The following is a 57,671-nucleotide window of genomic DNA, read 5'->3' on the forward strand; positions in this document are numbered from 1 at the left end:
GACATCGGCCTTGGCGGTGCGATGCCGGATCGGCTTGTTGGACAGGGCTGTCGTGCCTTCGCGGTAGAGGTACGCATCCGCGTTCTGGTTGACGAACGGCTCGATGGCCACGCCGAGTTCACGGCAGTAGTCGAGCGTCACGTGGTGCTGCGGGATCCGCCCTGGACCGGCGTTCATGTACTGACCGGGCGAGAATTTCGCCCGCTGAGTGTTACCGGCCAGGTCGGTCTCGGAGGTCCCGCCGCGAACGGTCCAGTTGCGCCCGCCCGGTCGCTGCCGGGCTTCGAGCAGGGTGACTTTGTAGCCGGCCTTCAGGAGTTCGTACGCCGAGGTCAACCCGGAGATCCCGGCCCCGAGAATCACCACGTGCTTGCGGGGCCGGCCGTTCAGATCGACCCGCGTCGGCGCGGCGAACGCGGGGGTTTCGCCCAGTCCGGTCAGACCGAGGGCGGACATCGTGGAGTAGAGCACACCGGCACCGCCGGTGATACCGACCTGTTGCAGGAAGTGACGTCTGGTCTGCGCCATGCCTTCTCCTCACTGGCAACGGGGAGGAACGGTCCCCTTGTTGACCAGAAAGGTAAGGACAAAGTGTTTGGGCCCTGTGTCCGAGCGATGACGTCCTGACGCCGGTACTGACAGGTATGTTTCGCCTTAATACACCTGTTAAGAAACAGCACGAACCTGTTCAACCAGCGTCTTGGCCACTGGGGCGATCTCCGCATAAACCCCGGGATACTGCGGTTCTGCGCACCCCCGGCCCCAGGAGACGATGCCGAGCAGGCGGCCGTTGAGGACCAGTGGGCCGCCGGAGTCGCCTTGGCAGGCGTCGCCGGTTCCGTCGAGGTAGCCGGCGCAGATGTTCGCGGCCGCGGTGTACCCGTTCTCGGCGTACCCCTTGATGCCGAGGCAGGTCGCGTCACCGAGATCCGGTACGGCGAGCTTCTGCAGAGTGTCGTCAGGCCCGGTGTCCGCGGTGTCGCCCCAGCCGTAAACAGTCGGTACGGCGCCTCGCCGATCCGCCTTCGGATTCGTTTCGAGGCGGAGCACCGGGACCCCGGTCATCGGCTTCTTCAACGTCAGGACCGCGAAGTCGTTGCGATTCGTCGCGGTGCTATACGCCGGGTGCACCCAGATCTTGCTGACCGCGGAGAACCGTCCCACGCCGTGGTTGGTCAAGTCGGCGCGGCCCTGGATCACGCCGTACGACGCCACGCGCTCGCCGGCGCAGTGAGCCGCGGTCAGCACCTTGTTCGCGGCAACGAGCACGCCGCCGCACCAGCGTTTGGATTCGCGCGTCGCCGCGGTGTTGGTGAGCACGACCGCCCAGGGCGCCTCGCTGACACTCGCGAGGGTCCCGCCAACCACCAGAGGTTCGCGGGCCGAAGCGGTTCCCGCTGTGCTCAGCAACAGCACGGTGATCAGGGCGGCAGTCCGCTTCAGCATGCGGTCGAACTTACTCCACGTCACCCATTGAGTGCTTTAAGTAGGCAGATGATGTCTGCCCCAAAGGGCACTTGAAGTATTGCCAGGGTCACTCTCGGACACTTACCTTCGGTACGCGGCCGGGGGGTCGCCCACTGCGCGACCTAGGGGGGAGCGCGGATTCCTGGGCCGCGGGGGTGCACACATCATGGGGATTCGTCGTGCTCGCATGCTCGCCCACTCGCGGCTGACGGCGATAGTTGCCGCCCTCAGCCTGCTGGTCGGCATGATCGTCTACACACCACAACCGGCACGCGCGGCCGAGGCGGGTGTGGATGATCTGCTGGCCATGCTCGGTGCGGGTGGTGAAGCGAACAGCCTGGCCGCGTGGACCTCAGGCCTGGCCGCGGTCGACAAACTCAAGGATCAGCTCCCCTTGATCGGGGCGAGTCCCGGCGGACTGCTCGGGCTCAACGACTTCGTTGCCAAGGGCATCGCGGACGAGCTGAAGACCGCGACCGACTTCGGCGATCTCGAGGTCGACAAGGCGATCACCATCGACGGTGATCGCACCGGCCAGCTGAAGACCTCGGTGAGCGACCTCGGTGACGGCAAGAAGCTCGACATTGTCGCAACGCTGGCTCGCAGCGTGACCAAGCAGGATCTGCGGGTCAGCAGCGCCTCGCCCAAGGTCGAGCTGGTGGTGTCGGACGGTGTCTCGGTCAGCCTGAAGTCCCGCTTCGCGCTCAGCGTGGTCTGGACCGGCATCGCCGACGACAAGGTCTACCTGGTCCGCTCGAGCACCACCCCCCGACTCGATGTGGACGCCCACGCGAGCATCGACAACGCCACCGCCCAAGCCGCGATCGGCATCCTCGGCGTCTCGCTCACCGGCTCGTCCCTCGACGTCGACGCGCACTTCGCCGGAACGCTCAACGACCCGGACAACGACGGCAAGCTCTTCTTCGGGGCCACCGGCGAACTCGGTCAGCAGGGTTCGCTCGAAGGGCTCTTCAACGTCGGCCTGGACACGCTCGGTTCGCAGCCGATCGACGACTCCGACGCCAACTCCCGCGGCTCGGTGCACGCAACCTTCCAGCTCGGCGCTGCGGCGGCCGGCATCCCGGCCACGCTGCCCACCAACATCACTACGACGGTCAAGGTCGACTGGGATGACATCGGAACCGGTGCCCCGGTCGTCAGCGCACCGGATCTCGCCAGCACGGTCGGCCGCTTCCAGAACATGAGCCTGCAGGACCTGGCCGAAGGACTCGCTCAACTCGTCGCGACGCTGACCGCTGTCCAGAAGGCGAAGTTCGACCCGGACAAGGAAGGCGCGCTGCCGACCATCGGCGACCTGGACCTGCCCTTCATGAAGGGCACGCTGTCGGATGCGATCCAGGCCAACAAGGTGCTCAAGGACTTCCTGGCCGCGAACACCGAGCCGGCCCCCGGTCAGCCGGGCTTCGTCCAAGGCGTCAGCGACCCGACCCAGGCCGGCAAGCCCAAGTTCACCTCGCTGCAGGACCTCCTGAAGCGACTCGACACCGCGACTGGCATCGACCTGAGCAACCTGGACTGGGATGCCACGGCGAGCAAACTCGCCTGGACCCTGAAGATGTCGAAGTCCAGTCCGCAGACCGACCTCGACCCGATCAGCATCGAGGCCTCCGGCAACAAAGCGACGTACGGCGCCAAGACGCTGACCGTGGCCGGCGCCGGCTGGTCCACTGACCAGTGGGTGGGCCGCCGAGTCGTGGCCGGTACGTCGGCCGGTGAGGTCGAAGGCAACGACCCGAGCACGATCACGCTGAAGCAGGACTGGATCGGCGGTGCGCCGGCCAAGGACACGCCGTACGTGATCGCGGGCTCCGAGCCGCATGTCGGCGCGGTCAGCTTCGCGAACAAGGTCGACGAGGGCGGTCACGGGATCGTCAACGCCAACGCGGACCAGACGTTCGCGAAGGTCACCCCGTCGTTCGAGGCGAACCTGACCGTGGTGCTCGATCTGCAGGACCCGAAGACCGGCCAGGCCTGCGTCGGCTTCCTCGGCAACAACGAACCGTGCCCGTTCACTCAGCACAACGGGCCGCTGGACACCGTCGTACCGGCGTTGCCGCTGAACACCGACCGGGTGCTGATCCGGACCGGTTCGGAGCTGCTGTCGGCCGACTTCCCGATCGACACCGGCGTCGACCTGACCGCGAACGCGGGCTTCTTCAAGGTGCTGCTCAAGGGCCAGTTGAAGGTCTGCAACTCGTCGCTCCCGGCAACGTGTTCCGGCGGTACGGCGACCGGTCACATGCTCACGCTCGGTCTCAAGAACCAAGGTGATCTGCGGATCTCGGAGTTGTTCAAGCAGCTCGTCAACTCGCCGGCCGCGCTGCTGGACGTCGATGTGAACGTGCGCGCGTACGGCGATGTCGCGGTCACCGTGCCCGGCGCCGAACAGTTCCTGCCCGCCGGTGCGTCGACCACGTTCAAGGCCAGCTGGGATGATCTGACCAAGGCTGACGGCGGGAAGATCGACACCAGCGACCTCGGCGAACTCTTCAAGCTGGACTTCGACAAGGACGATCCGAAGGCGCTGTTCACCGCGCTGATCAAGACCCTGCAGACGCTGTCGCAGCAGCTCGCCGAGGCGAACACGAGCGCCGGCTCGGGCGTTTACGACAAGGAGATTCCCGGTCTCGGCAAGTCGTTGCGCGACCTGCTGGTGAGCGATGAGTCGAACGCCGGTCCCGGTGTCACGTACGGCGAGAACACCCTGACCGACGCGACGCGCAAGGACGCCGAGCTGTTCACGCAATCGCTGGTCGGCCGGTCCATCGTGGTCGGTTCCCAGGTGGCGATCGTGCAGGCGGTCTCCGGTGACGGCAAGACGCTGACGATGACGAAGCCCTGGGCACCCGCGCCCGCGGCCGGTACGGCGTACATGATGCGCTCGGCGTTGGACGACGTCACGGACCAGTTGCTGGCGAACACCCCGGACAGCCTGCAGGACGCGGTCGACCTGCTGAACAAGGCGCTGGGAACGGACAGCGTGAAGTTCCGCTACCTGGAGAAGAACAACGAACCGAACCTGGTCCTCGACGTGGACTGGAAACGGAAGTACCGCGCGGGCTCGCCGATCAAGTTGTCGCTGGGCTCGCTGAACGGCTCCGACCAGACCTTCGCCGGCGCTCAGGCCAGCGGCCTCGCCCAGGTAGAGGTCGACGGCCGGGTCAAGGTCGGTCTCGTCGTACCGCTGAAGGCTGGTGAAGGTCCGGCCGACGCCGCGTCGCTGAAGGTCCTGGAGGATTCGAGCATCAGCCTTGGTGCCAAGGCGAAACTGGAGAACGGCGTCATCCAAGGTGTGATCGGCCCGCTGTCGATTGCCCTCGGCAACCCGACCGCTGATGCGCCGGCCGATCAGAAGGCCCAGGCCAAGGCCGACCTGAGCATCGCGCTCGCCAAGAGTGGTGCCACCGCGGATACTCCGGTCTCGTTCAGCGACTTCATGACCGCCGTCGGCGTGAACTTCAACGCCACCAACGGAACCGTGAACTGCGGTGAGACGATCGCGACCCCGCAGATGGTTTGCGGCAACCTGCCGATCTACCTGAACAACACCGGTACGCCGACCGGGTGGACCGCGATCGGCAAGATCGCTCTGCGGGTACCGGATTCGACGAACCCGGCCGATCTGGTCGACCTCGACGACACGTTGCCCGCACCCGATGACGCGCTGAAGGAACTGGAGCTCCCGGCCGATCTAGGCAGCCGGATCGGCGCGGCATTGCTGGACTTCAAGAACTTTGGCGACGGTATCGAGAGCTATCTGGCCGCAGTTGAGCAGGCCTTCCGGACCGCGAGTCTGCAGGGCAAACTCCCGCTGGTCGGCGACGACCTCCAGCAGGGTGCGAACTTCATCGGCGACCTGCGGGCGAAGCTGCGGGCCTCGATCTGGAACGAACTCCCCGGTGGCGGCCGCCCGGCCAACTCCAAGGAGTTCGCGGACTTCATCAACAACAACCTGGCGTCGGCGTTGGGCGACGTGAACATCGCGGCCGCCGACATCAAGGTGACCTTCGACTGCGCCGAGGCGCTCGAGGTCTGTCCGTTGGACAAGATCAAGGGTGCCTTCCTCGAGTTCACTGCACAGCGCGGAAAGGTCACGCAGGCCCAGGGGTGTGTGGACGAGGGCGCGCCCAAGCCCTGCTTCAAGAAGGACATCCCGCTGGACATCGGGATCCCGGGCCTGGCGCTGCGGCAAGGCCAGGAAGGCACCAAGGGCATCAAGGTGGCGGCCGGGTTCGCCCTGCACTTCCGGATGGGCCTGACCAAGCAGGACGGCTTCTTCATCAATACGCACGACGGCTGGGGACCGGACACCAAGGCACTGCCCGAACTGCAGGTCGGCCTGGCCTTCGACCTCCCGAGCACGATGGTCGCCGAGCTCGCCTTCATCAAGATCAACGTGGCCAAGGCCGAAGGCGACGGGCACAATCCGGCCGCGCCACTGTTCGCCGGCAGCTTCCAGATCGACCTGAAGTCCCCGGGCGAAGGCAGTTGCTTCAAGGGTGACGAAGCTGCCTGTACGCCGACGGACGCGAAACTGAAGTTCGCCGACCTCGGCAAGACCGAGGGGCTGTTCGGGGTCGCGATCAAGGGCGACTTCCTGATCGACTGGATCGTCGAGGCCAACGTCGACTCGGCGTTCCCAGGAGTCCGGGCGAACTTCCAGCTCAAGTGGGGCTTCGACAACCAGGCTCCGGATGCGGCAGCGGCGCCGTACATCGCGTTCAAGGACGTGGGGATCAGCGCCGGCAGCTTCTTCGAAGGCCTGCTCGGTGATGTGGTCAAGGAGATGAAGCGGGTCACCGGACCGCTCCAGCCGGTCATGGACACGCTGTATGCGCCGATCCCGGTGCTGTCTGACCTGAGCCGGATGGCCGGTGGGGACGACGTCACGCTGATGACCTTGGCGAAGGCGTTCAGCACGCTGGCCGGCGGTCCGAAGCTGGACTTCGTCGACACCATCAAGGCGGTCATCGAGTTCATCAACCGGTTGCCGAAGTGCAGTCCGAACGAAGAGAACGACTGCTACGTGCCACTCGGTGATTTCGAGATCGCCGGGGACAAGGCGCTCAGTACGAGCAACTCGCCGACCACCGCGGACAAGATGTACGCGAAGGTGACCGAGAAGACGCCGACCGAGATCAAGTCGGCGCTGAACGACAAGAACCAGAACGAGCAGGCCTCCGGTCACAAGATCTTCGGCGGTGCCGGTCTGGCGCCGGACGAGGGTGACGCGGAGAAGTCCGGGCTCACCTTCCCGATCCTCGAGAAGCCGCAGAACGCGTTCAACCTGCTGATGGGTGGCGACGTCTCGCTGGTCGAGTTCGACTCCGGTCCGCTGACGCTCGGCTTCAGTTGGCGGCAGGCGTTCGGACCGGTCTACGCGCCGCCGCCGGTATTCGTGACGCTGGCCGGATCCGCGTCGGTGAGCCTGCGCATCGTTGCGGGGCTGGACACCTACGGCATCCGCAAGGCGGTCGAGGCTCAGCAGAACGGCGCTCCGATCGAAGCTGTCGACGTACTGGACGGCTTGTTCTTCAAGACCGTCGACGACTCCGGTGCACCGCTGCCGGTGGTTCAGCTGACCGGTGAGATCGCGGCCGGTGCCGCGGTCAGCGCGGTGATCATCACGGTCGGGATCGAAGGCGGTCTGCGACTGACCATCGGCTTCTCCTGGAACGACCCGAACAAGGACGGCAAGTTCCGGGTCAGCGAATTCCTGCACGCGGCACTGAACAACCCGCTGTGTCTGTTCACGGTCAGCGGCCGACTGTCGTTGTTCCTGCGGGTCTACATCACCATCGGCGTCAGCATCTTCTCGGTCACGTTCAGCTTCACGCTGGCCGACGTGACGTTGCTCGACTTCTCGGTGGCACCCGACTGTGAACCACCACCACCGAAACTCGGCGGCACGGTCGACGACACCCTCGTGGTCTTCGCCGGCCGGTGGGGCAAGGACGCCCAGCGCGGCGCGCCGTGGACGAACGACAAGAAGGAAGTTGAGAAGGACACCGTCAAGGTCATCTCGCTGCACTACGCGCAGACCAAGGCCGACCCGACCGGTGTGGACGGCGGCTTCGACGGGTTCGCCGTACAGATGCTCGGTGAGCAGCGCGAGTACCTGAACCCGAACCTGAAACGGGTCGTGGTGGACGGCGAGGGCTACACCAAGCCGATGGCGATCACGTTCATCGGTGACGGTAAGAAGACCACCGACGACAACGCCGGCAAGACGCCTGCGGTGTTCGACAAGGACGCGGTCGTGATCGGCGGCCAGGCGGCCGACGTGATCACCACCGGACGCGGCCTCTCGTACGTCGACGGTCGCGGCGGCGACGACATCATCGTCACCGGGGACACCGGCGGCGCGGCGTCGAAGGCCGTGGTCGCGGGCGGTCCCGGCAAGGACACCATCACGGTCGGCAACGGTGACGACAAGGTCGCCGGTGACGCATCGCTCGGCGCCGCGCGGTTCGAGAAGGAAGTCCAGCACAACGAGCAGGACGGCAACGGCAAGAGCAAGTTGCTGGACGTGATCAACTGGATCACGCTCGCGACAGCGGATCCGACAGCACAGCCCGAGGGCACGCTGCCGGGTGACGACCAGATCGGCCTCGGTCTGGGAACCAACCGGGCTCGCGGAAACGCCGGTGCGGACAAGGTCGCGGTCGCGGCCGACGCACCGGACGGTTCACTCAAGGCCGGGATCAACACGCTGATCGGTGACGGTGGCAGTGACCTGCTCACCGGCGGTTCGAACGCGGACCGGATCTTCACCGCGGCTGAAGGCGAGTTCGACAAGGACGCGGCCGGTCCGCCTGACCTTGGTGCGGTCAACACCGTCGATACCGGCACTGGCAACGACCAGGTCTGGGGTAGTGACGCGGTCGAGACCGTGACCAGTCACTCGCTCGGCAACCAGGGCGCGACGATCCGGGGTGGCGGCAAGAACGACGTACTGACTGGTGGCTATGGCACCGACACCGTGTACGGCGGTCCTGGCGACGACTACGTGATCGCGGAGCCGGCGGCTGTCGGTCCGGATGAGGGTCCGGACAAGGTCAATGGCGTCAACTTCGGTCCGTTCCGCAAGGTCGACAAGCAGCCGTTCCCGCCGGGCGTCGAGTCCAACAGCAAGACGCTCGTCGGCGGTCTGGGCAACGACCACATCGTCGGCGGCGATGGACCGGCAACGGTCTTCGGTGACAAGCATCTCGTCGACGAGAAGTGCGTCGCCGGTACGCCGGTCAGCTCCGATCCGGTGAACGAGTCGACCAGTTCCGGGACCGGTGACGGCAATGACCGGATCCTCGGTGGTGCTGCGATCGACACCGTGTCGGCCGGTGGCGCCGACGACCTGGCAGAACTTGCTGGAGGCAACGACCTGGTCTGTGGCCAGGAAGGCAAGGACACCTTGCGTGGCGGCGGCGACGCCGACCAGCTGTGGGGTGGCTCGGCCGCCGACCTCCTGTACGGCGATGCCGGGGCCGACCAGGTCTTCGGCAACACCGGAGACGACACCGAGTACGGCGGTCTCGACGCAGATGTCGTGGAAGGCAACAACGGCAAGGACTGGATCACCGGCGGCAACGGCGACGACGTGCTGTACGGCGGAACCCGCGCAGCCGGCCGGACCGACACCGGTGACGACGACCTGTACGGCGACCTCGGCGACGACCGGCTCATCGGCGACAACGGCACGGTGGGTGCGCTCGCCGTACCGCTGGACCTCGATGGCGGAACACCGGCCGCGGGGACGGGGGACCGGATCCACGGTGGTGACGGGGACGACACGGCGTACGGCGGTCTCGGTAGCGACATCGTGAACGGGAACGGCGACAACGACCACCTGGAAGGCAACAACGCTTCCGACGTGGTGCACGGCAACGCGGGCGAGGACGCGATTGCGGGTGGCTCGTTCGAGCAGGCCGCGGCCGGTGTCGGACGGCCCGATGAGGGTGACCTGCTGTTCGGTGACGAGGGACCTGACCTGCTGACCGGTGACAACGCGGTACTCGCGCTGACCACCGACCCGGCGGCGACGACCCCAGTGACCCGGCAGCGTGGGTTCGCACTCGGCCACGTGGTGACTCTGCTCGACCTCGGACTGACTCCGGCGGCCAACACCTCCGGAAACGACCAGATGTCGGGTGGCGGCGGTCAGGACGTGCTCTACGGCCAGGGCGGTACCGACCGGGCCAAGGGCGACGGTGAGGACGACTACGTCGAAGGCGGTCAGGCGAGCGACTGGATCGAGGGTGACCTGGCTGACGACGACCTGGTCGGCGGCAGCTCGACACCGCTGGCCGGTGTGACCGGTCAGCAGGACGCGGCCGATGCCATCTTCGGCGGTCCGGGCGATGACGTGGTCACTGGTGACAACGCCGCCGTACTGCGGCCTGCTGTCGGTCAGACGCCGACTCGGGTCACCGTCCGGCTCGGTTCCACACCCGGTACGCCGATGGCCAAGCGGATCGTGAACCGGCTCGACCTGGCGGCGCTACCGTCGGCAGACCGGTTCGGGGCGGACCGCCTCTCCGGCGGAGACGGTGTGGACGTGGTGTACGGCCAGGACGGTGGTGACTTCGTCTCTGGCGGCGCACGGGCGGACTACGTCGAGGGCAACGGCGGTGCGGACGTTCTGCGGGGTGACCTGTCGCTAGCCGGGGACTCGCCGTTCACGACCGTCCAACCGCTCGCGGACCCAGGCTGGCCGGGTACGGCGAGTGCTGCGGCGCTCCTGGAGGGCGCGCTGGCACCTGATGGTCAGGACGACCTCATCGGTGGTAGCTCGGCCAAGGGCTTCCGGGACACCGGGGACACGATCGAGGCCGACGGCGCGGACGACGTCGTACTGGGTGACAACGGCTCACTGATCCGCACTGTCACCGGCGCAACCGAGCGTGTCTACGCGGACCGGTACCCGAACGGGACTCCGCCCGCAGACGCGACCGTGGCCCGGACACACGATCCGGACCTGAGTGAACCGAGCACGCGGTTCTGTACCGAGGCGCAGGCGACCTGTGAGGTCGCAGGGGCCTTCGGAAACGACACCCTGTACGGCGAGGCCGGTGACGACGGTGTCTGGGGCCAGGACGGCAACGACACCATCTTCGGCGGCGCGGACGACGACGACCTGTACGGCGAACTGGGCGACGACACCGTGTCCGGTGAGGCCGGTGAGGACGCGATCCTCGGCGACCGGGGCGGCGTGGTGAACCAGTACCTCGACACCGGCGACAGCCCGGCGCAGTTCAGCTTCACGCTGACCTCGCCGCCTGCCGAGACCTACGTCGGCTTCCGGCGCGCGTCGTACGACCGGCGGGTCGACCTCGAGCACGACGTCGACGGTGACCAGTGGATCGGCGCATCGACCGCCGTGGAGATGCCGCACGACGGCATCACCGTCGGTGGCCGGGACCGGCTCCGCGGTGGCTCCGGTGCGGACAACATTCACGCCGGGTACGGCGACGACCTCGCCAACGGCGATGCCGGCGGCGACCAGGTGTTCGGCGCCGACGGTGAGGACGTGCTGTGGGGCGGTAAGGGCTGTGACCCGGTCCTCGACGCGGCCACACCGGACTGCCAGAAGAACGGTGCGTTCGATCCGGACGCCCGCGGGACCAACGACCGTTTCATCGACCACATCTTCGGTGGGGTCGGAGAGTCGGATGCGGCGAAGCGGGACGTGCTCGGGTCGGACCTGCTCGACTTCAACCCGCGTGGTGCGTTCCCGGGCAACTGTGCACCGGGTGACTGGCCGGTCACGACCAACAACGTCACGGTCGACCCGTGCCTGTGGTTCCAGCTGACCGGTAAGGACGATGACACCGCCGACCCGGCCAGCCTGGCGAACAACAGCCACCACCAGGGCACGGACTGGATCTACGGTGGCTGGGATCGCGACGTACTGCAGGCTGACGTGGCAGAGAACGGACCGAACCCGGGTGACCGCCTGATCGACTGGAACGGCGCCTACAACCTGTTCACGCACTGCAACGCGGCCTACGGCGGGTTCAACGACGTACGGCAGCACTCCCCGGCCATGAACGACTACCTGACCCTGCTCGCCTGGGGCTCCGGGGCCGGTCGCAGCGCCACGGACGTCACCACGGCCGGCACTTCGGCGTACCGAGAGCTGGCCTTCGCCTACAACCCCGACTACAACGGGCACGCGGTCGGACCGGCGTACCCGACCACTCCGGGTCACTTCGACGACCCGGTGGCCTGTGCGGATTGAGTGAACTCTCAGCGGGAAACCACCCCGGCATGCATGGATCCGGTGCCGGGGTGGCTACTGTCTTCTGGTGCAGAAATGGCCAGGTCGTCCCTATCCCCTCGGAGCCACGTACGACGGTTCCGGGACCAACTTCGCGGTGTTCTCGGAGGTGGCTGAGCGAGTTGACCTGGCCCTCATCGGTGACGACGGGACCGAGCAGCTGGTGCAGCTGACCGAGGTGGACGGGTTCGTGCACCACGCCTACCTGCCGTCGGTACAGCCGGGACAGCGGTACGGGTTCCGGGTGCACGGGCCGTTCAACCCGGCCGAGGGGCACCGGTGCAACGCGTCCAAGCTGCTACTGGACCCGTACGCGAAGGCGATCGACGGACAGGTCGACGGGGACGAGTCACTGTTCAGCTACCGGTTCGGCAACCCCGGTGAGCTGAACACGATGGACAACCGCGAGCACACCATGCTCTCGGTCGTCACCAACCCGTTCTTCGACTGGGGCAACGACCGGCCGCCGGGGCACGCGTACCACGAGACGGTGATCTACGAGGCGCACGTCAAGGGCCTGACCAAGACGCACCCGGGCCTGCCGGAGGAGATCCGCGGCACGTACGCCGGGATCGGGCACCCCGCGATCATCGAGCACCTGAAGGAGCTCGGGGTGACCGCGATCGAGCTGATGCCGGTGCACCAGTTCGCTCAGGACGGTCACCTGCAGGAGCTGAACCTCACGAACTACTGGGGCTACAACACCATCGGCTTCTTCGCCCCGCACAACGCCTACTCGTCGCTGGGTAGCCGCGGTCAGCAGGTGACCGAGTTCAAGACCATGGTGCAGGCGCTGCACGAGGCCGATATCGAGGTGATCCTCGACGTCGTCTACAACCACACTGCTGAGGGCAACGAGTTCGGGCCGACGCTGTCGTTCAAGGGCATCGACAACGCGGCGTACTACCGGCTGGTGGACTCGGACAAATCGCACTACTACGACACGACCGGTACCGGGAACAGCCTGCTGATGCGGCACCCGCACGTGCTGCAGCTGATCATGGACTCGCTGCGGTACTGGGTCACCGAGATGCGCGTGGACGGGTTCCGGTTCGATCTGGCCTCGACGCTGGCCCGCCAGTTCCACGAAGTGGACCGGCTGTCGGCCTTCTTCGACCTGGTCCAGCAGGACCCGGTGGTCAGCCAGGTGAAGCTGATCGCCGAGCCGTGGGACGTCGGCGACGGCGGCTACCAGGTGGGCAACTTCCCGCCGCTGTGGACGGAGTGGAACGGTAAGTACCGCGACACGGTCCGGGATTTCTGGCGCGGCGAGAAGTACACGCTGGCCGAGTTCGGCTCCCGGCTGACCGGCTCGTCGGACCTGTACCGCGACGACAGCCGGAGGCCGCTGGCGAGTATCAACTTCGTCACCGCGCACGACGGGTTCACGCTGCGGGATCTCGTGTCCTACAACGAGAAACACAACGAGGCGAACGGTGAGGGCGGCAAGGACGGCGAGGGCCACAACCGCTCCTGGAACTGCGGTGTCGAGGGTCCGACCGACGACGCTTCAGTGCTGAAGCTGCGGGCCAAGCAGCAGCGCAACTTCCTGGCCACGCTGCTGATCTCGCAGGGCGTCCCGATGCTCGCGCACGGCGACGAGCTGGGGCGGTCGCAGTCGGGGAACAACAACGTCTACTGCCAGGACAACGAGCTCGCCTGGGTGAACTGGGATCTCGACGAGGAGCAGAAGGACCTGCTGGAGTTCACCGGTGAGCTGGTCCGGCTGCGCAACGAGCACCCGGTCTTCCGGCGCCGCCGGTTCTTCCACGGCGACCAGGGGGTCGACGGGCTGGGTGACCTGGTCTGGTTCACCCCGGACGGCAAGGAGATGCAGGACGGCGACTGGAGCCGCGACGATGCTCGTGCGGTGGCCGTCTTCCTCAACGGGGACGCGATCTCCGAGCCGGACCCGCGCGGGGAGCCGGTCGTCGACGACTCGTTCCTGATCCTGCTGAACAGCAACTACGAGCCCGAGGACTTCCTGCTCCCGGGTGCCGAGTTCGGCGAGTCCTGGTCGGTCGTGGTCGACACAGTCCGACCGACCGGCCGGTCCGAGGACGGCGAGCACGCGGCCGGCAGCACGATCCGGATCGAGGATCACGGCATGCTGGTGCTGACCCGGCCCCGACGGACCGCAGGATGAGTCAGATCCCGCAGGCGACGTACCGGCTGCAGTTGCGCGCCGAGTTCGGATTCGAGGACGCGGCCGCGATGGTCCCGTACCTGAGTAGCCTCGGGATCTCTCACGCTTACCTGTCTCCGATTCTGCAGGCTGCGCCCGGATCCACCCATGGGTACGACGTGGTGGACCACAGCCGGTTGTCGGAGCCGATGGGTGGCCGGCCGGCGTTCGAACGGCTCTCGGCTCGGCTGGCTGAGCACCGGATGGGTGCGATCGCGGATGTGGTGCCGAACCACGTCGCCGTACCGACACCGGCTCGGCTGAACAAGGCGCTGTGGTCTGTGCTGCGGGACGGCCCGGGATCGCCGTACGCCGAATGGTTCGACGTCGACTGGGGTTCGGGGAACCAGCCGCTGCTGATGGCGGTTCTGGGGCACCGGCTCGGCCAGGTGCTCGCAGAGGGCGAGTTGTCGGTGGACGGCGACGTACTGCGGTACTACGAGCACGAGTACCCGCTGCGGCCTGGTACGGAGGGTTTGCCGATCGCGGAGCTGGTGACCGAGCAGTGGTACCGGCTGGCGCACTGGCGGGTCGCTGACGAGGAGCTGAACTACCGGCGCTTCTTCGACGTGGACACGCTCGCTGCGGTTCGCGTGGAGACGCAGGAGGTCTTCGAAGCCACACATGCCTTGCTGTTCGAGCTTTTGCACGCAGGGAAGCTGAACGGCTTCCGCATCGACCACCCGGACGGTCTGGCCGATCCACGCGGCTACTTGCGTCGGCTGGCCGAGCGGACCGGCGGTGCGTGGGTTGTGGTGGAGAAGATCCTCGAAGGCGACGAAGAGCTGCCGCACGACTGGCCCTGCGCCGGTACGACGGGCTATGACGCCCTACTGCGGGTTGGCGGTCTCTTTGTCGACCCTGCGGGTGCAGCACCCCTTGCTGCGTTGCACTCTGAGCTCACCGGCCAGCCGGCCGACTTCAGCCCGATGGTGGTGGAGGCGAAGCGGGAGATCGTCAAACACGGCCAGTACGCCGAGGTGCACCGGCTGGTCGAGTTGCTGGCTCGCATCTGTCAGGACGACGTTCGACTGCGTGATCACACCAGGCGGGCGTTCCACGAGGTGGTGGCCGAGCTGCTCGTCCACTTCGACATCTACCGCGCGTACGTCGTACCGGGGGAGCAGCCGGCGCCGACAGCGGTGCGGGCGTTGGAACGCGCTGCAACCAAGGCACGTGAGCACCTGGACGAGGACCGGCAGGAGACGCTGGACGTCGTACTGCATCTGCTCCTGGGCCGGGAGACGGGCACTGCGAGCCGGATTGACGAGCATGCGCGGCATGAGCTGATCGTGCGCTTCCAGCAGACCTGTGGGCCGGTGATGGCCAAGGGCGTTGAGGACACTGCGTTCTACCGATGGTTCCGGCTGTCCTCGCTCAACGAGGTCGGCGGCGATCCGGAGCACTTCGGCGTGACACCGGAGGAGTTCCACGCCTTCTCTGCGCAGCTGAACCGACGTTGGCCGCGGACGATGACCACGCTGTCGACTCACGACACCAAGCGTTCTGAAGACGTGCGGGCGCGGCTTGGTGTGCTGTCCGAGCAGCCGGCCGCGTGGGCGGAGGCCGTGCGCGAGTGGCGGCGGCTATCCGAGGACCACCGCAGTCCGCTGCTCGACGGAAGCACGGAGTACCTGTTCTGGCAGACCCTGTTCGGCACCTGGGGTGATGGGCCGATCGCTGAGGACCGCCTGCAGGCCTACCTGCTGAAGGCGATCCGGGAAGCCAAACGGCACACCACCTGGACCGAGACCGACGAAGAGTACGAGCAGGCCGTCGCTAGCTTCGTGACCGCAGTCCTGGCTGACTCTGCAGTGCTCGAGGCGGTACGGCGCTTTGTCGCGAAGCAGACCGAGTTCGTGCGGGCGGCGACGCTCGGTCAGAAGCTGGTGCAGTTGACGATGCCCGGCGTACCGGATGTGTACCAGGGGACCGAGCTGGTCGACCTGTCGCTGGTGGACCCGGACAACCGGCGTGCGGTCGACTACTCGGACCGGGTGGAACGGCTGCGTCGGTTGGATGAGGGCGCGCGGCCGGATGACCTGTCCGACGAGAAGCTGCTGGTGACCGCGCGGGCGCTGCGACTGCGGCGGCAGTACCCGGAGGCGTTTGCCGGTGGTTACACCCCGCTGCCCACGTCTAACGGGCACGCGGTGGCGTTTGCGCGTGGTGACGCGGTCATCGCGATCGCCACTCGACTCCCGGCCGCCCTGCATCGACTGGGCGGTTGGGGCGACGGCACCGTCGTACTGCCGAGTGGTGAGTGGAAGAACGTGTTGACCGGCCGGGTCGTGGGTAGTGGAGCTGCTCGGATCCAGGAGCTGCTGGAGGACCTCCCGGTGGCGCTGCTCGTGAGGAGCTGAGCACTTGCACACCTTCAGCGTCTGGGCGCCGCAGGCCTCATCGGTTGACTTGGTTCTGCGAGACGGCGTACTGCCGATGCACTCGGGTGCTGACGGCTGGTGGGTGCGCGATGTGGTCGAAGCGCACCATGGCACGGACTACGCGTTCACCGTCGACGGCAGTGAACCCCTGCCGGATCCACGCAGTCCTTGGCAGCCTGACGGTGTCCACGGCTTCAGTCGCGTCTTCGATGTCAGCCGCTTCCACTGGACCGACAGCTCGTGGGGTGGGCGTGATGTGCGCGGTGCGGTCTTTTACGAACTACACATCGGCACTTTCACACCTGAGGGGACACTGGCCGCGGCTGCGGATCACCTGGATTACCTGGTGCTGCTGGGGGTTGAGGTCATCTCCCTGATGCCGGTGGCCGCGTTCCCCGGTCGCCACGGGTGGGGGTACGACGGTGTCGACCTGTACGCCGTCCACGAACCCTACGGTGGTCCGGAAGCCCTGCAGGCGTTCGTGAATCGGTGTCACGAGGTCGGACTGGCAGTCTGTCTCGACGTGGTCTACAACCACCTCGGTCCGAGTGGAAACTACCTGGACTCCTTCGGTCCGTACTTCACCGATCGCCACACCACGCCGTGGGGACCGGCCGTCAACCTGGATGACACCGGTAGCACCGAAGTACGGCGGTTCATCTGCGATAACGCGCTCAGGTGGTTCCGCGACTTCCACATCGACGCTCTGCGACTGGACGCCGTACATGCGTTGCTGGACGAGAGTCCTACGCACCTACTGGCCCAGCTGTCGACCGAAACCGCCAGACTGGCTGAAGAGCTCGGCCGTCCGCTCGGACTGGTCGCTGAGTCCGATCTGAACGACCCACAGATGGTGGAGCCAGTCGTTGAGGGCGGTCGGGGGATGACTGCGCAGTGGAACGACGACTTCCACCATGCGCTGCACACGCTGCTGACTGGCGAGAGTGCCGGGTACTACGCCGACTTCGCCGCGCCCGGGGTATTCGCGAAGGTGCTGACGCAGGTCTTCCTGCATGACGGGGCGTACTCGTCGTTCCGCGGGAAGGATTGGGGTCGCCCGGTTGATCCGGTCATCCATCGGGGTGGGCAGTTCCTCGCTTACACGTCGGACCACGATCAGATCGGCAACCGGGCTCTTGGTGATCGGCCGGCGCTGACCCCGGGGCAGTATGCGATCGGGGCCGCGCTGGTGCTCACTTCGCCGTACACGCCGATGTTGTTCATGGGCGAGGAGTGGGGTGCGTCGACGCCGTGGCGCTACTTCACCGACCATGACGAGCCGGCGCTGGCCGAGGCTGTGCGGACCGGGCGGCGGCAGGAATTCGCCGCCTTCGGGTGGGATGCCGAGGAGATCCCGGATCCGCAGGACCCGGCGACCTGGCGTAGTTCGATCCTCAACTGGTCTGAGGTGGACGAGTCGCCGCATCGTGAGTTGCTGACTTGGTATCGCGACCTGCTGGCATTGCGGGCCCGCACTCCCGAATTGAAGGACGACAAGCTCAGTTCGGTGAGTGTCGCCGAAGGTCCTGGGTGGCTGGTGGTGAATCGCGGGAACCTGCGTGTGGTGGTGAACCTGAGTACTTCTCAGCAGGTCGTGCCGATCGATGGAACGTCGTATGTGTTGCTGGCTTTCGGCGAACCGGAGCTGCTCGCAACGGGGGTGCGTATGTCAGGGCATACGGTCGCGGTGGTTCTGGTCGGCTGAATCTCTCGTATTTACTGCGGAAACGCACAGAAGACGGCGTTCGAGTTTGTTCTTCGGTGTCGATTTCCGGAATCGCTTGTCTCTGGACTCCCGGTAACCGAGTGTGGAATCCGCCAGCAGTGTGAGCAGCGGCGACGGGAGGACACAGATGACAGTCGGAGGCGTCGACACCTACTACGATTACGACGAGAAACAGTGGAAGAGCCGAAGGCTCGGCGGGGGCCCGGTGCCCCGCGGCCCGGTCTGCCCGGCTCCACGGACCACCGATTCGGCAGCGGCCCAGCACGATCGCCGGCCCGCCGCCCACGACAAACCCAAACGCAGCTGAACATCTTCTGAGGGTTGGTACGGCCCGCCAGACCTGGCCAACCTACTTCTGTCGCAACCCTGGGATCAGGGTGCGTAGTTCGAGTGCGGCCTGGAACCGATCCAGCCACGGCCGGGAGCGCAGTGCCCGGCGGACGGCGTGGACACCGGTCCAGGCCTGCTCGGCCACGTCCGGAGTGGTCGGGCCACCGGACCAGAGCGCGTGATCGACCGCCAGCGCGACACTTCCGAGGCCCGGACCGGTGTCCGGCAGATCGCGAGCCGCATGGGCGAGGTCGCGAACTGTCATGCCTGAGGTGACTGGGATGCCGTGCGCCCGGATGCGGTCCCGCGCCTCGGCCCACGCGCCGACCACCGCTGCACTGCCTGAGCGCCGGCGACGTCGTTGTGCCCGTAGCTGCTTCAGCAGCGGTACGCCGCCTAGCCAGAGCAGCAGGAGTGCCGCCGAGACCGCGAAGATCTGGGACAGCGGGAGGTGGAAGCTTCCGGAGTTCGCGTCGTCTGCCTCGTCGCCGGAGGGCGGTCGCGTCTCGGGGTCCTGGATCTTCTTGATGTCCGGGATGGATTTGCGGGCCTCGTCGGTGATGGAGGCTGCCGCGCCGGTCGGGTTCGTGGTGCTGCTACCGGTCTGGGCGCCGACGGCCGGGTCGAGCGGCCACCAGCCGACTCCCGCGACAGCGACCTCGGGCCAGGCGTAGGCGTCTTTGTTGGTGACTGTGTACCAGCCGGCCGCGTCGGGCTTCGCGGGTGCGCGGAAGCCGACGACGAGTCGCGCGGGAATCGAGTTCTGGCGGGCCAAAGCGACGTACGCGGCGGCGAACTGTTCGCTGCTGCCGACGTTCTTGGTTTTGCCCAGGAACTCCTTCAGCTGCGGCCAGCTGTAGCCGGTCGGCGGTGAGCTGTTCGCGCTCGCGAGTCGGTAGTTCGTGCGGAAGTACTTCTCCAGAGCGATCGCGGTCGCCATGGTGGCCCGCTTGCCTTCCAGTGGGTTGAGGTTGGCGATCTCGGTTGGAAGCGGACCCATGTCGTTGAGACCGCCGGGCGCGGTGCTGTCGACTCCGGCTGTGCTCAGGTAGTCCGCGTCGATCTCCGGCTCGGCCCAGGCGAGGTTGTAGTAGTCGGGGCGCTCCGGTACGACGAGCGTGCTGCCGATCGGCTCCACCTGCGGATCGGCGGCGTTGCCGATGGTCTCCGGGGAGAGCTGCCCGGGCAGCCACGGGCCGTCCAAGGCATCGTCGGTCCGGATCAGCGCGCGCCGCGTCGTCGTGTCCACTCGTACTTCGGGACCGGGGGCGAGCTGGGATCCCATCCGCAGCAGCGGGTGGTCGGCCGTCCAGTTGACCCCGTCGAAGCTGTCGAGCGCGACGAGTCGCCAGCGATCTACTGGCTCGGCCGTCTGGTACTTGAACACGACCTTGTCCCGGGCCGACGGGCTCAGCCGCCCGGCCAGCTCATCCAGCGGACTCGCCTGCCGACTTGTCGGTGCTGTCGCCGACTGCACCCGCTGCAGCGAGTACGGCGTCCGCCCGTGCGGGTCGATCGTGCTCACCACGAACCCGCACGCGACCGCCGCGAGCGTGACCACCGCCGTCATCGCCCACGGGGTGAGCTTCCGGTACTCGAAGTGGTCGGGAATCAGCACCGCAATCACCAGCAGCCCGAAGCCAACCGCGACGAGGACAGCCGTGACGCCTTCGGCAGCGACGTACAACTGGCTCACCCCGACGACGCCGATCGCGGGTAGGAGGGCGACCAGCGGTGGGGCGCGATCAAGTAGCTCGATCGTCAACACGCACGCGACCAGGGCGAGCAACGGAACGAAGATCAGCAGCTCGGGTTCGGGTCGCGCCGGCCAGGTCGACTCAAGTGTCAGTCGCCACGCGGTCAACTCATTCCCCAGTGCGCGGATGGACGAGAGCGTAGGCAGTCCACCCAAGGTAGTTGCCTGAAGCACCGACTCGACAATCGCCAGCACCCCGCCAACCACCACCAGCAACGGCCGCCAACCAAGCAACCCCACCCGCCGCCGACAAACCTCCGCCACCACCGCCGACACCAAACAAACCAACCCAACCGGCACCCACAAATGCCGAACCCCAAACACAGGAGCAAAACAAAGCCCCCCAAGCAGAACCCCACCCAACCCCGCCACCGTGCGACGAGTATTCGCGGGAGGAGTCGACGCCGAGCCAGTCCGCCCGTCCCTCCCCGCCTCAACCTCCGAGGCAGGCCGCCCGGGCCTCGCCGCCGCGGTAGCCCGCCCGGGCTTCGCCGCATCCGCCGCCGAGGCGAGCCGGCCGGCCTTCGCCGCGTCCTCCTCCCGGCTCATCGGAGTACTCCTGTCCACTGGGTTAGGGCTTCTTGGGCGGTGGTGGCGAGGATTACTTGGGCTCCGAGGATGGGAGCTACTCCTTGTAGGGGGCCTAGGCCGATGGCGGTTACGGATGAATAGCGGGTGAGGAGGGGCGCCAGGTCGGTGGCCGAACCGTGGGCGCCGGTGACGACTACGATCGCGCCGCCGGCCGACGTACCGGTGGTGAGGACGGGTGGTACCAGGGCTGACCGGTCGTCGCGTTGTTGGACGATGCACAGTTCGTCGAGGAACATGCGCGACGCGACCGCACCACCTGGTGCGGCGAAGTCGGCGCCGGCGGTGGTGACGAAGCGGCAGCGGTGGCCGGCGGTGGAGGCTGCGAACAGGATTGAGGCGGCTACCTCGACGGCTTCCTCGAAAGTGGCTTTGGGCAACGGTTCGGTGCGGGTGTCTAGTAGGACAGTCAGGCGTGGCTGGTCTGGGTCGGCGTAGTCGCGGACCATGAGCTGGCCGGTTCGCGCGGTTGCCTTCCAGTGCAGGTGGCGGACCTCGTCGCCGACCACGTAAGGCCGAACATCGCGCAGATCGGCCGAACCCCGGAGCGAGTCGTCCGCCGTACGGCCGACGTGGTGGTGCCGCGGACGCCCGGCGACGACGGTCTTGGTCGGATGCCGGCGCGGGTGCACCCACAGGGTCCCGACTTCACCGGTTGCCTTGCTGTTCCGGGTGAGCCCGAGTGGATCCCGCCGCTCGAGCGTCAGCGGACCAACCTCGATCCGACCGCGGTGCGAGGTCGGGAGCTCATACCGGTACGTCGCCTCGATCCCAAGACCGAGCTGGCGAACCCGAACCTCCTTCCACGCCGCCCCCGCCGAGTCCCGTGCCGAGAACGACGCTTGCCGCCGCGTCCCCTCATTCCGCACCCGCAGCGTCGCGAGCGCCGGCCGACCGCGTTCGACCCGATCCGGCGACAACACCCGCTGAACCGTCACCTGCGGCTGCCGCAACGTCAGTACGACGGCCGCGAGCACCGCACCGAGCCCGATCCCGGCCAGCGCCCGGAAGAGCGCATACCCGGCCAGCTCGCCCAGCGCGTACAACGCGATCGAGCCCAGCAGTACGGCGATTCCACGCCCGGTCAGTCTCATCTCCGCCTACCAGGTCACGTGGTTTGATTCGTAGTCGCCGACCGTCACCCAGACGTCGCCACCACGGTCGTCGTTGTAGAACTTGTTGACGGTCAGGCTGCCGTTCGGTCCGACCTGAAGGCTGTCGCTGTGCAGCAGGCCGTAGTTCGACGTGTGGCCGGCGAACGTATAGGTGGCGTTGGGCTTCAGGCCGGTGGCGGTGATGTGGATGTAGTAGCAGTAGCTGGGGTTGTCACACTGGTTGGCTTCACCTGTGTACAAAGGGCCCTTCCGGATCCGGATCGACGGCTGTGCGCCTTCGTTCGTCGTCGCGGAGACAGTCGCGGCAGCCCCGATCAGCGTCTTCCCGTCGGAACCGCGCGTGACAGTGCGGACCTGGAACGTGTACCGCGTGTCGTCCTTCAAACCGGTGGACGTGTAGCGGGCCGAGGTCGTCGTGTTGGGGTCGCTGTCGTTCACCCGGAAGACGCTGTAGCGGAGGAACGTGCCGCCGTTCAGATTCGGCCGCTTCCAGGTCAGCGACACCCGCCCGTTGCCCGCGACCGCACGCAACGAGAGCGGTGCCGCGGCCGGTGTCGCAACGAGAGGTGGCGGAGGCGTCGGCCGACGGGTCGGCTGCTGGGTGCGCGGCGGTTCCACCGTGCGTGGCGGTTCGGTACGGCGCGGTGGCTCAACCCGGCGTGGAGGCTCAGTACGGCGTGGTGGCTCAACCCGGCGCGGTGGCGTGGTCCTGTCGCCACCGGGGTCGATCGTGCGCCGCGGCGGAACGCTCGGATCCGGCACCGGCGGTTTACTGGTGGTCGGAGTCGCCGAAGGCTTGACCGGTGCCGTCGGGTTCTTGGTCGGCCCCGACGCCGGGACCGGATCGGACACCGAGCCGTCCCGGTCCACCACCAGCGCCTGCTCCCCGCCGACAGTATCGACGTACAGGCGTTGATCCGCACCGCGGACGAGCAGCGGCCGATCGTCCTTACCCGGCTTGACCTTCTCCGACGGACCCGGGATCGGCCGACTGTCCTTTTGGTTGCCGTCAGCATCCAACGTGACGAGCTTGCTACCGCTCTCGTCGACCAGCGCAAGGTTATGCCCGGACGACGCGATCTGAGTGAACTTGCCAGGAGGCAAGGCCTTCTCGACCGTCGCCGATCCGGCGGTGGGCTTCCCGGTGATCGCCGCGGTGTCGACCAGATGCAGCCGGGACTTGCCGGGCTCGACGATCGCGATCCGCCCGTCGACGTCGTTCGGCGCGACGATCGACTGCGGCGACAACGTCACCCCGGGAATCTCCAGCGGCCGACCGAGCCCAGACGCGGAGACCGTGCGTACCTGACTGGCTGTCGTGTCGACGAACACAACCTGATCGCCGACCACAGCCAGCGACCCGACATTGCCATGCTGAAGCTCGGCCGGACAGGTCAGCCGCCCAGCCTGTGCAGGCAACTGACAAAGCTCACCACTGAGCAGCCGCTGCACCCACAGCGTCCCATCGGGCGTCACGACCGGTTGCCCGAGCGCGTTGTTGTTGCCCAACGTCAAAGCGGTCGGCCCCAGGCGGACAATCGATCCCGCCGCGCGATAGACGGCGTACGCGACACCGGCAGCGTTGAGGCCGACCGGCACCTCATCCGACGGCGAGACCTCAGGCCCGTCGACCCGCAGCGTCGACTTCTCAAAACCGGTGATGCTCCCGCGCGCCAGGACATACCCCCGCGTATCGGTCTGCACAGCCTGCGTTCCGGGCGCGAGCCCGGGGACCGGCACCGAGCCGTCCGCGCGCTTGCTGCCGCCGTCGATGTGGAAGACCGCGCCGATGGTGCTGTTGTAGACCAAGTGTCCGGACTGCAGAAACTTCTGCCCGGACGAATCCGCGCCGGCCGTAGTCACGGCCAGGGTGGTTGCCACCACGCAGACCGCGACGACGCCGGCGAGTGTGGCGCGCGAACGCCACTGCGGAACGGTAACTTCGCCGTTCACCGCCTTGCGTCGCCCGATGATCTGCATCGCAGTCCTCCCCGTTGCTTGCAGGTGTCAGCCTGCGTTGACGCCTGCCGTCGGCGCCGGTGTCGCGGCGAGGACCTCGTCGACCACGGAGGCCGGCGGCCGCTGGCTCAGTTCGGCATCCGGCGTGAGGACGAGACGATGCGCAAGGACCGGCTGCGCGACCTGCTTGACGTCATCGGGTGTCGTGAACGCGCGCCCGTCCGTCGCCGCGTACGCCCGCGCTGCCCGGACCAACGCGATACTGCCGCGCGGACTGGCGCCGTACCGGACTGCGGTGTGTTCGCGAGTCGCGGCAGCGAGCTTGACGGCGTACGAGCTGATCGCGGGGTCGACGTGGACCGAGCGGACGGCGGCGATCGCGTTCCGCAAAGCCGGTACGTCGATCACCGGGCTGAGGGTGTCCGGACCGATCCGGCCGGTGTCGCCGAGCACGATCCGGACCTCGGCGTCGTGATCGGGGTAACCGATCTCGATCCGCATCAGGAACCGGTCCAGCTGTGCTTCCGGCAGCCGGTACGTGCCTTCCATCTCGATCGGGTTCTGGGTGCCGATGACCAGGAATGGATCCGGGACCGCGCGGGTGTTCGAGTCGACGGTCACCCGGCGCTCGGCCATCACCTCGAGCAGCGCCGACTGAGTCTTCGGCGTACCGCGGTTGATCTCGTCGGCGACCACCACGTTGGCGAAGATGCCACCCGGGTGGAACTCGAACGTCTCGTTACCCTGGTGGTAGACCATGACACCGGTGATGTCACCCGGGAGCAGGTCCGGGGTGAACTGGATCCGGTTCCAGGTCGCGTCGATGCTGCGGGCGATGCAGCGTGCCAGCGTGGTCTTGCCGAGACCCGGCACGTCCTCGATCAGCAGGTGGCCCTCGGCAAACAGCGCCGTCAGCGCAAGCCGGATCACCTCCGGCTTGCCGTGGATCACCTTGCCCAGGTTGTCGGCCACCAGCCGGTAAGCCTCACCCGGCGGAACAGTCGCGCTCATCAAACAACTCCCCTCAGCATCTCGCCGAGGTTAGCGGCTTCTGGTACAGCTCCGGTCCAGATGTCCTGTTACTGCCGTTCAGTGGGCAACTGGAACTCGAAGATCGCGCCGCCTTCGTCGCCGTTGTAGACCTTCAGGTCGCCGCCGTGCGACAGCGCGACCCAGCGCACGATCGACAACCCGAGCCCGCTCGAACCGCCGCCACTGTTGAAGCGCTCAAAGAGATCCTCGCCGACCTCCGGATCGATACCGGGACCTTGGTCGGCCACGGTGATCCGGCCGTCGGCGACCGTGACGGTGATGATCGCTTCGGCGGCTCCAGGGAGCCGTCCATGCCGTAGCGCGTTGTCGAGAAGGTTGCCGACGGCCCGTTGCAGCAGAGTCGGATCGGCACGCACCATGCTCGGTGCCGTCACCAACGAGATCCGGGCGCCGTCGGCCGGGAAGTCGTCGACGACCCCGGCGACCAGCTGATCCAGCCAGACCGGCTGCACCGCAAGCTGTTCCACGCCGGCCGCCAACCGCGCGCGCACCAGCAGGCCGTCGATGATGTCGCCCATCCGGCCGGCCAGCCGGACTGTCCGCGGGAGGAGTTCGGCTCGCTGCCCAGGATCCCGTACGGCGGTCTCCGCCAGTGCTCGCAGTGCCGCGACCGGCGTGCGGAGGTCGTGCGCAGTCTCGGCCAGCAAGGTCTCCTGCTGTTCCAGCGCAGCCATCGCCGGCCGAATCGCGCGCCCCGACAACCAGTAACTGGCCACCGCGGCTGCCGCGATCAACCCAGCACACAAAGCCAGCACCACCCACACCAGCTGCTGATGTGCGTCCGCCTCCTTCTGGGTTCCCGCCCACGCCAGTACGGCGCCACCTTCGTTGCTGTCGCTGAATTTGAAGGCCTCGGCCTTGATCCGCACCGGTTGCCCGGCCACCGACATGCGGTCTGCAAACACCACACCGCTGTCCGCGAGGGTTGCTGCGGTGGCCACCTCGCTGAGAACGGTCAGGTCGACCGGTGTGCAATCGCGGGTGCTTCGGATCGGTGCCGCACCGTTGGCCCCGCCGGACAGGATTGCGAACTGCGGGCACTTTCCGTAGAGCGGGTCCCGGGTTACCTCGGCGAAGTTGATGGTTCCGGTGCTGCTGCCACTGGCCAGGCGCAGGACGGGCGCCGTGACCAAGCCCAGCTCCGCATCGACTGTCGCCGCGTCGCGTTGGGCGTCTTGGCGGATGACTACCGGGGCGAGGATGAGCAGGCCGATGGTGTTGGCGACGGTGAAGACCGCGGTCAGCCACCAGCGGAGGCGGCGGAGACGGTCGGCGGCGGGGCCCTTCACGGCTGGATCAGTCGGTAGCCGCGGCCGCGGACGGCCTGGATGAGGTCCGGACCACCGCGCAGGCGGGCGCGCAGCCGGGTGATCGTGACATCGACGACGTTCGACATCGGGTCCGCGGCGGCGTCCCAGCAGTGTTCGATCAGGTCGGTCCGGGAGACGGTCTGCTCGGGCCGGCTCATCAGGAACTCCAGCACGGAGAACTCCTTCGCTCGCAGGGTGACCAGGACGCCGGCCCGACGGACCTCGCGACGGCCGGTGTCGAGCTCGACGTCGGCGTACCGCAGGATCGGCGGCCGGATGGTCGGGCCGCGCCGGCTCAGGCTGAGCACCCGGACGATGAGCTCCTCGACCGCGAACGGTTTGACCAGGTAGTCGTCACCGCCGTGCTCGAACCCGTCGACCCGGTCGGCCAGCTGGTCCATCGCGGTCAGGAACAGCACCGGGACCGCCCAGCCGTCCTGCCGGCGGCTGCGAACGTACCCGATCGAGTCGCCGTCGGGCAGCATCCGGTCGAAGACCACGCAGTCGTAGGCGTTCACGAACAGCGCCTCGTCCGCGTCGGCGATGGTGCCGGCCAGGTCGACCGCGAGCGCTGCCGACCGCAGCGCGGCCGGTACGGCGACCTGCAGCTCCGGGTCGTCCTCGACCACCAATACCCGCACGGGGACCCCTCACCGATTCTGTGTCATCGAAATGTCATCGTCACCCCGGATCGTATGTGTCATGAACGGTCACTCAGCGCACTCACCGGCCCTGTCACCGGCCTTCCGCGTGCTGGGCCCGCTGGAGGTGGACGGCCCGGACGGCACCCAGATCGACGTCGGCGGCGGCAAACCCGCCACCGTGCTGGCCCTGCTCCTGCTGCACCGCAACGCCTGGGTCAGCACCGAACAACTCATCGACGCCGTCTGGTCCGGCCGCGAGGTACCCGCCTCCGCCCAGAACAACCTGAAGACCTATGTCTGGCAACTCCGCCGGGCGCTCCCGGACGACCGCATCGAGAGCCGCCCGGGCGCATACCGGGTCCGCGTCCTCGCTGGTGAGCTCGACGCCGACGCCGCATCCGCCCTGGGCGACGAGGCCCGCGCGCTGCTGGCCCGCGGATCCGCAGCCGAGGCGGTGACCGTCGTACGACGGGCGCTCGACCTCTGGCGCGGTTGCCCGTACGACGGCCTCACCGAGGACGCGTCGTCAGCCGTCGACCGCCTTACCGAACTGCACCGGACCCTCCGCGAGGACCTGGCCGACGCGCATCTCGCGCTAGGCCAGCCGTCCGAGGCGATCGCCGTACTGCGAGTCCTCACCGACGAAGAGCCGCTGCGCGAACTGGCCTGGTCCCGCCTGATGGCCGCGTACCGCCTGGTGGGACGCCGCCACGACGCGCTGGCCGCCTACCAACGAGCCCGTACGGCGCTAGTCCGCGACCTCGGCATTGAGCCAGGCGCCGAGCTGACCGCGCTACACCTGGAAATCCTCAGCGAGGACACCCGCCGAGCGGTCAGCTCGAACCTGCTGCCGCGAGTTGATGGTTTCGTCGGCCGCGAACCGGAGCTGGAGTCCCTGCGCGGTGCCACCGGCGTCGTCACGATCGACGGAATGCCGGGGATCGGTAAGACGGCGTTCGCGCTCGAGGCGGCCGCACTCTCCGGCCACGAGACCCAGCGGTACGTCGACGTTCGCGCAGGTGAGGTCGTCGCCCCGACCGGCGGGCTGGTGATCCTGGACAACGTAGAGCACGCCGACCAGGTGCGGTCGTTCCTCCCGAACGACCCGGCAGCACTGGTCCTGGTGATCAGCCGCCACCGACTGACCGGACTCGACCGCACCGGAGCAATCACCCTCAACCTGCTCGCCCCGAACGAGGCCGCCGAGCTCACCGACAATCCGCAGATCTTCCAGTCAGCCGGCGGACACCCAGGCGCCATCCGCCACCTCACTGAACGAATCCGCAACCGCCAGCCGTGGACGGTCGCCCGAATGACCGCCCAGCTCGAGGACCAGGCGGGCCGGTGCCACGCGCTCGCCGAGCTCCTCACGAGCTTCGACGGATTGGTCGAACCAACGGAACACCAGTTGTATCGGCGGATCAGCACGGTGGGAGGGTTCGATCTGTCCCAGGCCTCGCGGTTGGCTGGGGTTCGGGTCGACGAGGTCGAGATGATGGTCGATCGGCTGATGGATCTGAACCTGGTGGTCGAGTCGGCTCCGGGGCGGTTCGAGTTGTTGCCGGTTGCTCGTGATCACGCGTATCGGTTGCTGCAGGCAACTGAAACGCGTCGGGTGAAGGCGGAGTTGGTCGCATGAGGTCCCAGGCTGCGGCCGCGCCGGTCGCCGATCGCGAATCCACCGCAACGCCTGCTACGGCACGCATTCCGCAGGCCACGGCAGTCGGTGTCCCGCTGGCACGACCGTCGGTCAAGGTACCGTCGGCGGTCCCCGCGGCGACGCCGACACCGGGGCCGGTGGCGCGCTCGGCGGTCGTCGTACAGCCTCCGGCTCCTGAGTTGGTGGCTGACCCGGTCGAGCGACCGGATCGCGCGGTTCGGGTCGGGCAGATCGTGTGTTGGCAGCTCGCGCTGGTGATGGTCGCCGCCGCGACCACCGGCTCGCGGACAACCCTGATCCTCACGTCGACAGCCGCGGTATCGCTGGTGCTGCTCACAGCGGTTCGGATTCGCGGGCAGTGGTTGTACCGGTGGATCGGGATCCTGCTGCTGTTCGCGTTGCGCCGGCGCCGGATCGATCTCGGTGACAGCATCGCGATCAACCTGGTCAGTGCACTTCTCGGCCGGACGACAACCGACATCGTGACCGTGCGGGAACAACCGTACGGCGTCCTCAGTCGCCCCGCCGGCGTCAGTGTCGCGCTCAGACTCGGCCCGGACGCGCAGTACCGGCTCCTCCCGCAACTCGCCTCGCTCGCCGAGGCGGCCGACGAACAGCCGGTCGGCGTCGGACTGCAACTGGTCCTACACGCAGGTCTCAAGCAGAACCAGAAGCCGCGAACCTGGATCGCCGTCGCCGCCGAGCGGACGCCGGATATCGCCACCGACGAGCAGTTGCGTCAGGTGGTCGCCAACACCGTTCGCCGGCTGGTACGGCGGTTCGACCGGGAGCAGGTCGAATACCTGGCCCTGGACGAGTCCGACGTACTTGCCTCGATCGGTGCCCTCGCCCACGCCAACGCCGGCCGCGGTCAACTCCAAGAACACTGGTCAACCTGGGCCTGCGGACCCGTCCACCAGCTGACCGTCCGCCTCACCGGCTCGGCCTCGTTGCCTGCGGCAACACTCGAGGCGCTTGTCGGCACCCTGCTCGGCACCGGAACCGGCGCCGCACAAACCATCGCCGTCACCGTCACAGCGGCCGCCGGCAACACCACCTCAGCCCGTCACGACGTCGTACTCCGATTGGCCGCGGCACATCCCGCCACCCTCGACTCGGCGACGTCCATTCTCACCACCCTGGCCCGCTCCTTCGGTGTCGAGCCAGAACGCCTCAACGGCCGCCACGCATCAGGCGCCGCCGCAACGCTTCCCTTGGGGGTCTCGTTATGACTGTCACGCTTATCAACCGGCCGACCGGTTTTCATCATGTCCCCGCTCAAGGTGCCATCGCCGAACTGCTGGCCGGCGCCAAGGACGAGGTCATTGCCCTCAGCAACCTCACTCCGGCCGGTCCGGCGTTCGGGCCGCGCGATGTCAAGCACGGTGTGCGTTACCGCGCGATCTACCCCGACACCGCGCGCACGACGCCGAACCTGAGCCGCCACCTAGGGGCGATGTCGATGGCCGGTACGGCGGTTCGCACGATGCCGCTGGTGCCGATGAACGCGCTGGTGATCGACGGCCACGTCGCCGTACTGCCGGCTGATTCGGCCAACGGGAGCGTCGCCGTACTGCGGCTATCGAGCGTGGTCATCACAGTGGTCGAACTGTTCGAGCGGGTCTGGCCGGACGCCGTACCGCTGGCTGCCGACGACCTTCCGGACGACACCGACCTGTCGATGCGTGAGCGCGAGATGCTGCGGCTGCTCGGGCTCGGTGCCACCGATGAGGCGGCCGCGGCGCAGCTGGGGATCTCGGTGCGGACGGTACGGCGGATGGTCGCGCAGATCATGCATCGGCTCGGCGCGCGGAGCCGGTTCCAGGCGGGTGTGAAGGCAGCCGACCGCGGCTGGCTGCTGGAACGGGCGAGTTGATGTCGCGCATCCTGACCGTCGCGGCCGACCGCCCGGGGGCATACCCGACGATCGGCGCGGCCCTGCTCGACGCCCCGGACGGTGCCTCGGTGGTCATCGCGGCCGGGACCTACGCCGAGACGATGGAACTGAACGGTCGCACGATCACCCTGCGCGCCGAGGCCGGCGCCGAGGTGGTGATCGACGGGTCGGGGGCTGATTGGCCGACGATCCGGGCGGCCGACGGTTCGCTGTCACTCCACGATCTAGTCGTCCGCTCGGCCGATAATCTGACGGTTTCGACCGAGCGGGCGGCGCTCAACCTGGTGGGCTGCACGATCAGCGGTGGTTCGCGGCCGGCGGTCAGCGTCCACGCAGGTCCGGGGCTGCGGATCGAGCAGTGCACGGTGAGCGGTGCCGCGACCGGGATCATCGTCGAGGGCGTGGGCGGCGAGATCACCGAGACGGTGGTGCGCGACATGTCGGGTGACGGCATGGTCTTCGCGCTGGGTGCTGATCCAGTGGTTACCGGCGGCTCGGTCAGTGGGTGTGGTGGGCGCGGGATCTACGTGTACCAATACAGCCGTCCGTCGCTGGCCGACCTCGAGATCGCGAACACCGGCGCCGAGGGGATCGGCGTTGCCCACGGAAGTACGCCGGTGATCCGGCGGGTCAGCGTGCATGACACCCGCGGACCCGCGGTCACGGTCGGACCCGGATGCGGCGGCACGATCGAAGGATTGCGACCGTCGAACACGGCCGACCCCGCCGTGCAGATCGCGGCCGGCGCGACGGTCGAGGTAATCGAGGCGAGCCCGCTCACGGCCGCGTCGAGCGGTCCGATCGACGAGCTGCTCGGGGACCTCGACCAGATGGTCGGGTTGCCGGGCGTGAAGGCGGAGGTGCGGGCGCTGGTCGACGAGATCCAGGTCAACGAGTGGCGTCGTACGGCGGGGTTGTCCGTTGGCTCGGTCAGTCACCACCTGATCTTCGCCGGGGCACCTGGGACCGGGAAGACGACTGTCGCGCGGCTGTACGGGAAGCTGCTGAAGGCGCTCGGGGTGCTGCCGGACGGTGGGTTCACCGAGGTGTCGCGGCGGGATCTGGTCGGGCAGTACATCGGGCACACCGCGGAGAAGACCGCCCAGGTGTTCGAGAAATCGCTCGGTGGGGTGCTGTTCATCGACGAGGCGTACACGCTGTCGCGCTCGGCCGGGAACGGCGGTGATTTCGGGCAGGAGGCGATCGACGCGCTGGTGAAGCTGATGGAGGATCACCGCGACGAGATCGCGATCATCGTGGCCGGGTACACCGTCGAGATGACCGACTTCCTGGCCGCCAACCCCGGTCTGGGATCACGGTTCTCGAAGACGATCGAGTTCGAGAACTATTCGGCGGAGGAGTTGCTGCTGATCACCGATCGGATGGTCGCCGGCGGCGACTACCTGCTCGATCCGGCGGCCGGGGTGCCACTGACGTCGTACTTCGACCGGATCGCGGACGGACCCAACTTCGGCAACGCGCGCGAGGCGCGGCGACTGGTCGAGGGGATGCGGAAGGCCCAGTCCCAGCGGTTGCGGCTGCTCGGCCGGATGCCGACCACGGACGAACTGCGCGAGCTGCTGGCGGACGACGTACTGGCTGCTGCCGGGGTGTCCTGAGGCGCGGGGTAGTTGGGCTATCGCTTAGGGTTATCAGGTGGCCGATGCAGACGAGCAGGCGAAGTTTCCCGGGTTCGACGTGACGAAGCCGAGTATTGCCCGCACGTACGACTACCTGCTGGGCGGTAAGGACAACTTCGCCGTCGACCGCGCCTTCGGGGACAAATTCATCAAGGACCTGCCCGGCTCGCTGGACATCCCGCGGGACAACCGCGGCGTGCTGATCCGCGCGATCCAGGAGATCGTCTCGACCACCCCGGTCCGGCAGTTCATCGACCTCGGCAGTGGCCTGCCCAGCGCCGACAACGTGCACCAGGTCGCCCAGCGGTTCGACCCCGAGGCGAAGGTCGTGTACGTCGACAACGACCCGATCGTGCTCGCCCACGGCCGCGCCCTGCTCGCCGAGAACTCCAGTACCGTCGTCATCCAGGCCGACCTCCGCGAGCCGAAGGGCATCTACGACCAGCTCGTCGCCGACCGCCTGATCGACTTCACCCAGCCCGTCGCCGTCATCTTCAGCGCCACCCTGCACCACGTGAACGACGACGAGGACCCAGCCGGCCTGGTCCGCTTCTGGCACGACCGCATCGTCCCCGGCAGCCACGTCTTCATCAGCCACTTCCGCAGCGAGAACGACCCCCGCAGCCAGGAACTCGAGCAGGTCCTGCAAGCCTCCCTGGGCCGCGGCCGCTGGCGCACCGACGACGAGATCCTCGCCCTCTTCGGCGAAGGCTTCACCATCCAACCCCCAGGCCTCGTCCCCGCCGCCCACTGGCGCAACCCCCAACCCCCGGACGACCTAGGCGACTACCAACGCCTGATAGCCGCCGCCCTGGCCGTCAAAGACTAAAAGGACACCGCTCCGCGGCGACACCTTGAGCGCCCATCAACCGCATTCTGGCCAGGTGCATGACTGATCCGTGCTCAACGTCGTACTGGAATACGCCCGGGTACCGGGTTGGGGTGAGCGAGAACGAGTGTTTGGTGGCGGCTTCGGCTGAGGACGTGTTCGCGATCCTGACGGACGGATGGCGGTACGCGGCCTGGGTGGTCGGCGCATCCAGGGTGCGTGACGTGGACTCGCCCTGGCCGGAGCCAGGCGGGATCATCCACCACTCCGTCGGCGCCTGGCCGCTTCTGATCAACGACACCACCGAATCAGTCGAGTACGACGCCGGCCACCGACTGCGGTTGCGAGTCCGCGCCTGGCCGGTCGGCGAGGGTGATGTGGAGTTCCGCGTCACCGAAGGCCCGGACGGCTGCCGCGTACTGATGACCGAGAAGGCGGTCCGCGGCCCGGCCACGCTGCTCCCCGACAAGGCGGCAGATTTGTTGCTCTCGGCCCGTAATACCGAGACCCTCCACCGCCTCAAACTCCTCGCCGAACAGCGGAGCGAGCCCTAACCGGACTTCCAGGTAAAGGTGTTGGACTTGTAGGTGCCGTCGGGTCCCTTCACCAGGACGTAGACGCGCTTGCCGACCATGCCGCACGGGAAGCGGTCGTCGACGAGCATGTGGCCTTCGCTGCTGGTCTCGAGAGTCGCGCCGGGGTTGAACTTCTTTCCGTCGACGTACGGGACGATCTCGTAGTCGGTGTTCGGCAGCAGGTTCTCGATCCGGACCTGGATGAACGCACAGTCCGGCGGCTGACAGTTGCCGTACTCGGTGCCGGCACCACGCGACGCGACGACTCGCTTGGTGCGTTCGTCCTTGCCCAGCGGAGATCCGGTGAGGCTGGTCCACTTGCCGCTCAGCAGGTCGCCGTTCGGGGCCCTGGTGATTGCGCGGACGTAGAACGTGTACTTCGTGCCGTCCTTCAGCCCGGTCACCGTCGCCTCGGTGGTGGTCGAGTTCACCCGGGGCTTGGCGGTGGGGGATCCGATGCTGACGGTGTACCGCACGAACGTCCCGTCACCCATCGTCGGCCGATCCCACGCCAGTGTGAGCTGTCCCGACGTACCGTCCTTGCTCACCACGATCTCGCGCGGCGACTCAGCTTCGGCGTACGTCTTCTTGATCTGCCCCGTCCGTACGGCGGGTCCCAGGCCAACCCGGTTCCGCGCCCGGATCGTCACGTAGTACGCCGTGGTCTTGTCCGCGAGCTCCGTGATCAGCGTCGACCGGGTGCTCCCGCTGACCGTCTTCGAACCACCCGACCAGCTCAGTTCGTACGCCGTGATCGGGGCACCGTTCGCCACTGCCGCTCGCCAGTTCACGGTCGGTCCGTCGGTCCCGTACTTCGCGCTCACCCCACTCGCCGCACCCGGGACACCAGCGTTGATCGTGGCCGGTGCCTTCGGCTTCTTCGGTGGCTCGGTCTTCCGCGGCGGATCCGTCTTCTCCGGTACGTCGGGCCGCTCGCGTTTCGGCGGGTCCTCCTTGGCCGGCGGATCCTTCTTCGCCGGCGGATCCTGCGTGTGCGCGGGCACATCGGGCTTCTCGTCCGGCTTCTTCGGCGGCTGAGATGTCGGCGGCTTCTTCGGCTTGTGGATGATGCCGTCGTCATCCGTGCCGATCACCACCGGTTCGGCGCGGCCGTCCTGATCGACGACGACCACCTGGTCGCCCTTGCCACTCTCGACGTACACCTTGGAGTCGTCGCCGCGGAACAGGTTCGGCTCGTGCTTGATCGGGTCCTTCTGGTTGTTGCTCTCGACCTTGGTGTAGCCGACGTTGCCGTCGCTGTCGACGGTGGCCAGGTCGGATTCCTTGCGATCGAGCACCGCCAGGCCGTGCCCGGACGAGGCGACCTTGTCGTAGTTGCCCTTGCGGAGCTTCCTGATGATCGGCGCGGCCGCCTTCTGCCCGGACTTGTCCGGCAACCCGATCAGGTGCACGGCACTCTGGTCGCGATCCAGGACCGCGATCCGCCCGTCGACGTCGTTCGCTGCAACCACCGCTGACTCCGGTACGTCGTTGCTCAGGTCAACATGTTGTCCGAACCCGTCCGGCGTCAGGTCGGTCACCCGGTCGGAGGTCAGGTCGACGAACACGGCCTTACTGCCGATCACCGTCAGCGCGCCCTTGTGACCCTTCTGAACCGTGGCCGGGCAGGACAGCCGGTCAGCCGTCAACGGCAGCAGACACAGCTCGCCCTCATCGACCTTGTGCACCCACAGCGTGCCATCCGACGTCACCACCGGATCCCCGAGCCGCCCGCCAAGGAACGCCTTGGCCGGGTGGTTGCCGAGGCGCATCACCTGGCCTTCTTGCTGATAGACCGCGAAGACGGACCCGGCAGCCTCCAGACCGATCGCCTGATCCTTCGGCGCCTCATCATCCTTCGGCGTCTCGAGAGGCTCCGCCACGGACAGGTCGGACTTGCCGAACTTGTCGATCCGCGACTTCGACAGCACGTACGCGTCGGTGTCGGTCTGCACGACCTGGGCACCCGGCGTACCGGTGGTCAACGGGACCTGCGCATCGATCTGGTGCGTCGTACTGTCCAGGTGGAAGACGCGTCCGATCGCGCTGTTGTAGATCCAGTGACCGGACTGCGTGAACTTGAACCCCGAGTTCGGGTCGCCGGCCCCGGTCAGCACGACCACGCTCGTCAGCGCGACACAGCCCGCCACCACGGCCGCCAGCCCCGCCCGGCCCTTCCGTCCTTCCGACGAGTCGGCGCGGCGCAAGAATTTGGTCAGCTTCATCGAGGGTCGCCTCACCGTGACAGAGTAAGTGTGGGTGGTCCATGACTGGTCCAGAGTGCGTCCACTAGCTCTTGCATGTGGCATCCCGAATGCTGCGCGGAGTGCTGTAGAAGACCTCACGTCCGTCGGTGCCCTGGACCTCGAAGCAGTACTTCAATCCCTGACTGACCTGCACAGTCAGCGAGGTCCCGCGTCCGCGGTACATCGGTCGTGGCGCCTTCGCACCTTGTTCCGCCACGAAGACGGCGTACGTCAACGGCTTCGAGAAGGACCACTTCAGTACGACGGTAGTGCCCTTGTCCTGCGGCGGTTCCAGCTGGATCAGCGGCGTCTCGCTCGCCGGCGGCGCCTGCGAGGCCGGTGGCGCCACCGGTGCAGGTGGTTGCTGCGTCACCGGAGTTTCGTTGCCCGGTCGCAGCAACATCGGCACGAGCACCACCAACGCAATCGCCGCGACGATCCCGAACAACACCTCCTTGCGCGGCAACTTCCACTGACGTTGCGCCCGACTCACCGAAGCCGTTGCCACCGGCACACTTCGCCCAGCCGCCAACTCGTCCCGGAAGTCGTCGAAATCCAGCTCGTCCCCGGCATCCGTCGTACCGCGCAACAAAGTCTCGAACTCCCGCGTCACCGCCGCCGCATCCGGCCGCGTCCCCGCATCCTTCGCCAGCATCCGCCGTACCAACGCCGTCAACGCCGGCGGCACATCCTGCCCCGACACCTCCGGCGCCGGCTCTCGCAACACCCGCAGTACGACGTCATCCGGCGTCTCACCCGGCCGCGTCGGAAACGGCGACTGCCCGGTCAGCGCCAGGTACAACACCGCCCCAAGCCCATAAACATCAGCCTCTTCAGACAGCTCCCCGTCCCGCAAAACCTCCGGAGCCGTGTACGCCGCCGCTCCCGTCAGATCCCGCGGAAACCGCAACCGCAACGCCATCCCGAAGTCCGCCAACACCGGCTGCCCATTCGGCCGCTCCAACACATTGCTAGGCGTCACCCCGCCATGCACCAGCCCACCCTCATGAGCCTCCGCCAGCACAGACCCCAAGATCTGCCCCAGCACCACCACATCCCCGATCGGCAACCCCCGCCCACCAGCCAGCTCCACCAAAGACTGCGGACAAAACTCCATCCGCACCCCGGTCCGCCCGTCCGGCAACTCCTCAACCCCATCAGCCAGCAAGACCGACCCAGCCACCCGCAACCCAGCCAGCTTCGCCTGCTCAACCTCCACCGCATTGAAAGTCCGCCGATCCAGCCCCCGCGGATAAACCTTCAGCACCCCCAGCGCCCGATCACCCGCAGGCGGCACCAAGAACACAGAAGCCACCGGCCCTTCGGCCCGCAGCACCAGCGACTCAGGAGAAATCTCAGCCATCATCGTCATCTTTGCACCGATCCGGGCCTGCTACTGCTCGTCGGCAAGGTCGACGTACGCACACCCGTGGGCCAGCAGGAACCTCAGGTCACCAAGCACACTGGTGAGCGCCTCGACCGGTTCGACCGGTCGATCCAGCTCGGCGAGCACGGAGGCGCGGACCTGGCAGCTGTGCCACAGTGTCGGGGCCAAGGAGCCCCACTGCCACAGCTCGTAAGTCTCGGGATCCACCAAAGCCGCCGGGCCGAGCCCGGGCAGACCGATGGCGAACCGATCCGGATGGTCCGGGCTGTTGCCGAGCCCGACGAACTGCACATCCATCCGATGCTTCTTCGCGAACTCCTCAGGCGCGCGGGTGACGTCGGTCAACAGACCGAGCTCCTGCAGGCCGGCCACATGACTCCGCGCTGCCGCGATCCCGGAGGCCTCGGCCGCGCCGACCAGATCGGTCGCCGTCCACGGGCCTTTCCCGGTCTCTGCCGTCCCGTGGCCGAGCAACCAGGTCCCGAAAACGTCGTCGGGCAGCCGGTGCAGCCGCCAGCCGATCCGGACCGAATGCGTCGGCCGCCCGTCGTCTCCCGGTCGCCGCCCGGCGTAGTGGCCGACAGGGAACAGCGTGGTGGCCATCAGGTCGTCCGCCGATCGAGAAAGGCGGCCCGCAGACACAGCAGGCCGTGCACGGAACGCAACATGCCGCTCAGTACCTGGCGCGGATCGGTCTCGTCGGCGTTGGTCACACCGGCCGTCCGAGCTACCTCAGCAGCGTCATGGCAGCCGGCCCACAGATGCGGCGTGAGATGCGTCCACGTCCATACGTCGTACACCGGGGCCGACACCTGCACGACCGGCTGACCCAGCAGACCGATCGAACAGAACCCCGGCTGCTCGGCATCGGGACCGAGCCCGGCCAGCAACGGGATCAACTGGTGCCGTTCGGCGAACTCGACCGCGGCGGCACTTTCGGGATCGAGCGAGACCAGGAGCCGGTCGTCGAGCAGCCGCTCGACAATCCCGCTCACCGCCGATATCTCGAGCCCGAACCGCTCCGCACTCCGCAGAATCGTTGCCTGCGTCGGCCGGTCCCGGTCATCGATGCCATGAGCAAGTAACCAGACCGTGAACTCGGCATCGGTCAGTTCGGCCACGTCGATCCCCACCCGCACCTGCTGACGACGCGTGGTGCCGTCGTCGCCGTACAGGGCGCCGAGATCGTGGCCGATCGGCAGCAGCAATGCGTCCACCGGGGCTCCTCCTTTTCCTTCTCTGCCAGCACGCTAGGCCCGCGTGCGACCCCGCCGGACAGATCGGCAGGAACAGGACGCGGCGCCTCCTGGGGGTGACCGTTAGATGCCAGTACGCCGATGCCCACCGCCGCGCCGGGCACGGTGGAGCCGGACCACTCCGTCGCCGCATGACGGCACTGAGCGAGGAAGAACCCCATGAACATCACCGGACTGCTCAGGGTCACGGTCGCCGCCCCACAACGGCGGCTCGACCTGGCCCTCCCCGAACAAGCCTCGGTCGCCGAGGTCCTGCCCGGCCTGCTGAACAAGGCCGGCGAACACCTGGCAGACCAAGGCGCCCCCGACGGCGGCTGGGTCCTACGACGCGCCGACGGCGCCGAGCTCACCCTGGGCCGATCGCTCGGATCGCACCGCATCCGCGACGGCGAGATCCTCCATCTCGTACCCCGCGAACTCGACTGGCCAGAACTCGAGTACGACGACCTCGTCGACGCCGTCGCCTCGGGGGCCGGGAAGCTCGGAGCCATCTGGACCTCCCGGCATACCCGCTGGGCAGGACTGACAGCCGCCGCGCTAGCGCTCCTGACCGGTCTGGCCACGGTCCTCCAGCACGCATCACCGTGGGCAGAGTCCGCGACTTGGCTGTTGCTCGGCGCAGTGCTGCTCATCGCCGCCGGAGTCTCCTTGGCACGCGTCGTCGGCGACGCCGGTGCCGGTGCCCTGGTCGCAGGGTTCGGCCTCCTGTTCGCTGGCCTGGGTGGCTTGCTGCTGCTCGCCGGTACCGGCAGTTGGCCCGAGATCGGCGCACCCCAGGTGCTGGCCGGCGGAACCGCGCTGATGCTCGCCGGAATCGCCTGCTATCTGGGTGTCGTGGACAAGGCGACCCTGTTCGCCGGCGCCACGGCGACCGGGTTCTTCGCGCTGATCGCCGGCTGGCTCGGTACGGCGGACTCCCTGGACGGCCCCGATGTCGCCGCGATCATCGGCTCGGCGGTGTTCGCGTTCTCGCCGTTCTACAGCCAACTGTGCCTACGGCTCGGTCGGTTGCCGATGCCGATCCTCCCGCGGACGACGGCCGACCTGGTCCGTGACGATCCACAGCCCGCGCGCCGCGAGGTGTACGGCGCGGTCCTCCGAGCGGACGGGTTGCTCACCGGCATGCTGATCGGAATGGCGTTGACCGCCGCGACCAGCCTGGTACTGCTCAGCCTCAACCACGGTAGCGCGGCGACCGCCCTGATCGGTCTGCTGGCCGGCGGATGTTTGCTCAGGGCAAGAATCTATCCAGTGGTGAAACACCGGCTGTTGTTCCTGACCCCGGGGCTGATCGGCCTTGCCTGTCTGACGCTCGGGCCGCTCACCCGGAGCACCGCCGACCCGATCACCGTGGTCGTGCCGCTGGTCGTGCTCTTCGCGGCGGCCACGATCTTCGTCGGCCTCCGGTACAGCAGCAAACTCCCGAGCCCGTACTTCAGCCGGTACGCCGAACTTCTCGAGGTGCTCGTCACGCTGGCACTGATCCCGCTCGCCTGCTCGGTCCTCGGCCTGTACGCCGTCGTCCGGGGCTGGGGAGGCTGACATGGCGACCAGGAAGGATCAACTCCAGTCACACCAGTTCTCCGTCCAGCGGATGGTGTCGGCCCTCGTCACCCGCGAGACCGATCCGGAGACGCCGCCGTTCAAGCGGGTGGGCTACGCGGCCATCTGGAGTGTCGCGATCATGGTGCTGGCCCTGGTCTGTGTGTGGGTCTACGGGCTCGTCGTGCCCGGAGGCAACAAGGCCTGGAGCAAAGGCGACGGCGTGATCGTCGAGAAGGAGACCGGCACCCGCTACGTCTACCTCGACCAGCACCTGCACCCGGTCACCAACTACGTCTCCGCACTGCTTGCCATCGGCCGGAAAGGCGAGACGCAACGGGTTTCGCAGAAGTCGCTGGCCGGTGTTCCGCGCGGCCCGCGGATCGGAATCCAGGATGCTCCGGACGCCTTGCCGCCGGCGAAGAAGTTGCTGACCGGCAATTGGACACTCTGCTCACAACCCAGCCGCGACCTGGCCGGGACGCGCAGCAGCGAATCCGTGCTGATGATCGGCCGGCAACCCGACGGCGGACAGCCGCTCGCCGACTCGGTGATGCTGGTCGAGGTCATCGGCACCGGCGACCGCTACCTGATCCGCAACGGCTACCGCCACCGCATCGTCAAGGCTGACGCAGTGTCGGTCGGCCTCGCCCTCAACTCGAAGCCGTGGGCCACAGTCGGTTCGGCCTTCGTGGACGCGCTGCCGGACGGCGAGCCGCTGGCCCCGATCAAGTTCAGCGACGTCGGGAAGCCGTCGACCGCCGTACCGGGCCGGAAAGGAACCCTGGTCGGGCAACTCTTCGTCGTCCGGACCTCCGGCGGTGGCGTCCAGCACTACCTCGCGACCGAGAAGCGCTTGCTGGCGATCTCCGAGCTCCAGTTCGACATCCAGACCGAGTTCCCGGCGACAGCCGCGGCGTACCGGGGTAAGCGGCCACGCGGGATCTCGCTCAGCCTGGCCCAGGCCGGTACCGCGGCCGACCAGAGCCCGACCGTCGACGAAGGCATGGCCCCGCGCAGCCGCCCGAACTTCATCGCGCCGCGCGACGGGCTGGGCACCGTGTGCGCCACCTTCGCGCCCGGAGCAGAGCCACCCTCGATCACCGTCGACTCCGTCCTGCCCGACCGCGACCGGATGACCGTCACCCCCAAGATCGGCCGCCGCGGTACCGGACTCGCCGACCGCATCCTGATCACACCAGGCACGGCCGCCGTGGTCGTGTCGCTCCAGTCCGACCAGGCCCCCAGCGGAACCATCTCCGTCATCACCGACATGGCCCGCTCCTACCCGCTGGCTGACCCGGAACTCCTGTCCACACTGGGCTATGGCGGCGTCACACCGGTGCCGATCCCCGCGGCGCTGATCGCCCGGGTCCCCCAGGGCGCCGGTCTCGATCCGAAGGCCGCCCTGCAAGCCGCACCCTGACCCACACACCAAAGGACCCGGCTCGGATCTCCGAGCCGGGTCCTTCACCATGTACGGCGATGGTCAGTTGGCGAACCGCTGAGTCGCCGGCGGCGCGGCCACCTCCGTCTCGTCCACCTTCCACAGCTCCTCATCGAGCAACTGCAGCGTCTCGGCCGACGGACCGGTGTCCTGCCGGCGCCGGGTACTGGCCGGAACCGCCGGGAACGCGCCCGGCAGATCCCGGCCGGCCCGACCACGCAGCCCGACCGGTACGCCGGGAGTGTCTTCCTCCCGCCGTTCCCGCCGACGTCCGACGGGCCGGATGGGAGCGCCCGTCTTACCGTTCCGGCCACCGCCACCCGCACCGCCCATAGGCGGCATCATCGGCGGCATCCCGCCACCACCGGCAGCACCCGCCCCTGAGCCACTCGACAATCCAGTAGCTGCGGCCGGTGCCTGCCCACCACTCGGCACCGGCGCAGCCGACACCTGCTGACCCGCCCGAGGAATCTGCTGGAACCCGTTACCAGTCTTCAGATCCCCACCCTTCCCCAGCCCGCCGACACCGCCACCGATCCCGCCCGGCCCGCCGCCACCGACCCTGCCGATCCCAGGCCCACCGGTACCAGGCCTGACCGGCAGGGGAGCGATCGGTGGAATGGCGAGAGGCGGCGGCAAGTGCGGAAGCGAGGTAGGCGGAAGCGTCGGCAACTTCACCGGCGGCGGCATGACCGGCGGTGCCGTCGGCGGCATCCCGGCCAACCCGGTGTCACCTCCAGGCATCTCGCCACCGGCCCCTGGCGTCTCTCCACCAGGCTCGGGCCCCGCACCAGCATCCTGGCCCGTAGGAGCCCCGGGATCAGTCGGTGCCCCACCGGGAACGCCTCCGGGAGTGGTGCCAGGCGCGGTGCCGGGTGCGGTGCCTGGAACGCTTCCGGGTTCCCCGGGATTGGCGCCAGGGCCGTTCCACTTCAACTTGCTCGAAGCCTCTACCAGCGCGGGTCCCATTTGGTCCAGATGCCCCGCCAACGAGTTGAGGATCCCGCCGGCAGCGACCACATCGGGCTTCAGGGCAAGGAACGTCGCGTGGTTGTTGTCCGCTTTTTCCTCGGCGGTCGGTGTGTAGGTGACCCCACCGCCTTTGCTCCCGCCGGAGGTATGCGATGCGTTGGCTCTGTTGTTCGCCGCGACTGCCAGGTCGACCCGGTCCTGGACCATCTTGACGGCGTCCGCGGAGAACTTGATGGTGATCCCGACGCTCTCGAGGATGGCGGGGATTCCGCCGCCGGGTCCACCGCCTGTCATCGCGTCGTGTGATGCGATGAGCGATGTCCTGGTCGACTCGACCGCCTTGAAGTACTCGTCGGCGTCCCCGGTGGTACTGGTCCAGGCGGACCGCAGCGAGTTGTTGGTGAGCGTGAAGCTGCTGGTGTAGGAATTGATCGCCTCGCCGGCCTTGTTCCACATCTGGATCGAGGTCGAGAGCGGGTCGAGCAGCTTCAGGCCGGACTGCGCGATCCGGCTGATCTCGGCCATGGCGGTGAGCAAAGGTCCGAGCGCGTCGGCGAGCTTGGCATCTGCCGCATAGTCTTTGGCCATCAGTTACCTGCCGCTGCCGGCGGGCCGGCGAACTGAGGGTTGCGCTGGAAATCGCCCGGATGGTCCTGCTGGTACTCCAGCGCGGGCGTCCAGTCCACGAAGCCTCCTCGGATCGGTACCGGGCCTTCCTCCTTCTTGAGCAGCGCGAGGATGCGCTGCTCGCTAGTGTGACTGTGGTTCGCGTAGATGGTGGTGACCGCGTCGACCGCGCCCTTGTAGCCGCCGGCGCCGTCGGACGTGCGCGTCAGATAGTCGGCCAGTTGGTTCCGGCCGGTTCGCTCGTCAGTCATGAAATCCTTGGCCTCCTGCATTTCCATCTCCGCCGCGGGTGACACCGCGAAGTTCGCGATCTCGGCCACTTTCTGGTCGAGGGCGCTCTGGGCCTGGCCGAGCAGTTGTGCTGCGGCGCCCATGGCGCGTGTTTCTGCTTCCAGCGTTTCAGGCATTTGATCCTCCTGTCGTTGTTCGGTCAGACGGCCTGGTGGTCGTCTGACGGTGGGTGGGTGAGCTGGATCAGCTGGGTGCCGCCTTGGCGGCTGATGAACCAGCCGCGGCCGGGTGGCATCTGCTGGGCCCGCATGCCGCCGAGGAGAGGTCCTTCGTCGCGGCTGCCGGACATCAGCAGGCCAGGTGAGCCCACTTCTTTCATTCGAGCCAGTACCGGCTCGAACAGGCCGCGCATCGCGCCGCCGGTGCGGCGTGCGACGTACAGGCGCAGGCCGATGTCCGCGGCTTGCGCGATGAACGGGTGCAGTGGCATCAACGGGTGGTTCTCGGTGGATGCCACGAGGTCGTAGTCGTCGATCAGCAGGAAGATGTCGGGGCCCTGCCACCACGAACGGTCACGTAGCTGGTCGGGGGTCACGTCGGGGCCGGGGAGTCGTTGCTGCAAGAGGTTCACCAGGCCCTGGATCAGCTCGGTGGTGGCGGCGTGGTTGGCGCCGTACCCGAGCAGGTGGTCGCCTTCCACGCGGCCGAGCAGCGTCCGTCGGTGGTCGATGACCACCAGGCGTGCTTCGTCCGGTGTGTAGGTCTCCTGGATCCGGGACGCCAGTGTGCGCAGGAATCCGGTCTTGCCGGTTTCGGTGTCGCCGAGCAGGAGGAACGTCGGACTGGTCTTCGGGTCGAGCAGGACTGGTTGCAACGAGCGTTCGGCGACGCCGATCGCGAGTCCGTGTTCCTTCGAGCTGGCGCCGTCGCACACGTCGTACGCGACATCCCCTGGCAGCAGGCGGATCGGCGGCGCACCTTGTCCTGGCCAGGCCTCGTCGATCACGTTCACCAGCTCGGCCAGACCGACCGAGATCCGGCCCTCGCCGCTGACCAGCCGTGGTTCGGCGATCAGGAAGTGATGCTTGCTCGTGACGAGACCCCGGCCCGGCGACTTCTCGGGAACGAGGGTGGCGGTTCGGCGGTCGATCATCGAGTCGATCGGATCGCCGAGCCGCAGTTCGAGTTTGGTTCCGCACAGGTCGCGGATGTTGGTCCGCAGGTCGAACCAGCGCGGCACGCTGATCATCAGGTGGACGCCGTACGCGAGGCCGCGGGCCGCGATATCGCCGAGCACCTGCTCCAGATCCTCGAAGTCACTGCGGACGGTCTGCCAGCCGTCGAGCACCAGGAACACATCGCCGTACGGCGTGCCGAGGTCGTGACCGGCCTTCCGCCGGGCCCGGAACTCCGCCATCGAGTCGATCCCGGCCGCGGCGAACGTGCGCTCGCGCTCGGCGATGATGCCGTGTACCTCGATGACAGTGCGCCGTACGGCGTTGACGTCCTGGCGGCCGGCGATACCGCCGACGTGCGGGAGGTCGCGCAGACCGGTCAGGACACCGCCGCCGAAATCGAGGCAGTAGAACTGAACCTCTTCCGGGGTGTGCGTCAGGGCGAGGCCCGCTACCACGCTGACCAGTGCGGTGCTCTTACCGCTTTGCGGGCTGCCCGCGACGGCGAGGTGCCCGCCGCTGCCGGCCAGGTCGATCAGCAGCGGGTCGCGACGCTGGTCCAACGGCCGGTCGACCACGCCGGCGATGCAGACCAGCTGGCCAGGCTGGAACCCGCCGTGGGCGTCCGGCGTACCGGAGTCGGGAAGTAGTTCGCCTAGTGCGGGCGACTCCGCCAGCGGCGGCAGCCAGATCTGGTGTGCCGGTTTGCCCTTGCCCTCGAAACGATCGACCAGAATGTCCAGCAGCGTTTCACCGACGGTCTCGTCGAAGACGCCGTCGGGATCGATGGCTTCCGGGTTGTCGTCCTGCTCGGTGGGCGGAGCGACGTACGTGCTGGCGTAGTCGACGAGCTCGATCGAGTCGTCCGGTGCGATCTGCAGGCCGCCGAGCTCCGGGCGCCGATGCACACCGGACACGTACGCCGAACGGAAGCGGTCCATCTGCTCGGTGCCGACGCGGAGGAACCCGTGGCCAGGAGCCCGGGGCAGGTGGAACGCGTCGTTGACTCCGAGCACTGTGCGACTGTCGATATCGGAGAACGTCCGCAGACCGATCCGGAATGAGAGATGGGTCTCCAGACCGCGCAGACGTCCTTCTTCGAGTCGCTGGCTGGCCAGCAGCAGGTGGACGCCGAGCGAGCGGCCGACCCGGCCGATCTGGACGAACATGTCGATGAAGTCCGGACGTGCGGTCAGCAGCTCGCTGAACTCGTCGCAGATGACCAGGAGGGTCGGGACCTCCTCCAGGGGTGCGCCGGCCGCGCGAGCCTTCTCGTAGTCCCGCAACGAGGAAAAGTTGCCGGCGGCCCGTAAAAGCTCCTGGCGCCGGAGCAGCTCACCGTTGATGGCGTCCGTCATCCGGTCGACCAGGTGCAACTCCTCGGCCAGGTTGGTGATCGTCGCGCTGGTGTGCGGAAGCTTGTCGAGGCGAGCGAAGGTCGCGCCACCCTTGAAGTCGACGAGCGCGAAGTTCAGCGAGCGTGGTGGGTGGGTGACCGCGAGCGCCAGAACCAGGGTCCGGAGCAGCTCGGACTTGCCGGAGCCGGTCGCGCCGATCAGTAGACCGTGCGGCCCCATTCCTTCCTGCGCGGACTCCTTGAGGTCGAGCTCGATCGGATGGCCGTCGGCGCGCAGACCGAAGCGCACCCGCAACCGGTCGCGGCTCGGGCGTGGCAGCCAGGTGTTCTCGGGATCGAAGTCGTAGGGATCACCGAGGTCCAGGAGCTCGGCCAGCCCGAGATCGGCGCTCAGCGGTTGATCGCCTTGGGCACCGGCCGTGAGCCGGAGCGGGGCCAGCTGCCGGGCGAGGCCTTCCAGTGTGGCGATGTCCAGGCCGTCCGCGGTGCCGAGGTCCTCGTCGCCTTCCATCGTCTCGGCGCCCAGGCGGCCGTCCGCGTCGACGTTCAGGATGATCGAGGTCGAGTCGATGACGTGCGGTGGGCGGAGCGTCAGGTCGAGGACCGTGACACCTTCGAGGCCCGCGCCCGCGAGCAGGTGGTCGGATCCCTCCACCGTCGCGCCGTCCAGGACGACCACGAGATGCGGCCCGGTGACGCGCCCGGCAACGTCCGGGTCGAAGCGCGGCCGATCGGCGAGGACGTCGTCGAGCATCGCCTCGATCGCCGTGACGGACGGGGCGATCAACCGGATCGGGCCGAGTGCGTCGAGTCGCTCCGGATGCAATGCATGCGGGAGCCATTTGGCCCACTCCCAGGTCTCCCGGTTGTCGGGTGCCGTGCAGATGGCGATGCGCAGGTTGTCCGGAGCCTGCAGCACGGTCAGCTGCGCGAGCATCGCGCGGACCAGGGCCAATGAGCGATCGCGGTCGCCGGGCAGATAGATCCGGCTGAACCCGGTGACGGCGATCGCGAGCGGCAGCCCCGCGATGGACGAGTACGTCGTGACGAAACGCCGCAAGGCCAACGCGGACAGGGGTTCCAGGCGTTCCAGCGACGGGGTGTCCGGTGGCACCACGGTGGTGGCCGGTCCCTGCCGGCCGAGGCCGATCCTGGTCACGCCGAAGTCGCCGTCGTCCTGCCTGCGCTCCCACAGCCGGTAGCTACCGGCCAACGACCACAGCGAGTCCGGGTCCGGATGACGATAGGTGAGGGCGCCGCGCTGGTCCGCGATCGAGCGTCCCAGCCGCAGCCGTTGCTGGGACAAGTGCCGCAGATAGGTACGGCGGGCCTGGCTCATCTCCGCTTTACCCGATCCGCGGCCGTTGAACGCCGACATCACGATCATGCCGATCATCGCCGCACCGAACAGCCCGAAGATCACGTAGCGCAGTCCGCCGGCCATGCTGCCGGAGAACATCAGCATCATCGCGCCCATCATCGCGACCATCGGCAGCATCATCAGCATCTGCGACCACTGCCGCCCGCCGGGCTCGGGGACCTCGGGTGGTGCCTCCAGCAACAATTCGCCGGCCGGTAGTTCCGGGGCACCGCGGCGCATCGGCCGCCGGACCATCATCGTCGCCATCGTCGAACACCTTCCTCGTGGCTGCTGCGTCGATCGTGGCGCGCGCGAACCAGTCGTGGCAGGCGATGGCAGGAAGGTGTCGGTCCGGTCTGCGGCTCAGCGCCGCGACCTACTTTCGACCGAAAGCACTTACCAGCTTGGGAAAGGAGCGTTCGATGGATCCGGTCATCGATGCAAACACACCGAACATGATGCATTACGTCAACCAGATCAGGATGCACAGCGAAGGGCAGGGCCAGCAGGGCCGGCTCGCGTCCAACCAGGGCACCGACCTGCTCGTCTCGCTCGGCGGTGATGTCGGGAACGTGGAGTACAACGTCAACGACAGCTGGGTGGGCAGGCACAACCGAGCCGCTGTCATCGCAGGTGCGCACGCCGACGGTGGTCAGCAGGCCAACAACCACCTGGAGACCCTCAGCGAGAACGGGATGTCCGCCCTCGGGCGGCATCTGACCGCCTGACCGAACCGACGAAAGGATCGAGGACCAATGGCAATCATTCACCAGCAGATCGAAGGCATGTTCCAGGGTGCCGCCGACAAGCGGGCCGGTGCCCAGGCCATCCGTACCGACGGTGAGGACATGATGAGCTTCGACAAGCTGGTCATGCCGAACGGCGACTGGGTCGGAGCGGGCCAGAGCGAGTTCTTCCAGGCCCGGTACATGAACCTGATGGACATCGACGACTCCGCCACGCGGCGGGACGCACACGCTGCCGAACTGGACGGGGTCACGCACTCCGCGGTCCAGACCTCGGCGACGTGCCGTTCGATCGCGCTGAGCTGCCAGATGAAGGTCTGACGTACCAACCCGATGAGCCCCAGCGAATCGCTGGGGCTCATTGCTGTGTTCAGGCTTCGTCCGGGCGGCGCGCGAAGAGGAACTCCGGTGGTAGCTCATCGGCACGGACTGCTTGTCGTCCGGAGGCGTGCCGAGTGACGGCCCAGCGACGACGGCGACCGACGATCAGCAAGCAGCACAGGAGAATCGCGATGGCCGTGCCACCGCCGGCCACGAGTGCGGCACGCCGCGCCTGTGTGCCCTGGGCCTGCCACCAGGCAGCGGCGGCGATCCGGTGTGGATCGGGTTGCACGAGGGTGGCCGCGGGCATGGCTGCGGGTCTGCCGACCGGCATTCCCTCCGCGACCGCCCGGTACGGATCGACGACGCCGGCGCCGTACTCCATGCTGTTCGTGCCGCCGGGCGCCGGTGCCGCGGTGGCCATCAAGCGGCGCGCCACTTGGTCTGCGGTCAGTTTCGGCCAGGCCGCTCGAACCAACGCGGCAGTTCCGGCAACGAACGGCGTCGCGAAACTCGTGCCGCTTTGGTAGGCATGACCACCGACACGGGTGGTGGTCAGGACACTCTCGCCCGGCGCGACCAGATCGACGTACGGGCCGATCTGTGACGCGTTGGCGCGAACGCCGGCGTTGGTGATGGACCCGACGCCGATGACACCCGGGTAGCTCGCCGGGTACGACGGCAGTTCGGATCCGCGCGCGGACTGGCGGTTGCCGACCGCAGCCACCACGACGACGTCGTGGGCGACCGCGTACGCGACCGCCCGCCGTACCGGGGCGTGGTCCTCGCTGCCGGCGATCGACAGGTTGATCACGCGGGCACCGCGGTCGACGGCCCAGCGGATGCCTTGAGCAAGGATGTTCTGGTCGATCGCCTGGGTCTGCCCGTTGTCGTTGAGTTCCCGCTCGCTGATCCGGACCGGCAGGATCCGTGCGTCCGGGGCGATACCCTCGAAGCCGATCCGGGGCTCGGCGTCGGCGGCGATGATGCCGGCGACGCCGGTGCCGTGCGATACACAGTCGTAGGTGCCGGGGAGCCTGCCAACCAGATAGAAGTCGTGACCGGGCAGGACTTTCCCCGGCCTGCGCAGCTGCGGATGGTCGGTGTCGACACCGGAGTCCACCACGGCGACGAGAACCCCGCCGCCGGTCGTGAACCGCCAGGCGCGTTGCGCCATCAACTGTTGCTGGGCCCACGGCAGCATCCGGACGACGGGATGCGCCGGCTCCGCGTTGCGGCACTCGCCGCGCGGCGGTTTGGCGACCGCCGGCGATGCGACCACGCCGACCGACAACACGCCCGCGGTCAGCGCGGCGCAGATCCGTTTGCTCGCGTGTGTTTTCACCTTGTGAGCGTGCGCGACCGTCATCGGACCGGTACGGCGGTGGCCTGAAGTTGTCACGCGGGCATCCGGCCGATCCGGCTGCCGGAGACTTCGAGAGGCAGGCCGATCGAGGAGGAACGATGAGTGTCGAGGAATCCCAGCACAGCAGGGTGGAGCGCACCGGTGCCGAGGCGCGACTCGGTCAGCTCGAGGACCTGGAACGCGAGACCCGGCGGGTGCAGAACTCCGTGGCCGGTACGACGGGCTTCGGGGAATCGTCCGACGGCCTGATCGAGGCGACGGTCGGCGTGTACGGCGAACTGGCCGAGCTGGTGATCGACCCGTTGATCTATCGCTTCCCCGATGCCGAGGCGTTGGCCGAGGAGATTCGTGGGGCGGTCAACCGGGCCCGGGAAGAGGCGCAACAGAAGGTCCGGATGGAGCTCGCCGACTACCTTCCGCCGCATCTGTCGGCCGAACCGATGGACCCCGCCGATCTCGCGTTCGGGCCGCTGCTCGGCCTGCTGCGGCCCGACCGGAACGGAGGACGGCGATGAGCGAGGCTCCGGGGCCGATCCGGGCCGGCGGTACCGGTGACATCTCCATGTATCCGATGGAGACCAATGACGCGATGGTGCGCCTGTCCGAGTCGGGCAAGGCGTTCGGGGACGCGTGGCGGCTGGCCGGACCGCTGCTGGCCGCTGACGAGGCCAAGGTCGGCACCGGGTTCGACGACCTCAGCGCACAGTTCCGCACGTCCTACAACGACATCGGGACGAAGCTGAAGGAGCTGGCCGGCGATGTCGAGGAGAACCTCAAGGCGATGGGTGCCAAGGGCAATGACATCGTCTTCCAGAAGGTCGAGCTGAGCCACCAGCAGACCGGACGATTGCGGCGGATCGTGTGATCCCGGAGCCGACCACCGGTCTGTGGCTGTGGCTGCGCAAGTTCTGGGACACCAACATCTGGCCGCAGACGGACGAGGACGCGGCGCAGCGGATGGGCGACAACTGGCATCGGCTCTCGGTCGCCCTGCAGACCAGCATCGACCAGGCGAACACCGCCAACAGTTCGGCGACGACGGTCTGGCTGGACGGCGACGGCGACATCTTCCACGAAGCCATCAACCAGAACCTGAACCACGGCCTCAACGAGGCGGTCGGTGCGTTCGAGGACGTGGCCACGATGTGTTGGAATCTGGCCCGCTCCGTTGCCCAGATCAAGGATCAGATCTATTCCGAGCTGGCCTGGAACGCCTTGTTCTTCGCGTTGACCTTCGCGTTGCCGCCAGGGATCGGCGACCTGGTTCGCTGGCGGTTGGTGGCCGGGTTGGCCACCAGGTTCAGCAGCATGATCCGCGCCGCGGCCGGCCTGGTCGAGCATGCCGGAGGCAGTCTGCCGAGAGCTCTGGGCAGGCTGACCGCCGAGGCGTTCCGCGAGGGGCTCGAGGAGATCGGGACCGAGCTCACGGCGCAGAAGATCGACCAGTTGCGCGGTTTCCGGCCCGGCGGTATCGACTGGAAGCAGGTCGCGGTCGCGGGGACGGCCGGTGTCATCGGTTCCGGGATCGCGCCGGGGCTGAATCCGATCGGCCGGCTGGGAACCGCTCCGGCGAACCGGGTGTCCCGGGCCTTGGATCTCGGCGACCGCGGGACGACGGTGCTCAACCAGAGTGGGCACGCCTTCGTCGTGAACGGCATCAGCTCGCCGATCTCCAGCGTGGCCGCCCAGTCGATCATCGACGGGAACTGGGCGAACCTGGTGAACATCGGGGCCTATGGCGAGGCGATCGTGAACGGCGGCCTCACCGCCGGCGTCCTCGGTGCGTCCCGGATCGGTTCGGTCCACGCCGGTGATGCGCTCGGGCAGACCTGGAGCGGCAACCTGCGGAACTCGCTCGGGATGGAGCAGTACGTCGCTCCTGGCACGCCACCCGGTGGCGGTCCGAACGGGCCGACTCCGGCGACTCCTGCGGTGAGTGATGCGGGTGGAGTTCAGAGCGTCGGCGGGGCAGGGAACGGATCGGTTGGCGGGACCGGATCGGGTTCCCTGGCCGGGGGTGCGCACGGGGCCGACGGTTCGCCCGCCAGGATCGCGGATCACCACGCGAACGACACCGCTCGACATGGGCCGGGTCACCGACAGGCCGACGTACAAGAGCAACAGCACAACACTCGGCAGAGCGCGGAGACCGAGGTCGAGGTCGAACACGACAGCTCGCCCGAACTGCACGCCGAACAAGACGTCACGGACATTCAGGGCGAAGCCGATCCTGGGCAGGCTCCGGGCAGCGTCACCGATGGACCGCCGGACGGTGGGCCGCCCAGCGACAGCGACACCGCGACGGGCCAGGCTCCCGCTGACGGGAACCACGTCACGCCGGGCGCCGAGGCTGCCGCCGACGTGCATGGGCTCCAGGACGGCCCCGGACACACAGCCGCGACGACCACGCAGCAATCCGGTGACGTGCAGACGACCACGGTCGGCGAGCCGACAGTTGCCGCCCAGGCGACAGCGCAGCCGGTCGCGCAGCAGGGCCCCGGTGCCACGACAGCGAAACCGCCCGCCGCTTCGCCGCACAACAGCCGGGAGATCGGCCCGGTAGCGGAAGAGACCACCGAGGTGGAATCTCGCAACGATTCGACGTTGGCCGAGTTGCCGGCGAAGACGGCCGAGATACCGGCGGAGACCATCACGGCGGACGCTCAGGTGACCGAGACTGCTACCGCGGAGGCGGATGCTGCGACGGTGGACCTCGTGGTCGGGCCGGACGGCGCGCTGATGGTCGCGGCGCCCACCGAACCTGCGGCGAAGCTGAGCCTGCGCGAGAGCGCTCGCGAGTTCGGCAAGGGCTTCGTGGAGGCGATGAACTTCTCGGATCCGCATGCCAAGTTGCGTGGGCCGGCGGACGGGAATGCCGAGAAGCTCGGGGATTTCGTTGCCGACGGCCCGGTTCGGGATCATGCCGAGGTCTGGGCCCGCGTCGTCGAGCTGCTGAACTCGCCGGTTCTGCTGGCGGCCGCCGGTGTGGTGTCGATCGTGGTCGACGGTGGCCGGGTCACCGTGACACCGATCGTGGGCGATCCGATCGTGGTGACGCTGATGGTCGGTCGAGTCGCGGACGGGCATCCGGCCGAGTTCACGCTGACCGGCCAGGAAGAGTTTGCCGTCGTACGGATCTCGGAACAGATCAAGGATGCGGACATCGGCCGTGCGGTTGTCCACGAGCTGCGCGAGCTGAGCCGGCTCGCGAGTGGGCAGGCGAGCCAAGGCCCAGCGTTCGACGCGCATGAGCAGGGCCGGCTCGGCGAACTGCTCCTGTTGCACGGCGAGGCGCTGAACGATCAAGAGGCCCTGCGGGCGGCGTACGCGGCGAAGATGCGGGAGCTGGTGGCGGACGTCGGGCTGGAGCGGTCGAACGAGGACGAACGGCTCGCGGCGTTGAACGACGAAGAGCAGGTGGCGGTACGGCGTGCGGTCGCCTTCGCCGGCGATCCGGTGCCGGTGCAGGAGTTCGGGTGGTTCAACGCGGACTCGCCGGTGGTTGAGGAGACCTCGGGGCCGACGGCCACGGTGACGCCATGGGTCTCGAGTGGGGATCCACGGAATGCGGATCCGCAGTTGCGGCCGGGGCACGTGGAAGAGCTCCAGGTCGGCCCGAACTGGGCGCGCTGGGTGGTGGACGCGGTGACGGGGGCGCCGCGGATCGCGCAGGCGGTGCTGCACGCCGACTTCGGGCAGCTGCGCCGGCCGTCGGCGGACCGGATCGAGCGGAAGCGGGCCGTTGCCCGGGGCAAGGGACGGCCCGGGGCCGGGAAGGACGACGGCGGACATGCGATCGCGTGGCGATTCTTCGCCAAGGTGATGGCGACGATGAACTACTTCCCCCAGGCGTCGAGTTTCAACCGGGGTGCGTTCGAGAGCCTCGAGAACGAGATCGGCGACTGGATCGCGAAGGGCTGGCGGGTCGACCTCAAGGTCTTCTTCCCGCCGAACGAACCGCGGCCGAGCTCGGTCACCGTGGTGTACGCCGTCTCCGATCCGGCGAACCCCGAGCACGTCATCTGGACCGGGGCGCGCACGTGGGAGAACACCGCCGTACCGCATCGGGCCGAGCTGACCGGACCGGGTGGTACTCGGGACCCGGTGCCGACCTATCGGCCGCCGGGGGTGCAGAAGCAGACCAACGCGCAGTACCAGCGATACCAGCGGGAGAGCATCGACGCGTTCGATCCGGATCGGAGCAACCTGTTCGAGCCGGACGAGGGGAACGGGACACCGGGGCCGACCTCGCCGGGGCCGGTGGCTCCGCTGGTCTTGGGGGCGGGGGCGTATGCCGCGCCGGACGGCTCGAACGAGGTGCGCTGGTCGACCGAGCGGCCGGGCGGACCGTCGTACCTGGAGCTGGAGATCGTCAAGCTTCGGACTGCGGCGGGTACGGCGCCGTTCGAGTGGGTGATCGGGATGCCGCTCGACTCGTTGCTGCCGGACGGGATGGAGTTCAGTGGTGCCGAGCTGGTCGCGCTCGAGCGGCAGATCATGGCACTGGTCGAGGCGGGGACCGAGGTCAAGGTCCGCTTCGACCTGGTCGAGACCGAGTCGGGTCCCGCACCGCACGTCACGATCACGGCCACGGAGGCGAGCGGCGGTCCGATCGTGCTCGACCAGGTGTCGATCGGTACGGCGATTCATGAGCTGGCGAATCACGGTGTCGTAGCCGACGGCGACCGCGTAGTGATCGGCAATGCGGAGCGGCTGGGGGTGTTCGCGGCAGTCGGTGAGGTGAAGGAGCATGAGGCGGTCTGGACTCGGATCGCGGCTGAGCTCGGGGCGGCGAAGCTGGCGCAGTTCGTCGATGCGCAGTGGATTCAGATCGCGCCGGACGGTAGGTCGTTGCTGCTCCAGCCCTGGTCGGGCGATCCGGTGGAGGTCCAGCTGCGGGTCGGCGAGGTGCGCGACGGGCATCCCGCCGAGGTCAAGATGCGCCATCGGCATCGCCTCGCAGTCGTCACGATCTCGGAGCGGATCGAGTTCGCCGATGTCGGCCGTGCCCTGGTGCACGAGCTCCGCGAGGCCGGCCACGCGTTCGGTGGGCCTGTGTCGGAGGGGCAGCAGTTCTCCGATCACCAGCAGGGCCGGGTGGGTGAGCTGCTGTACCTGGATCACCAACGGCGAATGGCCGAGACAGCCGGTCGCCAGCTCGAAAGCGCCTTGTCCGCCGAGCGGATGCGCGAGGTGCTCCAGGACCTGGGGATCCAACGAGCCGACGACGGACGCGTCGACCGACTGGAACGCCAGGCCGACCGAGTCGCCGTACGCCGCGCCGCAGCCGCAACCGACGCCCCAACGGTCCCGATCCCGGTGGACCAGCCAACCGTTCCGATCCCGGTGGACCAGCCGACCGTTCCGATCCCGGTGGACCAGCCGACCGTCCCGATCCCGGTCGATCCGTCGACCACTCCAATTCCCGTCGACCCGCCGACTACCCCAATCCCCGTTGAGCCGCCGACGGTGGAGTTTGTTCGGGGCGAGGCGAAGTCGTTGTTGTTCCTCGATGGGGCTCGGCGGTTCTTCCCGGCGGTGGAGCAGGTTGAGTATCTGGCAGCGGAGGCGATGGGGGATCCGCGGGTGCTGGCGGCGGCCGGGATTGCTCAGGTGGTGCCGGTGGGAGTGGAGCGGTATCGGGTGGTTCCGGTGCTGGGGGATCCGTTCGAGGTGATTGTTCGGGCGGCGAAGTTGCCCGAGGGCGTCGCTGGTGAGTTCGTTGCCTATGTCAACAGCACGAGCCCGGCCACGATGACGGTGTCCAGTCGGGCGCCGGATGCGATCGTCGAGCGGATCGTGGCGAACCTCCTGCACCAGTTGTCGCGAGCCGCTGAGCCGGTTGTTCCGAACGTGCTTGCGCCGGGTAGTGAGGTGAAGCGTCCGTCGCGGCTGAGCCGGGAGGACGGTGGTCGGCTGGCCGAGGTGCGGTTGCTGAACGATCGGATGGACGAGACCTCGGTCTACCACGCCGTACGGCGGATGAATCTGCGCAATGCGATGCGTGCATTGCTGGAGAGTATGGCGATCGTGTCGGGCCAGGATCAGGCCGGATTCCGGCGCGCCTCGCTACCGGCTTCGGACGCTCCGATGATCGAGCGGCATCTTCGGGGCTGGTCGAAGAACGACGACCGCGTGCGGCTCCGGGTCTACCTGGCCAGGGAGATGACGTTCAGTGCGCTGCCGCCTGCTCTGGGCGCTTCGGCGGCGATCGCGATCGTCAGCGGCAACGTCCTGCTGGCGCTCGGTCTCGGCCTCCCCGCACTGGCTGCAGCCGCGGCCAATGCGCTCGGGCAACGGTGGCTCGACGGCCACAAGAAGGAGGTCAAGGGCGAAGCGACCAAGGAGCGACTCGGCGAGGTCCGCAAGCGACTCCCCAGCCTGCGTACCGCGATCGAAGCCGATCCGTACGGCGTCGCCGGCGAACCGCTCGGTCCGATCGACAAGGCATCGATCGTCCCAGCCAAGTGGCGGTATGTCGTGAAGGCGGCGATCCCGGCAGTGGCCGCGATCGGAACCGCGCTCGCGCTCAGTCCACTCGGCGTACCGACGGCTGGGGTGATCATCGCGTACTCCGCGATGGCGCTGATCAAGCCGTTCACGGAGCGGTACCTCGACAGTCGCAAGGCGGAGACGGCGATTCAGCGGGCGGTGGAACTGGAGATCAGGCACGCGCTGGACCCAACGTCGTACCGGTCTCAGTTGCTTGAAGCTCTCGATGTACTGCGCCAGCGGGTCAACGGCGGTCGCGGCGTGCCCGGGTCTGGGCGGGCCGATCGTGGGCTGCCCTCGATCGGTCCGGACGAGCTGGCGGCGACCGAGCTCGCGGACCAGGTCCCCACGTTCGCCCGGCGGTTTGTGCCGGTGGCGACCGATCCGCGTGAGCTGGATCCGACTCCGCTGTCGCAGCAACTGGATACCCAGTTGGAGTTGCTGATTCTCGGTGCGATCAGTGGGGTCGCCGGAGGGCTGATGGCGGGTGGGGTGGAGGCGAAGATCCAGCGGCTCACCGACCTCGCCGACGCGGGGGTGAGCGAGTTTCACCTCAAGGCGGTCAGCGATGAGCTGACTGCCGAACTGCATGCGGAGTTCGCTGAGGTGATCGATCAGCTCAGTGGACTGGCCGATGTGCTGGAAGGTCTTCGCGCTGGTGAGGTCCAGCCGGATCAGGCGATGGAACGGTTGCGCGCGCGATTGGCCGGGCCTAGTGGACCATCAGATGTTGCACCGAGTGGCGAGATTCCGGCCTGGGCGCATGCGATGCACTTGGGTGGGCCGCTGATCACTGCGGGCACGATCACGTTGATCGATGCGATGCTCGGACTGGATCCTGCTGCCTTTGCTGCTGCTGTCGCTACCGCGGGAGTTCAGGCGTTGGGGATCCCCGCGATGAAGTGGTGGGCCGAGCACCAGACCGCGCGCAACCGCGAGCACGAGCGGTTCGCCGGCAACAAAGAGGCGATCAACCGAGCCGACCTCGCCGACCAGATGACCGCCCTCCGGTATGTCCTCGACCGGATCGCGCGCGACGCTGGTGCTGCGATCGAGTCCGTTGGCCCGACGGTCGAGTTGGCGGTGCCGAGCACCGAACTCTCGGCGTTCACCGATCGCGTGCGCGCGGCAGTTCGGGCGGCGCGACTGGCCGTCGTACCGACGCAGGCGCGGCATGCGGTGGAGCCGGCTGAGCCGCGGTCCGGGTTCCAGGAGCGGGTGGAATTGCATGTGGCGCTGGACGAGATCGAGAGCCAGGCCGATCTGGTCGACGAACTGGCCGCTGCCGGTGCCGCGACCGGGCTGGCCGAGGCGGGTCGACGACTCGAGGAGTTGTTGACGGAGAACGCCGTACATCCGGATCAGCGAGTGCGGCTGCCAGGCTTGGAAGCCGTCGATCCGGCAAACGGCCAGCGCATCGAGGGGAATCCGCTGGCGCAAACCAAAGCCCGCGCCGCCGAGGCATGGCGTCGTCTGGTCGCCGAACCGGAAACCGCACCAGAGCGCGCCAAACGGACAATGGCCCTCGGTCGTGTTCGCCACGCGCTCGACACCCTGGAGTACCAACTCGCACGAGCCGAAAGCGGTCACAGGCAAGCAGGAGTCAAACTCGCGCTGACCGAAGTCGCCCGAACAATCGCCGCATTCAAGCTCGTACAGCGCGGAGCCTGGGTCGCCGACACTGTCCCACTGGACTACCACGCCCTACGCCACTACGTCGCCGACCGCCTA

General features: G+C 67.7%; 33 protein-coding genes (2 of these 33 running past the window's edge). 17 read left to right on the forward strand and 16 right to left on the reverse strand.

Features of this window, described 5'->3' with window-relative positions:
- Positions 1-528 carry the start of a flavin monoamine oxidase family protein gene (locus tag ACFTSF_RS04085; protein WP_380152387.1) on the reverse strand. 1,056 nt of this gene lie to the left of the window's left edge, so only the first 528 of its 1,584 coding nucleotides appear in the window; its start codon is at positions 526-528; its stop codon lies beyond the left edge, outside the window.
- A 138-nt stretch (positions 529-666) separates the two neighbouring features.
- The gene (locus ACFTSF_RS04090; RefSeq protein WP_380152388.1) at positions 667-1,446 is read right to left on the reverse strand and encodes a S1 family peptidase; all 780 of its coding nucleotides are present in this window, start codon (positions 1,444-1,446) and stop codon (positions 667-669) included.
- A gap of 187 nt (positions 1,447-1,633) precedes the next feature.
- On the opposite strand from ACFTSF_RS04090, the gene ACFTSF_RS04095 reads away from it, so the two are divergent.
- The 4 genes from ACFTSF_RS04095 to treZ all read left to right on the forward strand — a co-directional run bounded on the left by ACFTSF_RS04095 (position 1,634) and on the right by treZ (position 18,038).
- Positions 1,634-11,725, forward strand: a complete 10,092-nt coding sequence (locus tag ACFTSF_RS04095) for a calcium-binding protein (RefSeq protein ID WP_380152389.1) — start codon at positions 1,634-1,636, stop codon at positions 11,723-11,725.
- A 67-nt stretch (positions 11,726-11,792) separates the two neighbouring features.
- Positions 11,793-13,910, forward strand: coding sequence for a glycogen debranching protein GlgX (glgX, locus tag ACFTSF_RS04100; RefSeq protein ID WP_380152390.1), 2,118 nt, complete (start codon positions 11,793-11,795; stop codon positions 13,908-13,910).
- Positions 13,907-16,312 (forward strand): malto-oligosyltrehalose synthase, encoded by a 2,406-nt coding sequence (gene treY / locus ACFTSF_RS04105; protein WP_380152392.1) that lies wholly within the window; start codon positions 13,907-13,909, stop codon positions 16,310-16,312. The genes glgX and treY overlap by 4 nt, the downstream gene beginning before the upstream one ends.
- A gap of 4 nt (positions 16,313-16,316) precedes the next feature.
- Positions 16,317-18,038: a malto-oligosyltrehalose trehalohydrolase gene (gene treZ / locus ACFTSF_RS04110; protein WP_380152393.1), complete on the forward strand. Its 1,722-nt coding sequence runs from the start codon at positions 16,317-16,319 to the stop codon at positions 18,036-18,038.
- A 370-nt stretch (positions 18,039-18,408) separates the two neighbouring features.
- On the opposite strand, the gene ACFTSF_RS04115 is transcribed toward treZ, so the two are convergent.
- From ACFTSF_RS04115 to ACFTSF_RS04140, 6 genes are all read right to left on the reverse strand, one after another.
- A complete protein-coding gene (locus tag ACFTSF_RS04115; protein ID WP_380152394.1) occupies positions 18,409-20,694 on the reverse strand; it encodes a transglutaminaseTgpA domain-containing protein in 2,286 nt (761 codons plus the stop codon).
- On the reverse strand, positions 20,691-21,827 hold the full coding sequence (locus ACFTSF_RS04120; protein WP_380152395.1) for a DUF58 domain-containing protein: 1,137 nt from the start codon (positions 21,825-21,827) through the stop codon (positions 20,691-20,693). The genes ACFTSF_RS04115 and ACFTSF_RS04120 overlap by 4 nt, the downstream gene beginning before the upstream one ends.
- Positions 21,828-21,833: 6 nt before the next feature.
- Positions 21,834-23,828, reverse strand: a complete 1,995-nt coding sequence (locus ACFTSF_RS04125; RefSeq protein ID WP_380152396.1) for a fibronectin type III domain-containing protein — start codon at positions 23,826-23,828, stop codon at positions 21,834-21,836.
- A 27-nt stretch (positions 23,829-23,855) separates the two neighbouring features.
- A complete protein-coding gene (locus ACFTSF_RS04130) occupies positions 23,856-24,818 on the reverse strand; it encodes a MoxR family ATPase (RefSeq protein WP_344153346.1) in 963 nt (320 codons plus the stop codon).
- Positions 24,819-24,886: 68 nt separating this feature from the next.
- Complete coding sequence (locus tag ACFTSF_RS04135) at positions 24,887-26,149, reverse strand: sensor histidine kinase (protein ID WP_380152398.1); 1,263 nt, start codon at positions 26,147-26,149, stop codon at positions 24,887-24,889.
- A complete protein-coding gene (locus ACFTSF_RS04140) occupies positions 26,146-26,811 on the reverse strand; it encodes a response regulator transcription factor (RefSeq protein ID WP_380152399.1) in 666 nt (221 codons plus the stop codon). The genes ACFTSF_RS04135 and ACFTSF_RS04140 overlap by 4 nt, the downstream gene beginning before the upstream one ends.
- Positions 26,812-26,872: 61 nt before the next feature.
- Between ACFTSF_RS04140 and ACFTSF_RS04145 the strand changes: the two genes are divergently transcribed.
- From ACFTSF_RS04145 to ACFTSF_RS04170, 6 genes are all read left to right on the forward strand, one after another.
- Positions 26,873-28,453, forward strand: a complete 1,581-nt coding sequence (locus tag ACFTSF_RS04145; RefSeq protein WP_380152400.1) for a BTAD domain-containing putative transcriptional regulator — start codon at positions 26,873-26,875, stop codon at positions 28,451-28,453.
- Positions 28,450-29,706 carry a hypothetical protein gene (locus tag ACFTSF_RS04150; protein ID WP_380152402.1) on the forward strand — a complete coding sequence of 419 codons (1,257 nt, stop codon included), beginning with the start codon at positions 28,450-28,452 and terminating at the stop codon, positions 29,704-29,706. Before ACFTSF_RS04145 ends, ACFTSF_RS04150 begins: the two co-directional genes overlap by 4 nt.
- On the forward strand, positions 29,703-30,350 hold the full coding sequence (locus tag ACFTSF_RS04155; RefSeq protein WP_344153361.1) for a helix-turn-helix transcriptional regulator: 648 nt from the start codon (positions 29,703-29,705) through the stop codon (positions 30,348-30,350). The genes ACFTSF_RS04150 and ACFTSF_RS04155 overlap by 4 nt, the downstream gene beginning before the upstream one ends.
- On the forward strand, positions 30,350-31,990 hold the full coding sequence (locus tag ACFTSF_RS04160; RefSeq protein ID WP_380152403.1) for an AAA family ATPase: 1,641 nt from the start codon (positions 30,350-30,352) through the stop codon (positions 31,988-31,990). The genes ACFTSF_RS04155 and ACFTSF_RS04160 overlap by 1 nt, the downstream gene beginning before the upstream one ends.
- A gap of 37 nt (positions 31,991-32,027) precedes the next feature.
- Positions 32,028-32,840 carry an SAM-dependent methyltransferase gene (locus tag ACFTSF_RS04165; RefSeq protein WP_380152404.1) on the forward strand — a complete coding sequence of 271 codons (813 nt, stop codon included), beginning with the start codon at positions 32,028-32,030 and terminating at the stop codon, positions 32,838-32,840.
- A gap of 113 nt (positions 32,841-32,953) precedes the next feature.
- Positions 32,954-33,394 (forward strand): SRPBCC family protein, encoded by a 441-nt coding sequence (locus tag ACFTSF_RS04170; RefSeq protein WP_344153370.1) that lies wholly within the window; start codon positions 32,954-32,956, stop codon positions 33,392-33,394.
- Here the strand turns inward: ACFTSF_RS04170 and ACFTSF_RS04175 are convergent.
- From ACFTSF_RS04175 to ACFTSF_RS04190, 4 genes are all read right to left on the reverse strand, one after another.
- Positions 33,391-35,640 (reverse strand): fibronectin type III domain-containing protein, encoded by a 2,250-nt coding sequence (locus ACFTSF_RS04175; protein WP_380152405.1) that lies wholly within the window; start codon positions 35,638-35,640, stop codon positions 33,391-33,393. The two genes, ACFTSF_RS04170 and ACFTSF_RS04175, sit on opposite strands and share 4 nt — an antisense overlap.
- Positions 35,641-35,704: 64 nt before the next feature.
- Positions 35,705-37,024, reverse strand: coding sequence for a serine/threonine-protein kinase (locus ACFTSF_RS04180; protein WP_380152406.1), 1,320 nt, complete (start codon positions 37,022-37,024; stop codon positions 35,705-35,707).
- Between the two features lie 30 nt (positions 37,025-37,054).
- A complete protein-coding gene (locus tag ACFTSF_RS04185; protein ID WP_380152407.1) occupies positions 37,055-37,651 on the reverse strand; it encodes a hypothetical protein in 597 nt (198 codons plus the stop codon).
- Complete coding sequence (locus ACFTSF_RS04190; protein ID WP_380152408.1) at positions 37,651-38,265, reverse strand: hypothetical protein; 615 nt, start codon at positions 38,263-38,265, stop codon at positions 37,651-37,653. The genes ACFTSF_RS04185 and ACFTSF_RS04190 overlap by 1 nt, the downstream gene beginning before the upstream one ends.
- Positions 38,266-38,463: 198 nt before the next feature.
- On the opposite strand from ACFTSF_RS04190, the gene eccD reads away from it, so the two are divergent.
- A complete protein-coding gene (gene eccD / locus ACFTSF_RS04195; protein WP_380152409.1) occupies positions 38,464-39,846 on the forward strand; it encodes a type VII secretion integral membrane protein EccD in 1,383 nt (460 codons plus the stop codon).
- Between the two features lies 1 nt (position 39,847).
- Positions 39,848-41,272, forward strand: coding sequence for a type VII secretion protein EccB (eccB, locus tag ACFTSF_RS04200; protein WP_380152410.1), 1,425 nt, complete (start codon positions 39,848-39,850; stop codon positions 41,270-41,272).
- A 63-nt stretch (positions 41,273-41,335) separates the two neighbouring features.
- Here the strand turns inward: eccB and ACFTSF_RS04205 are convergent, their stop codons facing one another.
- Genes ACFTSF_RS04205 through eccCa form a run of 3 tightly spaced genes read right to left on the reverse strand, consistent with a single transcriptional unit; the run spans position 41,336 to position 47,282 of the window.
- Positions 41,336-42,853 carry a hypothetical protein gene (locus tag ACFTSF_RS04205; RefSeq protein WP_380152411.1) on the reverse strand — a complete coding sequence of 506 codons (1,518 nt, stop codon included), beginning with the start codon at positions 42,851-42,853 and terminating at the stop codon, positions 41,336-41,338.
- Positions 42,853-43,299 (reverse strand): hypothetical protein, encoded by a 447-nt coding sequence (locus ACFTSF_RS04210; RefSeq protein ID WP_380152412.1) that lies wholly within the window; start codon positions 43,297-43,299, stop codon positions 42,853-42,855. Before ACFTSF_RS04210 ends, ACFTSF_RS04205 begins: the two co-directional genes overlap by 1 nt.
- Positions 43,300-43,322: 23 nt before the next feature.
- Complete coding sequence (gene eccCa, locus ACFTSF_RS04215; protein ID WP_380152413.1) at positions 43,323-47,282, reverse strand: type VII secretion protein EccCa; 3,960 nt, start codon at positions 47,280-47,282, stop codon at positions 43,323-43,325.
- A 155-nt stretch (positions 47,283-47,437) separates the two neighbouring features.
- Between eccCa and ACFTSF_RS04220 the strand changes: the two genes are divergently transcribed.
- Positions 47,438-47,743: a hypothetical protein gene (locus ACFTSF_RS04220; protein ID WP_380152414.1), complete on the forward strand. Its 306-nt coding sequence runs from the start codon at positions 47,438-47,440 to the stop codon at positions 47,741-47,743.
- 27 nt (positions 47,744-47,770) lie between these two features.
- Positions 47,771-48,082 (forward strand): hypothetical protein, encoded by a 312-nt coding sequence (locus tag ACFTSF_RS04225; RefSeq protein WP_380152415.1) that lies wholly within the window; start codon positions 47,771-47,773, stop codon positions 48,080-48,082.
- Positions 48,083-48,131: 49 nt separating this feature from the next.
- Here ACFTSF_RS04225 and mycP read toward each other — a convergent pair whose 3' ends face one another.
- Complete coding sequence (gene mycP / locus ACFTSF_RS04230) at positions 48,132-49,427, reverse strand: type VII secretion-associated serine protease mycosin (protein WP_380152416.1); 1,296 nt, start codon at positions 49,425-49,427, stop codon at positions 48,132-48,134.
- Between the two features lie 119 nt (positions 49,428-49,546).
- Between mycP and ACFTSF_RS04235 the strand changes: the two genes are divergently transcribed.
- The 3 genes in view from ACFTSF_RS04235 to ACFTSF_RS04245 are tightly spaced (each overlapping or abutting the next) and all read left to right on the forward strand, a layout consistent with a single transcriptional unit that may run on beyond the window.
- Positions 49,547-49,963, forward strand: a complete 417-nt coding sequence (locus tag ACFTSF_RS04235) for a YbaB/EbfC family nucleoid-associated protein (protein WP_380152417.1) — start codon at positions 49,547-49,549, stop codon at positions 49,961-49,963.
- Positions 49,960-50,313 carry a hypothetical protein gene (locus ACFTSF_RS04240; protein ID WP_380152418.1) on the forward strand — a complete coding sequence of 118 codons (354 nt, stop codon included), beginning with the start codon at positions 49,960-49,962 and terminating at the stop codon, positions 50,311-50,313. Before ACFTSF_RS04235 ends, ACFTSF_RS04240 begins: the two co-directional genes overlap by 4 nt.
- A protein-coding gene (locus ACFTSF_RS04245; RefSeq protein WP_380152419.1) for a DNA/RNA non-specific endonuclease crosses the window boundary here: on the forward strand, positions 50,310-57,671 show its 5' portion. 477 nt of this gene lie beyond the right edge of the window; only the first 7,362 of its 7,839 coding nucleotides appear in the window; its start codon is at positions 50,310-50,312; the stop codon falls past the right edge of the window. The genes ACFTSF_RS04240 and ACFTSF_RS04245 overlap by 4 nt, the downstream gene beginning before the upstream one ends.

Origin of the sequence: Kribbella sp. NPDC056951, from assembly GCF_042674205.1 — a bacterium.
Lineage (GTDB): Bacteria > Actinomycetota > Actinomycetes > Propionibacteriales > Kribbellaceae > Kribbella > Kribbella yunnanensis.

Bases quoted from the DNA above. Each gene is read 5' to 3' on its own strand.
- ACFTSF_RS04160 (WP_380152403.1), top strand. From the start codon at position 30,350: ATGTCGCGCATCCTGACCGTCGCGGCCGACCGCCCGGGGGCATACCCG.
- eccCa (WP_380152413.1), bottom strand. From the start codon at position 47,282: ATGGCGACGATGATGGTCCGGCGGCCGATGCGCCGCGGTGCCCCGGAA.
- ACFTSF_RS04125 (WP_380152396.1), bottom strand. From the start codon at position 23,828: ATGCAGATCATCGGGCGACGCAAGGCGGTGAACGGCGAAGTTACCGTT.
- ACFTSF_RS04115 (WP_380152394.1), bottom strand. From the start codon at position 20,694: ATGAGCCGGGAGGAGGACGCGGCGAAGGCCGGCCGGCTCGCCTCGGCG.
- ACFTSF_RS04090 (WP_380152388.1), bottom strand. From the start codon at position 1,446: ATGCTGAAGCGGACTGCCGCCCTGATCACCGTGCTGTTGCTGAGCACA.
- ACFTSF_RS04185 (WP_380152407.1), bottom strand. From the start codon at position 37,651: ATGGCCACCACGCTGTTCCCTGTCGGCCACTACGCCGGGCGGCGACCG.
- ACFTSF_RS04145 (WP_380152400.1), top strand. From the start codon at position 26,873: ATGAACGGTCACTCAGCGCACTCACCGGCCCTGTCACCGGCCTTCCGC.
- ACFTSF_RS04130 (WP_344153346.1), bottom strand. From the start codon at position 24,818: ATGAGCGCGACTGTTCCGCCGGGTGAGGCTTACCGGCTGGTGGCCGAC.
- ACFTSF_RS04095 (WP_380152389.1), top strand. From the start codon at position 1,634: ATGGGGATTCGTCGTGCTCGCATGCTCGCCCACTCGCGGCTGACGGCG.
- ACFTSF_RS04225 (WP_380152415.1), top strand. From the start codon at position 47,771: ATGGCAATCATTCACCAGCAGATCGAAGGCATGTTCCAGGGTGCCGCC.
- ACFTSF_RS04240 (WP_380152418.1), top strand. From the start codon at position 49,960: ATGAGCGAGGCTCCGGGGCCGATCCGGGCCGGCGGTACCGGTGACATC.
- eccB (WP_380152410.1), top strand. From the start codon at position 39,848: ATGGCGACCAGGAAGGATCAACTCCAGTCACACCAGTTCTCCGTCCAG.
- ACFTSF_RS04120 (WP_380152395.1), bottom strand. From the start codon at position 21,827: ATGAGACTGACCGGGCGTGGAATCGCCGTACTGCTGGGCTCGATCGCG.
- ACFTSF_RS04150 (WP_380152402.1), top strand. From the start codon at position 28,450: ATGAGGTCCCAGGCTGCGGCCGCGCCGGTCGCCGATCGCGAATCCACC.
- ACFTSF_RS04180 (WP_380152406.1), bottom strand. From the start codon at position 37,024: ATGGCTGAGATTTCTCCTGAGTCGCTGGTGCTGCGGGCCGAAGGGCCG.
- ACFTSF_RS04175 (WP_380152405.1), bottom strand. From the start codon at position 35,640: ATGAAGCTGACCAAATTCTTGCGCCGCGCCGACTCGTCGGAAGGACGG.
- ACFTSF_RS04155 (WP_344153361.1), top strand. From the start codon at position 29,703: ATGACTGTCACGCTTATCAACCGGCCGACCGGTTTTCATCATGTCCCC.
- ACFTSF_RS04220 (WP_380152414.1), top strand. From the start codon at position 47,438: ATGGATCCGGTCATCGATGCAAACACACCGAACATGATGCATTACGTC.
- eccD (WP_380152409.1), top strand. From the start codon at position 38,464: ATGAACATCACCGGACTGCTCAGGGTCACGGTCGCCGCCCCACAACGG.
- ACFTSF_RS04235 (WP_380152417.1), top strand. From the start codon at position 49,547: ATGAGTGTCGAGGAATCCCAGCACAGCAGGGTGGAGCGCACCGGTGCC.
- ACFTSF_RS04210 (WP_380152412.1), bottom strand. From the start codon at position 43,299: ATGCCTGAAACGCTGGAAGCAGAAACACGCGCCATGGGCGCCGCAGCA.
- ACFTSF_RS04205 (WP_380152411.1), bottom strand. From the start codon at position 42,853: ATGGCCAAAGACTATGCGGCAGATGCCAAGCTCGCCGACGCGCTCGGA.
- treY (WP_380152392.1), top strand. From the start codon at position 13,907: ATGAGTCAGATCCCGCAGGCGACGTACCGGCTGCAGTTGCGCGCCGAG.